Source organism: Syntrophotaleaceae bacterium (genome assembly GCA_041390365.1).
In the GTDB taxonomy this organism is placed as follows: Bacteria; Desulfobacterota; Desulfuromonadia; order Desulfuromonadales; family Syntrophotaleaceae; genus JAWKQB01.
This window is the reverse complement of the sequence record JAWKQB010000004.1, coordinates 1-57,671: the sequence shown is the minus strand read 5'-3', so window position 1 is coordinate 57,671 and position 57,671 is coordinate 1. Positions and strand designations below refer to the sequence as shown.

Genomic DNA, 57,671 nt, shown 5'->3' with positions numbered 1-57,671 from the left:
CGAACCCGGTGGCGGCCAATGCGGCGCAAAGGGCGAGAAAAAAAGCCGCAGGCAGACGGCCCTGAAGATCGAGCACCGGTGTGCCCAACAAGGGCAGCAAAAACCGGCCGGCCGCAAGCATGAAACCGAACTGTACCATGCACACCAGGGCATAAGCGGCGATCTTTCCCAGCAGGATCACGCCGTAGGAAACCGGCAGGGTCGTCAGACGCAGCAGGGTTCCTTCGCGGCGTTCGCGCAGCAGGGCGCCCGAAAGGGGAACGACGATGAAGAACATGCCGAACAGGGCCCAGGCCGGCACGTTCTGCTGCACCGCGTTGGGCATCGGCAGGTCGGCTTTGGCAGAGGCAGGCTGCTCGATCACCGAAAGCAGGCTCTCTTCGACCAGCAGGCGATGCAGATCCCGTTCGCCGAGGATGGTCCCTCCCACCAGGAACCCGCCGCTGCGGGCGGCCAGAGCGGTATTGAGGGCCCGGCTCAGTTCCTGCCCTTTTTCCTCCGTTTCGATCCCCAGCAGCACCTGGTTGAGGGAACTGGTGACCGCGGTGCGGAAAATACCCTGCACCGTGGGATCGAAAAAAACCGTCAACCGGGGCATGGGCTCCATTGCGACCTGGGAACCGCCCTGCCTCCTTTTGCGGAAAGCATCCCGTGCCTGTTCCCGAGCCCGATGTTGAAAAACCCGGCTGGACCCGGCAGGAACCACAATGCCGAATTGATAGTCTCCGTCGGCCACCATCCTGCGGGCCGTGGCTTCGCTCAAGGAGGGACCCTCCACGCTTTCCACCAGCTTCAGTGACTCCACCGCCCCAAGGCGCTTGCGCACCTTTTCGGCCAGAACACCGCCGTCTGCGTCAACGAAAAGCACGCGAAGACCGCCCTTTCCGGTGGTTTCGAGAATGTTGTTCTGCACCAGAGAGACCACCAGAACCAGCACCGCCGGCATGAAAAAAAGCACCAGCAGCCCGGCGCGATCGCGGCTCAGCACCAGAAGATCCTTGCAGAATGTCGCCCAGAATTGGTTCATCGGTAAATCAGTCCCGGAGCTGCCTGCCGGTCAGCTGCAGAAAAAGATCCTCGAGGTTCCGGCAGCCGTCGCCGGCGGCGATCAGTTCTTCCGGCAGCCCCTCGGCGATCACCCTCCCTCCGTCGATGATGGCCAGCCGGGAACAGAGTCGCTGCGCCTCTTCCATGTAATGCGTGGTGTAGATTAGGGTCATCCCCTCCTTTTGCAGCAGGAAGAGATTTTCCAGGATCGTGCTGCGGGACTGGGGGTCGATGCCAACCGTCGGCTCGTCGAGAAACAGCAGCCTTGGCCGATGGACGATGCCCGCCGCCAGATTGGCTCGACGCTTCATACCTCCCGAAAAGGTTTCGATGCGACTGTCCCCATGGTCACGCAAGCCGACCATGTCCAGGCACTCATCCATGCGCCGGTTCAGATCCCTGCCCCCCATGCCGAACAGGCGTCCGAAATAGCGCAGGTTTTCCTTGACGGTCAACGTCGGATAGAGGGCCACCTCCTGAGGGACCAGGCCGATCTGCCGCCGCACCTTATGGGGTTCGCGCATCAGGTCGACGCCGCACACCCTGAGACTGCCGGCGGCGGGCCGCAGCAGGTTGCTCAGCATTGCGATAGTGGTGGTTTTCCCCGCTCCATTGGGCCCCAGCAGCCCGAAAACTGCTCCCTCGGGAACGGAGAGGGACAAGCCGGCCACCGCCGCCTGGGCGCCTCCCGGATAGCGAAAAAACAGGTCAGCCGCCGAAACGACTTCCGGCCCCGAGGCCGGCTCACTCTGAATGGGGGCTAGATTCATCTTGAATCACCTGAAAAACAGACGAGAACAAAAGGTTTCACCACAAAGCACAGAGGGACGTTTCACAAGCCCAAATCGAAATCGGGATCGAAATCGAAATCGGCCTTTGACCTTGATTTATTTATTTCGGAAACCAAAAGAAAACTGAAACCCGATTTCGATAGCGATTTAGATTTCGATTGGCGATCAAACCTCGGCCAACAGCGCCCGAAACAGCTTTTCCTCCCGATCGGCGCAGTCCCGCAGAATTTTTGCGAGACGGGGATAGGAGGTTTCCTCCTCGCCGCGCCCCTTGCAGCGACGGGCGGCGAACAGGGCAAACTCCCGCCAGCGGTCCCCGATACCGGTCAGTTCCCGGGAAAGTTCGCCCAATCCCGGCTGGTCCAGCAGTTCGGCCGCCTCCTGCAGAAAGGCAGCATAGATGAAGCGAAAACCGCCGCCCCCGGTGCCAATCTCCTCCTGCATGCGGATGAGATGGCCGAGATAGTGTCCGGCCCTTTTAGGGCCGAGCTTCTGCGGCCACTTTTCGAGCTGTCCTGCGAGGAAGCGGATACCGCGAACCCCGATGATCGGCACCGGCGTCTTGATCATGCGGCGACCAACCTCCCGTATGCCGGCTCTGACCGCTGGCCGCAGATCGATCTCTGACGGTACAGATTTGAGATAAAACATGGCCCCCTTCGGCGCCAGTGCGCCCTGGGCGAAACGGGCCTGCATCAGATCCTCGCGGGGGCAGAGAACAGGTTCGTCGATGACCGGATCGCTGATGCGGTAATCGTTCCCCTCGCGGCCGCAGACTACGAGATTATGGGCATTGAAATGAAAGCGCAAAGCCGGCGGAAAATAGGGCAGCCAGAAAACGCCGGTCTGAAGACCTACCGGTATCTGCTGTTCAAGAGCCCTGTCGAGAGCCTGCATCGACTTGCCGGGATCACGAAATCTCTGCCGGACAACCTTGACCTTGAGACGTTCGGCCACCCGCCTGAAAATAGACCCCGGCGCCGACCGAAACGTCACCAGGGGCATTCCGTTGACCCTCACGAAGGGAAGATAACCGAAAAAAAGGCCCGATCCGATGCCGAAGGCCATCGCTTCCGACAGGGGTATACCGTGATGAAAAAACAGGTTGGCGGTGACACCGCTCTCGCAGTGGGCCGATTGGCGGTGGTTGAAATCGATGTTCACTGGTTCCGGTCCTCTTCAATAATCTCAACCGGAACCACGGGAAGTTCCGGTTTTTCAGGAATACGATCGAGTTCTTGCAGGGCAACCCCGAAGATCCGTGCATAGCGTTCGCGCAATTTCGGGTTGAGCCGGACAAAGACTTCGGGGCGCAGGTGGCGCTTCACCCGCCACCGCGTCAAGCGCGCATAATGGGCCAGCAGACCGATATCCATCTGCAGGCGGGCCATGTGAAAAGCGAGGGGACTGGCCTCGCCGCCGCGCACCGCCGCGATGGCCTGTTCGACCTGTTCGGCAATGACCTCCCAGGCCTGCAGGTTGGCCACGTTGGCCGGGTCCCAACCTGCACTGGGGGCGAGAACGTAACGCCCGGCCTCGTCGAGCGCATAGCAGATCCCGTGCCACCGGCCGAGAATGGCCTCGTCCTGGGGAACCTCTTCCTGTTTCAATGCAATCCCTTTCTTGTCATTCCAAATCCGCTAATCGATCTGTTTCAATGCCTTGGATGCGTGGGTTTTCAGTTTCATGTTGGCTGTCTTATCATGAACCTGAGTCAAGGTCGCCGCATGTTTCCTGTTTCCGGAGGCAGCCAAAGCCTTGCACATCCAGGCCATGGTATCGATATCATCGGAACTGGAGCGCCCCTCGGCCACCATCTTCTGCAACTCGGCCGCAACGACCTCGTAGACTTTTTCATGGGCACTCATTTTTCGGGCGACTGTTTTGGCAGCGTCTTTTTTCAATTGAATCTTGTCCGAGTTCAGCATGGCGACCAGGCGATTTTCTTCCTCGGTCAGATCCCCACTCCAGTTTTTCGTCTCATTCAGAATCCGCATCCGTTCCGCATACTCCCCGATCAGATCGCTGCTTTGTGCGGCATAGCGCTGTAATTTTGCACTGGGAGCGAGATCGGCTATTTCCTGCAGCAGGGGTCTGTATTCCTGATTTCCGGAAGCAGCCAGAGCCTTGCAAAGCCAGGACATTTCGTCCACCTTATCCGAATCGGTCGCCAAAGGATAACCCTCCCGCAACAGGGACGCGATCTTTGCATACAGGGCCTGGTTCTCGATTCCGGATTGGGTGATGACTTTGGCGATCTGGATCCTCTGCGCACTGCTGCCGGAATTCAACTTTTCCACAAGATCCTGGCCATCAGGTCCGTCGTCCATGCCATGAGCGAGTGCCGTCATCGACATAACCAAACAGATACCTACCGCAAACACCATCTTCAGCATAATTCCTCCTTTGTTCGGGTGAAAACGCAGTTAGAACTTCTGTAACGCTGTCCATCGGTAAGAAAAAATCCCTTCTCAGGATTTCCGAAAAGCTTCTAGGGAAAAAAGAAGCCGACCTGGAAAACCAGTGAATTGATCCCCCGGTTATCCTTATGCAGACCGGCGTTGGACACATGGTGCAGACGCAGGGCGGCAAACCAGGGCATGCCGCTGCCGCAGTCGAACTCGGCACCGATGCCCAGTTGAGGGTTGAAATTGATGCGAAGCCCCTGCCCGTTGACCTGGAAATCGGTGTAGATCAGGCCGATTCCCGCCTCACCGTACGGCCGTAAAGTCGCCGTACGCCAGAAATCGAAATAGTAGAGGGCAAGCATATTGGCCGAAACGATGGCTCGCACGCGGTGCTCGAGGGTTGCTCCGGCATTGGCCTCGACTTTGAAGCGTAAAGCCTCCGGCGCCCGATGGGGCCAGATGGCATCGTAGTCGAACAGGGCGAACCCATTGACCTGGACAAAATCGTAGTCGCCGCCCGGATCGTAGACCAAACCGAGGTTTCCTCCCATCCCGTAGCGGGTGGAAACGTATTCCTCCGCTCCCCAGCTATCTGCCGGCAGCAGAATTGCGGACAGGATGGCGACCATGACAAGACAACCTGAAAGCGATGGCCATTCCCTCACACGCACCTCCTTTCAAGCCCTGAAGTTTCTTTCCACTTCGATCAAACCGAAATTGCCGTCACCATCGCATTTCAAACAGCTCAGCCCTTCCAGCACCATTCCCCCAGCCGACCGCCAATCGCCGGGCAGTTGGCCGGCACCGCTGGTCGCGGGCAACCGGCCGTTCCGTACTGCGAGGGCCGCCACCGCCAGATCGAAACCCTGTCCCACCGGCAGGCTGCCGAAGCAGGGGGTGCTGGCGGCCACGCAGGCCGCTCCGGTGAGAATGTCCCGGTAGGAAACGCTGCAGGCCCGATGGCCGTCGGCGTTGAGCAGCCAGGTGCCGCCGGAAAACATCTGCGGGCGGATACGCCCCTGATCCAATCGAGAAACATGGCCGTAGCGCGCCTGCTCATCCCGGGTCAGCAGGAAGAAGGCCGCGCCTTCACCGGGCACGGCGGTCTGGCGATCGAAAACGAAGGGTTCGATCGGCCCCCCTGAGCCTGGAAAAAACGAGTCCCAGCAGTAGCCGAGCACGGCGCAGACCTCATCCACGGCGCCGAAAAGCACGCTGTGCACCCGGCCCTCGGCCAGCCATTGGCGGGCGGTCAGCAGGGCCGAGGCCACCGACATCCCGAACTGGCTTACCGTCAGGCTCGGACCGGTCGCCTTGAGCTGGATGGCGACGTGAGCTGCGGCGGCGTTGTGAACCGAGTTGGAAAAATGGGTGGGCGAAGCGAAGGCGTCGCCGTCTTCCAACACCGAATCGAGAAACGCAAAGGTGGTGCGGGTGGGTCCGTACCCGGTGGCAATCACCACGCCCATGCGGTCCCGAGGGGCGTCAAGGGCCCCGGCGTCCTCGAGGGCCAGATGGGCACCGAGCAGCGCCATTTTGGAAAAGTGGTCGATGCGCCGGGTCTGGCGCTTATTGAGAAAGCGTTCGAGGGGCGATGGGTCGGCCTGAAAGGCTAAAAAGCTCACCTCTTCGCCCCCGGCGGTTACCGCCAACTCGGTCGGTTCCGCACCACCTTTTTCCAGTCGGTCCTCCAGATCGGCAATTCCACAACCGAACCCGCCAACCACTCCCACCCCCTGAATGGCCATCCGGTTCATGAACGCTCCCCCTTCCCGAACACGATCACCGCATTGTTGCCACCAAAGGCCAGGGACTGGGACAAGGCGAGTCGGCCGGATATTTCCGTCGTTTCCCCGACCGGCACGACAGGCAGTTCGAGATCCGGTTCGCTGAAACCGATACTGGCCGGGATGCGGCCCTTTTCGAGGCAGGCCACGGTCAGTGAGGCCTCGATGCCGCCGGCGGCACCCAGGGTATGTCCGGTGAAACCCTTAGTGGAAAGAAACGGCACCTCGGGCAGAATTTCAGCCAAAACGCGGCTTTCCACCTTGTCGTTGTCGGGGGTTCCGGTACCGTGGGCATTGACGAAAGCAATATCTGCCGGCCCGGCCCCACAGGCCTCCAGGACCTCCCGCAGCGCCCGCTTCAGACCGTCCCCCCCGGGATGGGGGGCGGTCAGGTGATGGGCATCGCAGGCGCCGCCATAGCCGACCATCCGGGCGCGAATCCGTCCCGGCCTGCGGCGGGCCAGATCGTCCTTTTCCAGCACCAGCATACCCGCTCCCTCGCCGAGATTGAGGCCCTTTCGGTTGCGGTCGAAGGGTCGCACCGGTTCGCTGTCGGTGATCATCAGCGAGATGAAGCCGTTGCAGGTGGTGCGGCACAACTCGTCCGCACCGCCGGCCAGCACCAGATCGCAGAGATCGTCCCGCAGCCACTGGGCGGCAATGCCTATCGCGTCGGTGCCCGAAGAACAGGCGTTGACCACGGTCTGGACCGGGCCGTTCAGATTGAAGTGGCGGGCCACGGCCGCAGCCGGATTGCTGCGCAGAAAACGCCGGATAGGCGCCATCAGCGGACGGCCGCCCTGGCGGAAGTCGCGATAGAACTCCTCGCTGTTCAGGGCACTGCCGACCGTGGTGCCAATGATCACGCCGACCCGCAGATCCTTGAGCCCGGCAGCCTCCCAACCGGCATCGGACAGGGCCTCGGCCGAGACCGCTATGGCGAGCCGGGCGGTACGCAGCAATTCCGGATCAGCAGGCACAGCGACGGGGAAAAATTCCTCCGGCACCTCGAACACCGGGTAACGGACCGGATGACCGGTGCTGAACAGCCGCGGCGGCTGCGGTGCCCGTCTGCCGGCGAACAGACTGGCCACGCAGGCGTCGAGATCGGGTCCGGCGGCACACAGGCATCCGGCGCCGGTCACGGCGATGGGTCGCTGGGGACTCATGCGGCCCGCTTCGCCTCGATGAACGCCGCGAGGCTGTTGATCGACTGCAGGGCCGGACGCCCCTCCTCCATATCCTTGATCTCCACGCCGAAATGCTTCTGCACCAGCACCACGATTTCGACGGCATCGAGGGAATCGAGCCCCAGCCCTTCGCCGAACAAAGGGGCGTCGTCTTCGATCTCCTCGGGAGTCATGTCTTCCAGATTGAGATCTTCCACCAATATCTGCTTGAGTTTTTCCTTGGTCGACATTTCCGTATCACTCCTTATGGTCTTGGGGGTCGGGCGCGGATTCCGCGAATTCCGAATCCCACATGTCGTAGAAATTGAAAAACTGATAGGGGTAACGCTGCGTATATTCTTCCAAGGTCTCGGCAAACTGCCGGACATAAGGAACAAAGGCTTCGCTGCCGCGACGCAGCCCGGAGGGCACCCGAATCACTCGCGCCAGGCGCAGTTCGTAGCTGTCGACACCGGTTTTGGCCGAAAGCAGCACTCCGACCGGTGCGCCGGTGGCAGAGGCCAGCTTGTAGGCGCTGAATGGAAACGGGACCGGGTCACCAAGAAAATCGACGGCCACGGCGTTTCTGTCGCTACCCAGCATCCGGTCACTCATGACCGAGAGGATCTCTCCGTTCTTGAGCACCTCTATCATCTCCAGGGCCCCGCCCAGGTAGCCGCTCGGGTCGATGATGCGAAACGGGCAATCCCGGCCGCCATGCTCGAAATAGTGCCGGTCGATGTCGCCCGCTTCCCGCTGCAGGAGAAGACTGACCGGCTGGTTGAGAAAATCGAGGGCGGCCATCGCCGTCTGCCAGGAACCGACATGAGCAGTGATCAGGATCAGCCCTTTGCCCTCAGCGAGCAACGCCAGCAATTCCTCCTTCCCCTCCAGATCCACGCGCGTCGAGGAGGAACCAAGGATGCCGACCACCGCCCGGTCGATCAGGGACTTTCCCAGAGCCAGGCTCATGCGGTAGCTGTGCAGCCAAAGCCGCAGGCCCCTCGCGCCAGGGAAACGGCGACGCAGATAGAATTCGCTTTTGCGGCGCTGGTCGGGGCGGAACAGCATGTAGTAAAAGATCACCACGGCGAGCATGGCGTAAGCTGCCCGCCGTCCGCACAGACGGATCAATCCATAGAAGAAACGGTGCTGCCAGGCGGCGCCGATGCTGCGGCTGGTCCAGCTCTTCTTATCCACCGATCTCTCTTTATTCGGTGATGACATCTTCACTCTTTACAATCCATGCCATGACGTAAATCACGGCGGCCACCGCCAGGGCCAGGACCGGACCGATGACCAGCGACCCCAGCAGCCACTCCCACAGACGCTGCGCCCCCTGGTAGCCGAGCGTTTCCAGAGACACCTCGGTGAGAAACTTGCCGTGGCGCATATAATAACCAGCTTCGATGCACAGTGCCGGCACGATGGGCGGCATGCAGAGCTGACTGGTGCTGACCGCCGCCACCTTGTTGAGCCGCAGAAAACCGGCGGCGAACAGAATGGCGATGGTATGACAGGCGATCAGCGGGGCCGCGCCCAGCATCACCCCCAGGGCCCCGGCAGCCGCCAGCTGGCCCGGGGTGGTATTCTCCGTCAGCAAGGTGCGCAGCGACTGCATGGGCCGCAGCACGCTGGGCTTGTTACCGCTCTCCCCGGCCGGGACAATCTTGCGGTGGGGCCAGGGAGCCACCGAGCGCAGGGTCAGACGGGTGTTGAGCAGGGTCAGGCGGAAGTTGTCCATGAACCCGCGGAAATGGGAAACCCGCTCTTCACGGGGGGGATAATGCACGGAAATCGGCGCCTCCAGCAGCGGCACCCCGGCCCAGGCAGCCTTGACCAGCACCTCGATCTCGAAGGAGTAACGAACCTCCCCGAGCTTGAGGCCCTCCAGCACCCGCAGAGGATAGATGCGAAAGCCGCTCTGGGTGTCGCCCAGTGACCTTCCGGTCTGCAGTCGCAGCCAGAAATTGGAAAATTTGCGGCCGAAACGGCTGCCTCCCGGAACATTCTCGGTATTGAAGTCGCGTTTGCCGACCACAACCGCCAGGGAATTTTCCCGGGCAACTGCCAGCAGTTTGGGAAGATCGGCGGGATCGTGCTGGTCGTCGGCATCGATGGTGGCTATATGGGTCATCCCCTGCCGCCGCGCCTCCCGGGCCGCGGTCATGATCGCCGCGCCCTTGCCGCGATTGATCTCATGGCGCAGCACTGCCACCGGCAATCCGGCCAAGGTATCTGCCCCGCCGTCCACGCTGCCGTCGTCGACCACCACCACCCGATCATGGATCGCCAGAGTCTTTTCCACCACAGAGCGCACCGTGGCGCCGTGGTTGTAGAGAGGGATCACCACCAGCAGGCGCACCGTTTCAGGCATCGGCCGCCCCCTTTCCGGCAATGCGCCGGTTGCTGCGGGCAAACCGCAGGAAATCCCCCAGGTTGAGGGCGAAGCGCTTCCAGCTGTCGGGCGAGCGCCAGAGCATGGCGACATAACCAGCCAGCACCCGGGGGCGCTGGAAATGGCGTTTGTAAAATTCGATGAACAGCTTTTCCAGCCGTTCACGGCTCATGCCGTGCGGGATGAACCTGAAATGCATGCAGTCCATCTGCTCCCAGTCCTCGTCGAAACAGCCCATCTCATGTATCCGTTCGTAGAGGGGCGAACCGGGAAAGGGCGTGAATTTCGCCAGGTTGAAATCGTCGATGGGCAGGGAATAGACGTACTCCATGCTGCGGCGGATGCTCGATTCCGATTCGCCGGGCAGGCCCATCATCAGCAGCCCCTTGACCCGGATGCGGGCCTTCTTCACCAGGCGTATGGTGTCGGCCAGCATTTCCAGATCGGCATTCTGCCGATGCCGGGCGAGCAGTTCGGGATCGCCGGTTTCGATGCCGAGACTCACCATCCAGCAACCGGCCGCCTTCATCTGCCGCAGCAGGTCGAAATCGACATGCTCGGCCCGTACCGCACAGTTGAAGGTCATGCCGAGGGGGCGGTCGATCATCATACGGCAAAAGTCCTCGACTCGCCGGCGGTTGAAGGTGAACTGATCGTCGTAGAAATTGACGTGACGGATGCCGAAACGCTCCCGCAGATAGGCGAGGTGGGCGTAGAGGTAGTCCGCCGAATTGAAGCGAAAAGAGCGGCGGAACACCGAACGGTCGCAATAGGTGCAGGCATAGGGACAACCGCGACTGGAGATGCAGCTGGTGTTCGGCGTGCGCGGGTAGTTGAAAATCGGCAGCTGATAGGCGGCCGGATAGCCCGCCAGTTTTTCATAGGCGGGAAAGGGCAGGTCATCCAGCTCAATCCACTTTCCGCGGAAGCCGCCGAATATCGCCTCCCCTCCCCGGCGGCAGACAACGCCGGGAATGGCCTCGGCACCCTGGCCCTCGGCTTCAATCAGGTCCGCCAGCGTCTGTTCGCCCTCTCCGACCACCAGGTAGTCGACGTCGGGATAGTCGCGCAGCAGCCGCTCCCGCAGGGCCGACACATGAGGACCGCCGAACACGGTGCGAACTCCCGGCAACTCCCGGCGGGCCATGGCCGCCAGTCTCACCCCGTCAAGAAAGCTGGAGGTGGTGCAGCTGAAACCGATGAAGCCGGGACGCTTTTCGCGCAGAGTGTCGCGAATGACACGCTCGTCGTCGGGATGGGCAAAGCAGTCGACGATATGGGACCGAATCCCCCGCTGTTCCAGATAGGCGGCGATGCCGGCCAGCCCCAACGGCGGCATCAGATTGGCCAGCCGCGAAATATCGCGGCCGGCACGCTCCGGCCGATAGCCGAGGGGATGGATCAGGAGGATGGTGTCTTGGTTGAGATGGGTCATCTTGTTTTTGTTTCACGGGACCATAGGTCCTATGGGTCCCATATGACTTATTTAAAAACGATTTTCAACTCGGCTTTTTTCCGAAAGAAATCAACTTGTCCCAAAGAATGCCGTTAAACCCGAATTTGCGCATCACCGCCAGCCGGGCCTGCCCTTCGGACGGGGGGAATATCCTGTTCCGTCGACCTTTGAAGGATTTTTCAATGGCGGCGTTCATCGCCTCCGGATCGATCCGGGGGGAGTAGTAGTAAGCGGGCATCAGCAACGATTGATCAGCCGTAACAATCCCTTCTGTCACCGCCTGTTGCTGCAGCGGCGCCCCCGGCAGGATGCGAATTCCGGAAAAGGCGAATACAACCGACGGTCCGAGTCGAGCGATATTGCCGAGACCCTCCTCCACCGTTTCGGGCGTTTCCCCGGGCCCTCCAAAAATGATGAAGTGGGCGCAGGGAAGCTCCTCGGCCAGGCAGGCCTCATTCACCCTCAGAACATCGGCAAAGGAGAATCCCTTGTCCATGCCTGCCAGGGTGGCATCGCTGGCCGCGTCGGTGCCCAGTTCCAGTGCATAGAGACCGGCCCGCTTCAACACCTCCAGTTCCTTGCGTCCCAAATCCTGCGGGCGAAAAAAAGCGCTCCAGGGAATAATCACTCCGCGCTGCAGAATCTCCTCGGCCAGCTCCAGGTAATACCCGCCGGGATCGTTGAACACCGAGTCGGTGAAAAAGACGCTGGCCTCCGGGTTCTCCCGGCGAATCCGTTCCAGGTCATCCGCCACCATCTTGACCGGGCGCGGCCGAAAGTTCCTGCCTTCCAGTTGCGGATAGGTGCAATAGCTGCAGCGGTAGGGACAGCCGCGCTTGGTCTGCAGGTTGATGATGCCGCTTTTCCCCAGGTAAAAATCGACGAGTTCCGGCTGAAACAGCGGGGTCGCCATCTCCGATCCCTGCAAGGGTTCTCCGGCCGGGATCAGGGCTGGAAGCTCCCTGCCCGCCGCCAGATCGTCCAGCAACCGGCAGAGGGCCTGCTCCCCCTCACCGATGATGCCGTAGTCGGCGCCGAGATAAGCCAGAATCTCCTCAGGCATGATGGAAAAAGCCGGACCACCCACAACCAGAGGTGCTGTGGTGGTTTTCCGGATTCCCTGCACCAGCTCCCGGGCCTGAGCCAGGTACCAGGCATTTTCCGCGCAGAAGGAGTCGACGTTGTCGATGTTGCGCAGGGACATGCCGACCAGATCGGGTGCGAATGTCTCCATTTCCCGGCAGAGTCCCTCTTCATTCTCGCCGGCCGCCAGAAAATCGTACTGCCGCACCTCATGACCCCGCTCGGCGAGGGCGCCGGCCAGGAGCGCCATGCCCAGGGGATAGACCGGGTAGGGTTCTATGGTGGTGTTGGCGGAGAAGAGGAAGACCCGGCTCATGAGCTGAGAAACTCCTGTTGTTTTTTGAAATTGCGCCGCTTTTTCGGATCGTAGCGACGGTATGTTCCGTCGTCCATCTCCCGGCGCATGACCTGCTTGAAAAGCTCTCCCATCTTCAACTGATGACCTGAATCGGCGTAGAAGGTGTCCCAGGCATAATAATAAAGTTCCTGCAGCTTTTCCGGGGTCATCTGCTTCGGCTGAAAAACCACCTTGTCGGCCGTGTAGCGGCTCCAGTCGTTGCTTAGGATGCGTCCCTCCAGCTCCATCTGGCGCCTGATCGGGGAATGCATGAAGGGGGTGAGGATGGTGAACTCCGCCACGTCGAGTTCAACCTCCAGCAGAAAGTCGACCAGACGCTTGATATAATCTTCGTCCTGCTCGTCGGTCCCCAGGATAATGGTTCCCTCCACGCCGATGCCATGATCTTTGAGACGGCGAATACGGTTGCGAATGAAGTCCGAGGTATCGAACACCGCCTGGTAGACATACCAGGCACCGGCGTCGGCGGCCAGTTTGAGAATCTCGTCGTCATCCAGTATCGGATGACTGACCCATTTCTTCTTCAAAGGCGCCATGGCGGTGAAGAGATCCTTGAGCCACTGCTTGTCCTGGGCCAAAGAATTGTCGACGATGAACAGACGATTGTTGCGGATCGACTCCATCTCCTCGATGACCCTGTCGATAGGGCGGGGACGGAATTTTTTGCCGCCGAGAAATCCGGTGCAGCAGGGGAAACAGTCGAACTTGCAGCCGCGGGAGGCATGCACCAGATCCAGCATCTGCACCCCGCGATAGTTGTACAGTTCGCGATTGAGAATTTCCCGGCGGGCCGTACCGATCAGGGCCGTATCGGGGGGATCCTGCATGTAGTCGTAGACTTTCTTCAGCCGGCCCTTTTTGAAATCGTCGACCACCTGTCCGAAACGCCCTTCGGTTTCGCCGAGGAAAACGGAATCGGCATGGTTTGCCACTTCTTCGGCATGCAACATGGTGGAAATGCCGCCGAAAATAACCGGTACGCCGCGCCGGCGAAACTCTCCGGCGATCTCGAAGGCCCGCGGCAGCTGGGCGGTCAGCATGGTGGAGATCCCAACAAGGTCGACCGGCTTTTCAAAATCGACCGTCTCGAGGTTCTCGTCGGTGAATTCGAGTTCGACCTCGGACGGCACCGTAGCGGCAAAGACCGCAGGCCCGTGCGGCGGCAGGTGAAACTCGGTCTGCCGGTCGAGTTTGGGCCAGCGGGGGTAGATCAATTTCATTTTCATGGGCAAAAACTCCCGTTGTTTGCTTAATCGTCTTTGAATCCTGACGGTATGGGACCTATGGGACGCATGAGCCAAAGGGGACCCACCTGCTTTTCAGCATCCTGCCAGACAACCCTCGACCAGACTTATCCAACTCTTGACAGCAAACCCGTTGACCGAAACAACCCCGGAGTTATCCATGGTGATTTCGGCATAAACCCGGGTCGAATCGGGTCTGCTTGCGGTGAGTACCAAAAACACCGTACCCGGTGGCGGCCCCTGTGTTGGTGCCATCCCTGCCATCGGCGCCAGGTCGCAGATGCCGGCGAGCATGGTCGGAGACTCGCCCCAGGCGAGGCTTTCCAGGGCCATCCGCAGCGGGGAAAAACCGGCGTGATCGGAATCGTTGACGACCAGACTGCTGCCGGTCAGGCCGAATCGGATCGCCGCCTCGCCAAGGAACGTGTTCGACAGGGTGTAGGCAAACAGGTTGGGACTGGCCATCGCCCCCTTCTCGGGAAGAACCGTGTCGAAATAGGCGATGTCGGTTGCCAGACATCCATAGGTCGTACCAGCCATGACCCCGATGTTCCTTTTCTGTTCCCACTGATCCAGCCCGGCATCGTCCAGAGCCAGAGCGATGCCGGCGAGACCGAGACGGGAAAACCCATCCAGACGCCCGAACCGGGGAAAAGCCTCGGCGAACACATCCTTGCGGGTGAAAACCGGCAGATCGCCAGGAAGCATGGCGAAAGGATCCTTCCGTCTTCCCCTGCCGATGCCGGCGGCGGTAATCCATCCGATGCCGATGACTGAAGCCCTCATCCTGCCACCTCCCGTCCAAGCAGCACAGCGCTGTTGATGCCGCCGAATCCCGAGTTGGTACTGAGCAGTACCTGCCCCCTGAAAGGACGGATCCTGGTATCGACGAGGCCAAGGGCGGCGGGTTCCGGTTCATTCAGGCCAACGGTAGGTGGTAACAGTCCGGTGTCCAGGGAACGGATGCCGAGGGCGATTTCGATGCCGCCCGCGGCACCGAGGGTGTGACCGATCGCCCCTTTGACCGAATGCAGCGGCGGAATCTCCTCGCCAAACAGGGCACGGAATGCGGTCAGTTCCATCAGGTCGTTATAGACGGTTCCGGTGCCGTGGGCGCTGATGCCGTCCACCGCTTCACAAGATATGCCGGCGGTTTGCAGAGCCTGGCGCACGGCGAGAATCAGGCCGCTGCCGTCTCTTGCCGGGGCCGTAATGTGATGGGCGTCGTTGGCGGCGCCCCAGCCGAGAATCCGGGCCAGTACGGGACGTTCTTCCTCTTCGGCCCGTTCACGGCTCATCAGCAGCAACGCTGCCGCTCCCTCGCCCAGGGTCAATCCCGCCCGGTTCCGATCGAAGGGGCGGCTGCCCTCCGGATCGAGCGCCATGAGCGCGGAAAACCCGGACAATACGAATTCGGTGACCAGATCGCAGCAGACGACCAGCACCGCCTCCGCCCGGCCATGGGCGATGGCGGCAGCTCCCCTCCCTACGGCGATGGTGGAGGAGGCGCAGGCAGCGTTGATGTTGCAAAAGGGCTTCTCCAGGCCGAAACGATCGCCGAGATCGTCCAGCAGGGTTTTCGGAAAGACTTCCCCGACCGCTAGCGGCCTGCCGTTGCGTTGCTGATCGAAAAGATCGACGGCCCCCTTGGTCGTGGCCAACAGCAGGCGGCTGTCAGCGGGAACGGAATCGACTTGGGCAAGCAACCGGTCAAGCAGGGAGGGCAACCGCGAACCGCAGCGAGAAAGCGGCAGACCCGGTACGCAGGCGGCCATCGAACTGGTATACGCGCCGGTGTCGAAGCGTTCCACGGGAGCGAAAGCGCTCTCCCCGCGAAGCAGTCTTTCCCATGTCGTGTCCAGTGTATCGCCCAAACCGGTCACGGCGGCGGCAGCCGTGATGACGACGTCCTTCACCTCAGACTCCCTTCCCGCCAGCGCCGAAGAAAATCGAAGTAAAATTCGGGCTGTGCCAGCAATACGTTGTGTTCGCTGTCCATCATCATCTGCACGGTATATCCTGAGGAGGTTATTTCCCCCGCCTCATTGCGCAAAATAAATTCGAAGTTGAGTCGGGCGGCCTCGCTGAAATGGAGAATTCCCTCTATATAAAACCGCTGACCGAACATCAGGGGTCGAAAATAGTCCACATGCATCTTCCGGATCGGGGCCAACACCTGTTCCCGGTAAAAATCGAGGTAACCGATGCCGTACTTCTCTCCAAGCGCGACCCGGGCATCCTCGAAAAAACTCGGGTATCGCCCATGCCAGACGATGCCGAGGGGGTCGACCTCCTCGAATCGCACCACCCGTTCGACGCTGACGCGCAGGGGGTCCGGCTGGCCGGGTTGCATGGGAAAATAGGGTTTGTTCATGCCGGGGACCTCTCGGAAGAAAATTTTAGGGTAAAGGTAGCCGCCAAACCCTGCTCACAGGTCAAACGGGCCTCCACACGGCATTCATCCTCCCCCGGTTGAAAACGGCACTGCACTTTGATGTCCTGTTCGGGGCGGAGTTGCAGAAAAAACTTGGCGTTTTTCACCTCACGCAAGCGCATCCCGGTTGCCATTAAATGTTCTGGCAGGTGCTGTGCCGCCATCACCTGAACAATTGCGGGCACGATTGAAAACCCGGGGAAATGGCCTGCAAATCCGAGAAAATCGGAGGGGAAGCGGAAAGTGCGGCTGATCCCGCCCTCCTGGTCTATCTCGGCGTCAGTCACTGCCGCCCGGCCGATTGCTCTTTTCAGCCTGCTCATAAACGGTTACCCCCGTGTTCTATGCTGTCGATCCGCAAATCGAGCCTGTAGCCGGCTCGCCGGTCCTCCAGTACGATTTCCCTGGGATAAGGCTGTTCCGCAAGGAGGCAATAATCGAGATAGACCACCTTCCAGTCGTCCTTCGGGCCCCGCAGGGTTTGTTCAATCAACCGCACCGGGTCGCTGCCGAACAGAAACGCAACCTGGTCGGCATTGCGCTCGCCGCTGAGACGATAGCCGCCGTCCTCCCTTGTTTCCAGAACGTCGGTTTCCTGGATTGGAACGGGCGACAGAAAGATTCGACGAAGTGAAACCGCAACCGCCTCACCAAAACGGGGATAGCGGGCCAGCTGGGGCAGCAGGTAATGTTCCACGACCCCGCTTTGGGTCACTTCCAGATCGAACAGCTTGACACCCATCTGATTGACCGCCACCAGCCGCGTTTTCTTAGAGCGGGTATCGAGCTCCATCATGCCGATCATCGGCACTTCCCGGCCTCGAAAGCTGAACCGGGCCGTCTGCCGCAGGCGCATGACCGCGGGCCGTTCTGTCCAGACCGCCGAAGCCAGATCCTCTGTGGCAAGTCCCGCAGGGGCTGGCTCAATGACCGGGATCGGCACCCGGGCAGGCGCAGCGCAGGCCGCCAGGAGCAGGAGAAGCATGATCGGCAGCAGTTTTTTCATAACGGCCGAAAACCTTTTAAACCAGAATTAGGACGCGGATAAAATCTGATGCTCGCATACGCGGATAAACCAAAACCAAGGCGTCTTGTTGGGGTTTTCGGCCTTATCCGCGTTCATCCGCGTTCATCCGCGTCCGATTATTGCCTTTATAAGTTTTTCTCAACGCCCCATGCTTTCCAACCTGATACAACGCCGGAATCACCCACAGCGCTGCCGGAATTGCGCTGCCGATGCCCAGCAGCACGGTGACGCCGATGGAATGCAGGGCCGGATGGCGGGCCAGCACGAGAGCTCCAAAACCGGCCAGTGTGGTGAGACCGGAGACCAGCACTGCCTGTCCGGTGGCCCGGTCCATCCCCTCTTTCTGGCGGTGGACCATGAAAATGCCGTAATCGACGCCGAGACCGATCACGAGTATGGCGGCAATGATGTTGAACAGGTTGAAGCTCAGTCCCAACATTCCCATGATCCCGAACATCATCACCAGACCGGTCGCCACCGGCACCAGTGCCGCTAGGATTTCCCACGGCTTGCGGAACAGAATGGCCAGCAGCCCCAGCACAACCAGTCCTGCCGCGAGGATGAAGCGGATAAAATCCTTTTCGATGGCCACACTGAGTTCCTGTCGAAACCGGCCCTGAGCCACCAGGCGGACATCCTCCAGGCCGGCCAGGGCCGTCTCTGCCCTGGACAGCATCTCGGGATTTTCCGGTATCAGGTTAAGCACACCGATCCGGCCATCCTCCAGAGTCGTCACCAGCGTATCGACCACTTCACCAAGGCCAACCTCCCGCAAGCCGGCCGGCGTAATCGGAAGAACCGGCTTTTCAAGGGACTCCCGGAAGGGGGCGAAGGCGTCGCCGCTGAAACGGAGAGCCTTCGCCTCGTCTTCAAGAGCAGCCAGGACGCGCCGACCCGCGGGGCCCTGCCAGAATTCCAGCCAGCGCCTCCGATTTTCCGCCTGCTCCCCGGTCGATGGCAGCAGCGGGGAGAGGCTGACCAAAGATTCGATCCCTCCGCTCTTTTCGAAGCGTTGCAGCACCTGGCCGTTGGTCGCCAGGGCCTGATCGAGGGTGTCTCCCACAGCCCAGACCATGGCCTGGCTCCGCACCTGTCCCCAAATCTGCCTCACCTGCGCTTCGTCGGCGGCCAGCTCGTCCGGCACCAGATTCATTCGACGCAGGTCGCCGTCGATGGTCACCCTGGTCGCCTGCCAGCCGCAAATGGCCAGGAGCAGCAGCCAGATGGCGACGATCAGGCGGCCGCCGCGCGGGGTCGGCGGCGTAGAAAGCTGTTCAGAATCATGTCCTGTCGTGAGCAGGTGGGGCAGCACCACCAGGGCCAGCAGCAGGGCCGCAAGGAGGCCGGTGATGGAAAAAACCGCCAGCTGCCGCTGTCCGGGAAGATCTGAGGAAAGGAGCACGGCAAAAGCGGCCACCGTGGTCATGCAGCCGAAAACAACGGGACGGCTGACGGACCCGACGATGTCTGCCGCCTCTCCTCCTCCGCGACGCAGGGCAAAATAGACATGCAGGCCGAAGTCGACGGCAATGCCGAGCAGCACAGCGCCAAAACCGATGGTCATCGCGGAAACCTCACGGAAGACCAGGCCGACGGCTACAGCCGCCAGGCAAACCACCGAAACCGGCGCAAGAAAAACGAAAACCGCCCGTGGACTGCGCAAAAACAGCACAAATAGCAGGATCAGGCCCACGGTGGAGCAAGTCAGAATGCGCCACAGGTCCTTCTGAATGGCCCGGGCATTGGCGGCGGTGTAGCGATGGCCGCTGACCAGGGTGGCCTTGATGCCTCCCGGCAGAGACTCCGTCGCCTTATAAAAAGCGGCGAGCAACCGTTCCGCGCCGGCGGAATCGGTCATGGCGACCGGTGTTTCCGCCACCAGCAGGGTACTGCGCCCGTCCGGACTGAGAAAATGCCCCTGCGCCAGCCGTGCACCGGGCACCAGGTTGAGATGCCGCAGCTTTTCGAGGGCCAGGCGATGAAGACTCAGCGGGTCCTGCCGGATCAGCCCCTTGAGAGCCCAACCTTCCGGGCAGAGCAGAGCGCGGTAACTCTCCCCCAATCGTCTGCGCACTCCCTCGTTATCCAGTTCCTTTCGCAGGTCGGCCAGATCCTTTGCGGTAGCCACATTTGGCAAGGCCGCCAGAATCCAGGGCACCATCCGCCCCATCAGCCGCTCTTCGGGGCCGCTGACCACCAACGGATACAGTTCCGGATCGAGGCTTGCGGCCAGGCGGTCGGCCGCCTCCGCCAGGGCATCGGGATCGACTCCCTCCGGTCCTGTCAGGGTGATTACAACCTTGCGGGTAAAGGGCGCCTGCTGCAGCAGCCGGAAATCCTCTGCAATGTCGCCGCTCTCGGGCAGCATCGCCGCGATGTTTTCCTGCAGGTGCAGGGTGCGGAATCCGAGCAGGCTGGCGAGGATGACCGCCATCGTACCTGTCACCAGCCAAACCCTGCGAGGTGCGAGCCGGCGATGAAGGGCGGCAACGAGATCGGTCAGGTTCATGGGTTACCGGACTCCTCCCTCTCCCTTGAGGGTGAAAAACCTTTCAAAACAGATCCTTTGCCAGCGGCCCGTTGACCAGGGTGTGGTGAAAAGTGATGCGGGTATAATCGCCGCCCTTTTCATGCACCTCCACCTGCCGCACGTGACGTCCGTCATCGGCGAAAGTGATCGACAAGTGGTCGAGAAAACCGGCGGCCTCCCCTTTGGGGACAAGCCTCAGACGAACCGGTTGCCCGCCGCTCAGGCTGATGCGGTAATCGCGGCGCAAGGTTTCGAAGTCGGCCCGCGTCCAGGCCAGCAGCTGATCAGCGACGATTTTCATGACCGGTTCGCGGGAGATGTCGAATCGTTCGCCGCGGCCGGCCGAATCCTGCCAACGCCGCCCCTTGCCGCCGTCGAGTACAAACCCCGACACCATCGGTTCAGTCATTTCCCACCGCAACCGGTCCGGCTTCTGGTAGTAGAATCGCCCCTTTGCAGGGAGAACGTCCTGAAAAACAGAAAGGTACTTTTCCTGGCTAAAATCGCTGGCCAGCGTTTCGACGCCTCCCGCCAGCTCGGTCAGCCGGTCCAGGACATTTTCCAGGGAGCCGGCAAAAGCGGCGGCGGGCAGCCAGAGCCCGATCAGCAGACAGCAGATGCTGTTTTTCTTCACCTTTCGCCTCCCTCGGCCGGCACAATAAACAGCTTGATATTGCCCTCGGCGAGAATTTCATCGTTCCGCCGGACGCTTCCTTCGACAATGGCGAAACCTTCCAGACGGGTGGTCACCCGCACACGGATCTCAAGCCGGTCTCCCAGGCGCGGCCTGGCATAAAAGGACACTCCCCGAACCCCGACCAGAAAACCCTGTCGGGGCGGCAGTCCGGAAAAACTGTCGGCGTACCCCTGAACGGCCGCATAGGACTGGGCCATCAATTCCAGCAGGCCTACCTCGGCCAGGGAATCGTCCGGCTCCAGAAGCGGGTTGCCCGGCTCCACCTCCGCGACGACAGTGCCGGCACCGTCCTCATAGCTCTCCAACGCCTTGATCAACTGCATCGGCCGGCGATGGGGAATCAGTTTTTCGGCGGCCAGCGGCAGACCGGCGGAATCATGCATGGCCTTCCTCCTGGTAGACCTTCAGGTCATCGAACAACTGACTGGAAAAAAGCAGTTTCCGGAACCGGACCAGGTCCTCATGAAAAACCCGGCTGTTGTCATAGGGTACGAATTCCCGGGACAGAATCTGATGAACCCGCCGGGTGCCCCCGCCGAGGCCCTCGGCATTGCGGAAAGACAGGGCCTGGAGGTCTGCCAATACCTCGAGGGTCAATATATGTTTGGCGTTGCTGACACTCTTGAAGGCCTTGCGGGCGGCCACGGTGCCCATGCTGACCACGTCCTGGTTCGAGACGTTGCAGGAGATCGAGTGGGTGCTGACCGGCGCGGCCAGTTGTCGATTTTCGGCGGTGGTCGAAGTGGCCAGATACTGGGCTCCCATGAACCCCATGGTCAGTCCGGGAGTGCCGGGAATGAGGAATTCGGGCAGCCCTTCGTTGAGGCTTCGGTCGAGAAATTTGTTGATGCGCCGCTCCGAGAGGGTGGAGAGGGTAGCGATGGCGATACAAAGCGCATCCATCACGAAACCGATGCTCTGGCCGTGGAAGTTGCCGCCGTGGATGATCTTTTTCTTTTCAGGGATGACGATCGGGTTGTCGTTGGAGGAATTGGCTTCGGTCTCCACCGTGCGAACGGCAAGCTCGATCGCCTCCGCCACCGGCGCCAGAACCTGCGCAGTGCAGCGCACCGAATAGACGTCCTGCACGTTGATGCTGGTTTCATAGACCGGGCCGTCCTGCTGCTGGCTGCGAATCCGGTCGTGCATGTCTGCGCGCAGGGTGATGTTTTTCGATCCCTGATAGAGGCTGCGAATGGTTTCAGCCACCTGGAGCTGTCCAGGATGAGGTTTGACCCGATGCAGGTCCTCATCGAAAGCATCGTCGATGCCGCCAAAAATTTCGAGAGCGAAGGCACCGGTGACGCAGGACAGGCGAAGCAGTTTTTTTGCGCCGAACAGAGCAAACGCAGCCAGTGCGGTCATCGCGCTGGTGCCGTTCATCAATGCAATCCCCTCCTTGAAGGAGAGCTGCATCGGCGTCATGCCGACCTCAGCGAACACTTCCGCCGCGGGACGCAGGACACCCTGATAATAGACCCGGCCCTCGCCGATGATCGCCAGGGCCATGTGAGCCAGGTGAATAAGATCGCCGGAGGCGCCGACGCTGCCGCATTCGGGAATGTAGGGGGCAATGCCGTGGTTGATCATGTCACGCATGAATTCGAGAAGTTCGATGCGCACCCCGCTGTAGCCCTTCACCAGGGTATTCAGTCGGACCGCCAGGATGCCCACGGCAATATAGGGCTTCAGCGGATCTCCGAGCCCCGCGGCATGGCTGCGGATGAGATTGACCTGCAGGGCTTCGATCTCCCGGTCCTCGATGATCTTGTTGCACATGGGACCGAAGGAGGTATTGACCCCGTAGATAATGCGCCGGGCGGCGACTTCCTGCTCAAGAAACCGGCGGCTGGCACGGCAGCGTTCGAGAGCGGCGGGGTCCAGACAGACCTCCCTGTCCCCCACGCCGATGGCAACGATATCCTCGATCCGAAGATCACATCCGTTCAGCGCGATCGCAGGACGCCGGCAGGCGACCGCCGGAGTTTTTGTCAGTGTTGTTTCAGCCTCAAACATGGTTTCTTAGTTCCTCCGTTGCCATGCCCCGAAAATCGAAAAAAGTTATCGGTTTGCGCTTGTCCGGTGCCGTTGTTTTGCGCCGCACCTCTTCGGGGGAAACCAGCATCACTTCGGGTTTGACCCGGATGCGGGCGGCAATCAGCTCGGCCAGAAACTCCGCCCGGGCGGCGGGATCGGCGCAGCCCACAACGATCCGCAGGCGGTCTCCCAGGTCAAATTCATCGAAAACTTCCAGGTAGTACCCACGGACCCAGTTGATTTCTTCCAGAACCTGGAAAATGGCCTGGGGAAAACTGTCGTCCCTCGATACTTGAGCATCTGCGCTCTGCGTCCGATAATCGGACCCAGTCGCCAGGAATTGCGTCCGCAGGAGCACGGTTCCCTGTACAGAGCGGCGATATCCCCCGTTCGAAACCGCAGCAGCGGCATCCCCGTAACCTGCAGCGGCGTGGCCACCACCTCCCCAGGTATTCCGGGCGGCAGGGGACGACCCTCTTCATCGATGATTTCCACGACCATCAATTCAGGTTGCAAATGGCCCCCCCGTCCAAAAGAGCAATCGGTAAAGGCGGTGGCCATTTCGGTGCTGGCGTAGGTTCCGAAAACCTCCGCTCCCCACAGGGCCTGCAGGCGCTTGCCGCTGACCGAGAGAGACAAGTCAGCCAGGCGCAGCGGTTCACCGATGCAGATCAGTCGCCGAATCCCCAGGCTAACTGGATCAAGGCCTTCGTCCTGGAGACTTTCGGCCAGGCGCAGAAGCAGGGTCGGAACCCCGACGATAGCTGTCGGATGGTGAGCGTTCAAAAGCTCCATCAGGGCCGGTACGCTGCTCGACCCGCCGCGAATCGCCTGGGCCCCAATTCGGACAAGGCCCAGAAAATAGGCCAGGCCAGCCATGAAACACCGATCCATGGCGGCGGCAATCAATACCCGGTCGGCAGCGGTAATACCGATGCAGCGGAAGGACAGTTCCTCGTTGAAAGCCAATCGTTCCAGGTCCAGGGCGGTTTGTGCCAGTGCAACGGGGCGTCCGGTTGTACCTGAGGTCAGGCAGAGATCGACGATCTCCCTCCGGTCGACACACAGAAATTCCTCATTGCAGCTGGCCAGGTCCGCCTTGTCGGTCAAGGGCAACAATCCGATATCTTCGAGGGTCCGAATCCCGGCCGGATTTACGCCCGTCTCTGCAAAACGTTTTCGATAAAATGGAGAATGCGCTGAGAGATAGGCGATATGATTGCGCAAAAGTTCGTTCTGGGTGGCGTTAATTTCGTGAATACTGGAAAAAGCCAGGTTGCTGTGCCGAAATGCAGCCGCGTTCTTCTGCAAAAGGCTCATTTCCCCTCCATTTCCTCGATGCTTCGCGCCATCCGTTTCTTTACCTCGCGCACCAGGTCACGATGACCGTCGTCTCCGGGAAAATCCGCCGGATCGATCGCCTCCAATGCTCGCAGCGTGACCTTCGCCGGCGCCAGCCAGAGTCGGCCGGGCGGCAGCAGGCGGTCGGTACCTGTCAGGCAGAGAGGAACCAGCGGAGCCCCGGTTTCCGCCGCCAGGCGAAAGGCTCCCCGGTAGAAACGCTGCAAACGGCCGTCCCGGCTGCGATGACCTTCGGGGAAGAACAGCAGATGTCCGCCCGCGGCCAGGACCTTGGCGCTTTTTTCCCGGGTCTCGTCCCAACTGTCGGATTCGACGTCGAGATATCCGGCCAGCCGCATGAAACGGCCGTACCAGAACATGCGGAACGGCCAGGACCGGACAGCGAAGGTCACGTCAAAAACTGGCAGCAGCGCCATGCAGTAGGTGTCGAAGAATGAGAGGTGATTGACCACCAGTATGCTGCCCCGGGGCAGTCGAAGGTTTTCCAGCCCTTGCCGTTTGAAGCGGACGAAGGGAGAAACGATCACGACCCATCCCCGGCCGTAAAGCCAGATGAAATGGCGCATGATGCGGCCTCCGTCCCAGCCGGTGAACAGTTTCCAGGCGGCAAAAGCCGCCGGGAAGAGAGCGATGCCCAGCAGGGTCCAGAGGATCAGGAGCGGATAGATCACCGATGTCGTGATCAGGGCCAGCAGCCGATCGCGAAAATTGAATAGAGAATTGACCTGCAAAGCCGATATTTCGATGGGCATGGTCAGGCCGTCTCTTTCTCCAGCGATCGCTTTTTGGAGATCACGAAACGATGAATGTCGCTGAGGGTACGGATTTCCCGGATACTGTCTTCTTCGCGGATCTTGAACTTGAATGCCCCTTCCAGCACCACAACCATGTCCACGGCATCGAGGCTGTCCAGCCCCAGATCGGTATAGAGGTTGGCTTCCGGATTCATATCCTCCGGATCGAGTTCGAATTCCTCGGCCAGAGAAGAATCGATAAGGTCTATGATTTCCTGATCAGTCATGCGGATATCTCCTTACCACAATCGAAGAGTTGACGCCCCCAAGGGCGAAATTGTTTTTGACGAAGATGTCGATGGATGCCTTTTGGATCGAATCCGGATGTTGAATCCTGCCACAAGCGGGGTCAACGTTTTCCAGGTTCAGGGTCGGTACGAGGAATTCGTTTCTCATCAGTTCCAGGGCTGCGATCGTCTCCAGGGCTCCGCTGGCAGCCATGGCATGCCCCAGATGCCCCTTGTAGCTGCTCACCGGCACCCGTGCTCCGAACAGTCCGGCAATCGCCTCGCTCTCGGCGATATCGCCCTGCAGGGTGGCAGTGGCGTGCGCGTTGACATAATCCACGCGATCCGCGGTCAATCCGGCATCTTCGAGCGCCAGCCGCATGCAGTGTTCCATCATCGCCGCATTGGGATTCGCGATATTGCTGGGATCGGAAAGGGTGGCAAACCCCGATACTTCACCGAGAATTTCCGCTCCCCGGGCCAGGGCCGAATCGAGGGACTCCAACAGGACCACTCCCGCGCCTTCGGCGCAGACCATGCCGTCGCGGTCCCGATCAAAGGGACGGGGAGTGCGCGAGGGCTCCTGATTGAATGCGAAGGAGGCCGCGTTCATGATATCGAAGGTGGCTGCAGTCAAAGGATGGAACTCATCGGCTCCGCCGCAGAGCATCATCCGCTGCCGGCCGCAAGCCACCATTTCATACCCATAGCCGATGGCCTGGCAGCCGGTGGAACAGGCCGAGGCCGGAGCCAGCAATCGGCCGGTGATTTCCAGGGCCTGGGCCACATTTGCGGCGACGGAATGATTCATGATCTGAAAAAAGAGCGTCGAGCGCATCCGCTCCAGACTGTAGTCGGTAAAAAAGTCGCGGAAAAAGTCTTCGCTCGCCTGGGTGCTGCCGACTGTCGATCCGAGAGCGAGGCCGAGTCTGCCGTCGCTGGCTTCTTCGGCCGTCAATCCTGCCTGCGCCAGAGCTTCCTGGCAGGCGAAAGTGGCAAAGATCGACATGGAGGACATGGATCGACGGTACTTGCGTGGAATCTCCTTGGGATCGATGCCCGTGACCGGGGCGGCCACACGCGGGCGCAGGCCTCCGATCCTTTCCAACCCGGCCACGTTTCGGACAGCGCTCCGGCCGGCCAGAAGACCTTCCACCAGGGCGGCAGTATTCCCCCCAAAAGGCGAAACGGCCCCCAGGCCCGTGATAACCACTCTTTTCAGCGACATGCCAGAACCTCTCTGCGCAGATGATCGTGCCCGAACAGATGCCCGCAGGCGAGAAAGGCCGAAATTATGGCCCCGAGAATGCCCGGTGCAGCGACGGCCTGTCCGGCAAGATACACCCCCGGGATGCGAACAGCCGGTTGGGGGTTGTATTGACCGACCTTGTGCTTGACGCCGTAAAGGCCCCCTGTCGGGCTTCCGGTGTAATTTTGCAGGGTCAGGGGGCTTGCCATCTCCAGCAAACGGACCCCATTGGCCAACTCGGGCACCTGTTGCCGAATCCTTTCGAAGAGCCTTTCGCCTATCCGGCTCTTTCTGTCTGCATATCCGGCTTCCCGCTGCCGGGAGCAGCCCTGGCCCTTCCAGCCGATATCATCCCATTGGACCGGACAGATAGCCACCCACCCGGAAGTCGCTGCATTTTCGCGACAAGCGGCGCCACCGGACAGGAAAAAAGGACGTTCGGCCTTGTCTCCATACCAGGGATCGCCGTCCCCACCCGATTTTCCGACAATCAGATTCCTTCTGGTAAGAATCTGCGGCGACTCTGGCCCCGTTCCATAAAGGACAAAAGCGGTGGCGGACTCTTCGAGATTTTCTATGCGTTTTTTGAACGCCGGTCGTAATGTACCTGGCGGAGCCATCTCAAGAAAGAGACTCGGATGGGTGGTCACCAGACATTCCCGGCCGTAAATCCGCTCGCCATCGTCCAGCTCGACACCCTGCAGCCCACCGGACGAATCCAAATTCAGGCGTTTGACTCCCCTTCCGGTAATCGGGGTGATGCCCTCGACGTTCAACTGGTCTTCGAAGGCCTCGGCCAACGCCCTGCCGCCGCCTACCAGGCCGTAAGCCGAATGATAATAGAGACCTGCCACGCTGGCATGGATGGCGAAAGAAACTTCCCGGGCCGGCACTCCATGCAAAAGAGTGTGCAGCGACAGCAGATTTTTCAGAGCCAGATTCCCGGTACATTGTTCCAGCACTTCGGCCAAAGAGGGCCCCTGAACAACTCCTGCCGCATCCCATTGATCCGCAGGAATATCGGGATCGAGATAGGGCAGCCGACGGCGGACCTCCTCCAGCTTCCTGAGGTAATCCCGAACGGCATACCGCTCAGCTGGAAAGGCTTCCTGCAGGGCCGTCTGCAGCAGTGGCAATCCTGCGGGAAAAGGGAAGTCCCGGCCTTGCTCCGTATCCCGGAAGACGTCGAACCCCTCCGGATTGAACGGATATTTCTCAACCCGGCCGGCCAGGCCCAGATAGCGGAAAAACAGGTCGAGCACTTCGCCGTCGGCCAGCCCTCCGGCGTAGTGAAAAGCACTGTCGAAGTAGATGCCTTCGCGGATAAACCCGCGAATCAGGGGCGCGAGTCGACGCTCCTTTTCAACCAGGGCGACCTTGCGCCCGTGACGGGCCAATATCAGGGCGGCGGTAAGGCCGGAAACGCCTCCGCCCACCACCACCGAATCGAAAGTCATGCAAACCTCAACACCAGACAGGAGTTGGTGCCGCCGAAACCGGCCGAATTGCACAGCACATGCTCTGGAGCGCGGTTCACGGTTTCCGTCGCGATACGCAGCTTTCGGGTCGATTCATCGGGGTTCTCGAAGTTGATGTTCGGTGCGATGAACCCGCCTTGCGCCATCAGAGCGGAATATACGACCTGGGCGGCACCGGACATCCAGAGTTCATGCCCGGTCATCGACTTGGTCGAGGAAACCAGCGGGCTGGATCCGCCGAATAGGGCTGAAATATTTTCCGCTTCGGCGGCATCTCCGGCCGGCGTTGAGGTGGCGTGGGCCGAGATATAATCGATATCCGCTGGCTTCAGTCCGGCGGCCTCAATTGCTTTGCCCATGGCACGCTGCAAACCGTCCCCTCCCGGGACGGAAAGATGTTCGCCATCGGATGAAAAACCGTAGCCGAGGACTTCCCCCAGAATGTCGGCGCCCCGGGCCCGCGCCAGGTCGTAACGTTCCAGCACGATGGCGGCCGCCCCCCCGCTCGGCACCAATCCGTCGCGGTTTGCATCGAAGGGCCGGCTGGCGACCCGGGGTTCCTCGACCCGAAGGGAAAAGGCGCCCAGACCGTCAAAGCTGCACATCGATTCCCAGTTGATTTCCTGGGCGCCGCCGCAGATGACCCTTTCCTGCCGACCGAAAGCGATGAGATCGGCCGCCTGCCCAACCGCATGTCCGCCGCTGGAACAGGCCGAGCTGATCGTCCAGCAGGCACCCCGGGTCTGCAGCAGGGTATTGAGATTCATGGTGATGCAGCTGGTCATGGAACGGAACACCGCCCCACTGCCGATCAACTTGGTTTCTCCTTTCTCCCGCAGGGCTTCCACCTGCTCGATGGCCGCGATACAGCTGGAGTCGCAGCCGAAGATCAACCCCGTTTCCGGATTTTGGATCTCCACATCGCTCAGATTGGCCATGCGCAGGGCGTCGCATGTTGCGGAATAGGCCTGAATGGCGAAATCCGGCATGGTTTTGCGCTGCTTGCGGCTCAGAAGGGCTGAAGGGTCAAAATCCCGCACCGATCCGGTAAGCGGACTGCGAAATCCGATCCGGCGCCGTTCCTCGTCGACCACGATTCCCGAACGCCCCTCCCGCAGGGCGGAAGTGACGGTTTTCGTATCACTGCCTAGGCAGGAGACGATGCCCAATCCCGTTATGGCAACCCGATGCATGGCAAAGACCCCTTCAATCATGCCGTTGCAACCCTGGCTTACTTGATGAATCAGCCCGGGCCGGAATACTACATGTAAGTTCCACCGTTGACCGAGAAAACCTGGCCGGTGATGTAGGAGGCGCGGTCCGAACACAAAAAGGCGACCAATCCTGCCACTTCTTCCGGCCGCCCAACCCTTCCCAGAGGGATCATCGGCAGGATTCGTTCCTGCGGCAGGTCCTTGGTCATTTCCGTTTCGATAAAACCGGGCGAAACCGCATTGACCAGGATATTTCGTTTGGCGACCTCGCCGGCAAGCGCCTTGGTCGCACCGATCAGTCCCGCCTTGGCCGCCGAGTAGTTGACCTGACCGGCAAAACCGCTCTGCCCGGAAGTGGAAACGATGTTGACGATCCGCCCCCGACGTTTTTTCAGCATGCCGGTCAGCACAGTCTTGGTGACATTGAAAAACCCGTCGAGATGAACCTTCAGGACGTCCTGCCACTCCTCGTCCTTCATCCAGACCATCAACCCATCGCGGGCGAAGCCGGCGTTGTTGATGACGGCATAAGGGGTTTTGTCCTGCAGTAGCGGCTCCAGTGCCGTCCGTACCGCCAGTCCGTCAGACACATCGAAGGGAAGCAGACTGCAGGCCGCACCTTCAGCCTCTATGGCAGCTGCCACTTCAGAAGCAGCCTGGTGATCTCTGCGAAAATTAAGCCAAATATCGAAACCGCTACGGGCCAGGTCCAGGGCTATCGCCGCGCCGATCCCCTTGCTGGCACCTGTAACCAATGCAACTTCGCGCATTTACATATTCTCCGGTGATATTTATAAATGGCAGGGCAGGGACAAGAGAGACAGGAATCCATCCCGCCATGGGCTGCGATGGCACCAATCCCACGAACCAGGGTTGTCTATTCTCTGACAGACCTCGCCCGGCCCTTGTCATCGAAATCGACGGCAAGAGTACCGAAGCGGTTTGTCCAGTAAATCCAGGTGGGAGAATCGGGTGAAGGAGTTTTGTGAGTGGCCGGATAGCCCAGAGCGGTCATGACCCCTTCCCGGGTCATTCCGACAAAGGCCTTGCCCTCGGCAACCCCCTTGCGGTCCAGGGTCGAAAGCTTTTTCAGGGAAACCGGATCTGCTGAAGTGATTTTCTGAATATATTCATCGACGCTCATTCCCATACGCGACTCATGGAACAGAAATTGAACCTCGCGTTCATCACCATCAATCTGAAACTTGATTTCCTTTCGGGATTTTCCGCTGATAACGATCTTGGTACCGGCAGGGATTATGTAATGTCCGGCTCCCGGCCTGGTATAGTTGGCATAGCTGGCACTAAGGAGTTTGCCTCCCTTGGCCTGAGTATGAATGTTGTACTTGGTATACCGAACCTCTTTTGCGGCGAAGGCAGAACCCGACACAAAGCCGGACAAGGCGAACAACAGCAAAAAAATCATTGATTTTCCGAAAAAATTGATGTTTTTCATTTGGCACCCTCCCAGGTAATTTGTTTAAAATCCGGTTCCAGTGGAACCGAACAGGCCTAAAAGCCGAATAAAAATTGAAAAAAAATAATTCTATTTTTAGAAAAAAGGGAAACAAATCATAGCTTTTTGCTAATAATTCACAAGAAGCATGTCTTTTCTGCCACAACAAGAAGACAAATGCAATACTTTACGCAACGATTATTTCCACCCTTCTGCAAAAAGTTCGAAGGTCCCTGAAGGATGCTTTCGCAAGAAAACTGGTTAAGCAAAATGCGCAATGCAAGGCGCGCGCAATTGGTGAGGAATCCGGCGTATTTAGCGATGCAGTGACGAGAGCAATTGCAATAATGCAGCAGTGGTGAGTTTTGCCACGCCATCTTGAAAGCAGGCTGAAATATGGTTCAAATCTTCGCGCTTTTTCTATTATTTGTTTTCTCCTTTCCCGCTGCCAGTCGAGCCGATATCAGCAAGGAAGTGGTCAGTGAACCCGTCTTCAAAGGTAAAGTATTCATTCTTGAAGGGGGAAAAAGCCATGCCGAAACCGTGGTCCTTGTCCATGGCCTGGGGGATCTCGCCTCCGGCACCTGGCATGCCATGCTGCCGGTCCTGGCCGAAAAATACCACGTTGTTGCCTTCGACCTTCCGGGTTTCGGCCGTTCTGAAAAGAAAAACGAACTTTATTCTCCAGAACGCTATACCGCGTTTCTAAAATGGGTTGTGGAAAAGTATGTTCCCGGCCCCTTTCATCTCGTGGGGCACTCCCTTGGCGGTTCGGTCGCCCTTTATTTTGCGGGAACCAGGCCGGAAAACCTGCAGAACCTGATACTTGCCAATGTGGCGGGAATTCTGCACAGATCAGTCATCACCCGCCATTTTCTGCTTCCCGACCTGGAACCCCAATGGCCTGGCTCGCCTGCTGTGGGCGAAAAGCTGGACCATCTGATAGACGCCACCCTGCTGAAACTGGAAGGGATCCCCCTGGACCCGAACGTCCTGCTGAAAAACGACCTGCTGCGCGCCAATATATTGGGCGGGGATCCGGCTCGAATCGCCGCACTGGCCCTGGTCGAGACAGATTTCAGCACGATCCTGCCCCGGGTTGAGGTTCCCACCTTGCTGTTATGGGGGGATAAAGACGATATTACTCCCCTGCGCAGCGGCATTCTGCTTGAAGGAACCTTGAAAAATGCCCGTTTGATAAAAATCCCGGGAGCAGGCCACATGCCCATGTTCGATCAGGCCAACCACTTCAACAGGGCAATTTTCGATTTTCTTTCCTCCCCATCAGGGCCGGATTCTACAGAGGCACTACCGGGCAACCGGATCGGCAATTTCAGCAATCAGGACAATCTGATTCTGGAGGGACATTATCGGTCCATCAGACTGGTGAATTGCCGAAATGCCAGACTCAGAGGCGTGACGGCTGAAGCGATCGAGATCATAGGCTCGACAGCCTCTCTGGAGCAGTGTTTTATAAAGGGAAGTGAGACAGGTCTGCGGATTGAAAATTCAACGGTAATCGGTACGGCTGTGACAGTGGAGGGCAACATCGCCATGGAGGTTTCGCGAAGCAAACTGGATCTTGCCGGAGCCTGCCTGAAAGGGAAGGAGGCTGCCCTGAGATGCGGCGAGCCAAGCACTATTCTGTTCTCGGTCAGCCGGGCCGAAAGCGCCATGTCCCGCGTTTACCTTCACGGCAGATGGGAGGCCAATTCCCAGAACTCATTGTGACCTGCAGCTTAGGGAAGGAAAACCAGCAAAAACGACAGGAAAGCCCCCACCAGCAAAAAAAGCACCAGAAAGGCCACAAGCCAGAGGGGGAGAAAGCGGACGTCGGCTTTCAGCAGCTCTTGGTACCCCTGTCGATAACGCCAGAAAGCGATGACAAACAGGGCCGCTCCGGCGGCGATCAAAATGGCGCCCAGCATTTTGGTCAGCAGGGGGAAATCTTCGATCTTCAGCAGGCGGGAGACACCGACGCCGGCGGCCACTGAAGCGAGACCGGTGCGAAGCCAGGCATTGAAGGTCCGCTCCTTGGCGAGTGCTGTGCGATCCAGGGCCCAATCGGTCCTTTCCTCCGCCAGACTGTGGCGCCCTTCTGCTTTTTCCCCTTCTCCCCGGGACATCTCCTCCCCCTGCTCGGGTAGAGTTACCAACCGTCATCCGGTAGAGAATAGCTCCCTGAGAAAAAGAGTCAAACCTGGCTCGAACAGCGCCAGTCAAGGCGCTACGCAACATGCCTGGCGCACCAATCGGGTAGGAGGCGGGGTCACCCCCGCCGTCCTCCCACACCACCGTGCGTACGGTTCCGTACACGGCGGTTCACAAAGCACTCTGAAAGCGTCTGAGACTGTCTACCAAGCAGATCAGCCCCAGTTTATCGAAGAAGGATTTTCGAAACGCATCGTGCATGTGCGAGGCTCCTGCATTCCACCAGGGGCCTCGCCCGTTTTGAGCCGACCTCCATGCTCTGAGTTCCGACAATCCCCGCCGCATCAAATTCCTGGCCCGCGTAAAAGAGCGCTTCCACTGCCGCCACAGAATGCAGCGTAGTTTCCGCCTGACCCAGCTATCCAGTTCTTCGAAGATGCCTTTGACTTCCGCCAGCCGAAAGTAGGCGATCCATCCCCGCAGTTTCGGGGTGGACTCTTCGATGACCCGTTTGAGGCTGTGTCCCCTTCCCCGACGAAAGAGCCTTCTGAGGTTGGCCTTGAACCGTTTCACAGAGCCTTCAGCCACCTTGAGCCGCGGTTTCTTGTGAAAGGTCATCCTGTAACCCAGAAAGGTTCTTCCCAGGCGGCCAACGGCGCTTTTGACGCGGTTGACCTTGAGTTTCAGCCGCTGTTCGAGAAACTGGATCAGCGAAGCCATGACCCGCTCCGCCGATTGCCGACTGCGCACGTAAATGTTGCAATCATCGGCATAACGGCAGAAGGCGTGGCCGCGCCTCTCCAGTTCCTTGTCGAACTCGTCAAGCAGGATGTTCGACAACAGCGGCGAGAGCGGGCCGCCTTGCGGCGTCCCTTCCACCCGTGGCGAGACGATCCCCCCTTCGAGCACTCCGGCCCTCAGGTATCTGCGGATCAGTCGCAGTACACGGGGGTCTTTGACCTTGCGGGCCACTCGTGCCATGAGCACGTCGTGCCCGACTCGGTCGAAGAACTTCTCCAGGTCGATATCGACCACCCACCGCCGCCCTTCGGCCACATGCCTGCGGGCTGCTTGTACCGCCTGGTGGGCGCTCCGTCCGGGCCGAAACCCGTAGGAGCTATCGGAGAATCCGGTATCGAACAGCCGCATCAGCTCCTGATGCAGCGCCTGCTGAATGAGCCGATCCAGCACCGTGGGAATGCCGAGCATGCGCACCCCGCCGCCGGGCTTGGGTATCTCGACCTTCCGCACCGGTTGGGGCTGGTAGCTTCCGTTCAGCAGGCCCTCCTTGATGCGCGGCCATTCCTTGACCAGGTAGCCTTTCAGCTCACCCACCTGCATCCCGTCGATGCCGGGGGCTCCCTTGTTGCCAACCACCCGGTCAGTAGGGCCGCCATCATGTTGCCGCGACTGACAACCTCTTCCATCAGCCGCGTCTCCGCTTCCGTCCAGGACGGTTCCCGGCATGCCGTGACGTTTGACGTCACCTGTGCCATACTCTTGCGACTTCCGGTCGCTACCCTCGGGCGCGGCCCCTGATATCTCAACCAGGGCTTCTGCTTCTTCGATCGTCATCGAAATTCGAGTCTCCTGAATGGCGCCTCGTGCCTTCGGCCCTTCACCGGGATGGTCAACCCCGGCTACTATGGCCTCTCGCTGACTTCTGCCGACCCGTCCCGACGCCTCCGACGCCGGTAGCACGAGGCAGATCGGCAGATCTCCCAGGGTAATGCGCGTGACCTTCCTCCCATATACCCGCCGCATCTACAGCCCCACCCTCCCGGATGGCTATGGGGCTTTGAAGATGTTGGCCTTCTCGCCCGGATGGAACTGCCTCGTATGCGATTTCTGTTCGTCGGGCCGGGAGTTTGCCTGCGGCTTCCTTCAGATCCCACCTCGCGGTGGACACCCTTGCCGTTCGGCTAGTGGTTCCCGCCATCAGGGTCCACAGGGGACTTACACCCCCAAGTCATCCGGTTATCACCACAACAACTGGAACAGCGCCAGTCAAGGCGCTACGCGCCATGCCTGGCGCACCAAGAAAAAAGGCCGTTCCCATTTCTGGAAACGGCCTGGATCTCTCTGGCTCCCCGTGTGCAACCCTTTTCATAACCACTCTCCACCGCCAGGATATCACCTAACCCGTTGATGCACAATATCTTTTCAAAGAGCGGCAGATCCCCGAGGGGGCGGAAACGGCGCTGATTCGGATTTCCGCTACAGTCCCAACCGGGCCGCCACATCCTCGTAATCCGGGTCCTCGGCGTAGAGCTTCTCGAGCTCGCTGCGTGCCCGCCGGCGCTGGCCGAGGTCCTCGTAGACCAGGGCCCGTTCGTACCGGAGCGCCCGGAGCAGTTCCTCGGAGCGGGCTTTCCTCCGGCGCAGGGCGCCCGTCAGGGTCTCCCGCGCCGCGTCCAGGAGCCCGAGCCCGCGCAGTGCCCTGGCCTTGTAGAGCAGCAGAGCGGTGTGGACCGGCGTCTCGTTCTCGATGCCTTCGGCCAACCGCACAACCTTTCGGCAGACGTTGACGCTCGCCATCCCCGGCTCGCGCCCTTCGGGCGTGCCTCCGGCACGTCCAAATCGGCTGTCCTGCCGATTTGTCTTGTCGCCCGGGCGGGCTTGCAACAGCAGCTCGGCGAGGGACAGCTTCACCACCACGTCGTCGGGTTCGAGCCGTTGCAGCCGCTCCAGGCAGGCAATTGCATCCTCCCAGCGCTCCTGACGCTGATAGACCTCCACCAGGCCCAACAGCACGCCGCGGAGATCCGGGCCCACATGCGCGGACACCTCGTCTGTGATGGGGAGGCTCATGGTGGCGGAGATGCCGTACCTCGAGAAGTAGCGGCCCAGACGGCTGTGCTTCTCGGCAGCCGTAGCCAGGTAGGTCGCGGCTTCTTCCAGCTGCTCCTGCTTGAGCGCCAGGAAACCGGCAAGGTACGCGCCGTCGGCCAGGCGGACGGCTTTCTCGAGGTGTTCGAGGGCCTTGTTTTCGTTGCCAAGGACCAACTCCCGGCACCCATCCACCAGGGCCTCCTCGTCGTCCGGCGTGATAAGCCGCTTGAAGAAACCCAGCGTCAGCCGGTCTTCCGGGCGGACCGTTGGGACGGCTGGAGCTGAGTAGGACGCGCTTCTCCTACCGCTGGACCTCCCGCTCGGAAGCGTAGTCGTGTAGAAAAGGCCTGTACCCGGAATGCCCACCGTGGCCCGTTTGCCCCTTGGACTGATGGTAAACTTCGCCCCGCGCGGCCCGAACGAGAGTGACCCGCCCGACTTGCTCAAGTTCAGGGTCACGCCCGGTGCGATCCTGATTCGCCTCCAGAATCGGAAGGCCATCATTCACTCCTCAATCCCTCAATACACCTTCTCCTATTCGACTTTGTCATCCGAATGCAGAATTTCGCCTTCGATGGGCATCGCATGTCCTTTCCTTCTTAAGAGACAAAGTCAACTATTCGTCCAGGAAACCATCAATAATTGCGATACGTTTGAATCGGCAGGACAATCGATCATGATTGTCTTTTCCGTCCTCGTCATGATTTCTTTGGCTCACACCGATGCAATTCCACAATTGCACCATCGCGTGTCGTAACTTGCGCATAGAAGAACCAGCCATGGGTTTCATTGCCACCGACTATAAGAAGTATCGGCTCGGGGCACTTATATGCTTCTGCCCTAGCGATATCTGTCATTGTACCCTTATCCAACATACTCGGTTGAATATTGAGCCCTGGATGAAAATGCCATTCGCCCAGATAATAGTGTGAGTCGCTTCGCCAGAGATTTTGTAGCCAACGGCAGAGCCCTCTGATGCCACGAATAAAAATCGTATGGCCCTCAACCGAGTCTTCTGGGCTGTCTGAAATCGCTGTAACTTCAGCAATACGTCGATCTCGACTGTATTTTCCGACCAGAATACCACCAGTTTCACATGATCCGGCAGCGGAACAGCGAGCTAATACCTGGTTCATAAGCTCTCCGGGCAAGCACAGTTCGAAGCGCCTATCGGAAGATATGAAATGGATTGGTTCAGACATTATCCCAGATCAGATCCTACGTTCAACGGTGACTTGCCCATCCGCCCATTTCAAAAGCATGGCGGTCATCGCTTCACCTGAAGTTATCATGTTCTCAATATGACCTATGGCAATGCCGACCATAGCCCATATTCGGTCGATTCGAGCAGGGAAAAGGGGATGCCAACAACCCGTCGCCTCCGTGGGCAGTTCGGCACTCTCCAGCAATTCCTTGTCTATCTCCAACTCGCTTTTAAATGCTTCCTCTAATAATCGCATGTAGTCAGTTCCGGGCATACCCGAGAGAAAATACAATCGCTCAGCTTCGAAACCTAGCGAAAGCGAAAATATGGCGGTGCCTGACTTCCACTTCCAATCGCCTATTACCCGCATGACGTCATCAGTGGCACTACAATCAAGGACCACTTCGCACTCCTTCAGTTTCGTTTCACTTTCCGCCGTGAGAGGATGAGGGAATGCCTCCACAACACCCTCTACGCGCGCGTGTGGTGATACTTGGTTCAAATGGTCAGCAAGAGCCGCAGCTTTAGGTTTGCCAACATCCGCCAAGCTCAGTGTATGGCGCACAAGGTTGCCCGCTTCGACGGTATCAGCATCAACAATAAAAAGCTCTCGAACGCCTCCACGAACCAATAGTTCCGCAAGTACCGATCCGATAGCTCCGGCCCCGATGATTGCGATTCTGCGACCAGAAAGCACCGGATTAATCTGCCCACGACCAGAAAGTTGGTCCTCGTGCCAGTTGATAGATTTCAGCCACTGAATGGTGTCGCTATCACGAAAGAACTTCTGCCGATCTCGCATCCAGTATCCTTTCGCGTTGGGGCGAAACCCGTGACAGTAGTTTCGGCCACGAGATACAATTGGCAAAGACAGCGCTTGCCAATGCATCTGATGGGGTTCTTTTGCAGGGCCATATTCTTGTGGGATTGGAAAGCCAATCAAAGCGATATGTCGCAGACCATCGCGGATTGTAGCAAGCGCCTTTTCGAGAATATCATCAAGGCGTATACCGCTATTCTTAACAGCCGAACGAAATTCACCCCAAGTAGCAGGAGCACGGAAAGGGGGAAGGACGGGTAACTCTGTGAGTCGAATCCAAACTGCCACGGGTTGAGATGGGGCTTCCGATATCACCGTTCCCCAGCTTGGCTTTACGAGCAACTTCCCTTGGGGTGTCTTGAACTCTCGAACAGCCAATGGTGCTCCTTTGTGCAGTTGCCCCATTTCCGCAATACCATGAGTGTACTGGACATCAGACCACAAATCGAATGATGCAACAGATTCAGAGAATGCCACCAATTGGTCTGAGGCACAGAAATCAGGCAGCTCAAACGGATCACCTTCAGCAACAAGTGCGCCACTCCCGGCTCTCCTAATCCATTCACGAAGCTGGATAAAGACCCATCGAAGACGCTCTATGTTTCCAATTGGCTCTGAGACGATGGCACGCCGACCGAATACATGGTGAGGGGCCCAGAAACACACTTTCCCTCTTCTCCATGGTATACCAGACCCCCGAGGCGGATCGTTTCGGTTCTGGTGGTGAAATGTCTTTTCGATTCCATCTTGCAGATCGGGAAAGACATCAATGTGTCCCCAAGGATAGAAGGGATCGATGACCACCCACCACCTTGTCTGTTCGGCCAATTCTCGTGCATCATCCTGTGCGATCTTGACATCAATGCACATTCCCCAGCGTTTCACATCTTCGAACCACGTCAGGTCGTGGACTACCTGTAAGTCAGGAAACTCATCAACTACCCGACGGGCTCTCCGGAGTTCTTTACTGGGTTTGTGGCTCATCCATCAACCAAATCTTGACGTTGACACTACGGAAGCACTCGTTCGCGCTGTAAAGCCCCCTTTGCCGCCGTCTCCGCCATCATCACCACCCTTGTCGGGCGGAGCTTCCGAGAACTCGTCACCAAATAACTGTCGCCACAGCTTCGAACTTTCATGCATTGACGAACAGTCATATGCCCTGCGTGCAATGCCGGCGGCCTTCTTCATCTTGTCATAGAACTTGGCAAAGTCCACTGCGCTCACTCGCCTCATAACATTATGAGTGCGATCTTCTATCGGGAAACCGTGGTCATGCAAGTAGGGTACTTGGCCGGATTCAACATATGGTGCATATCGGACTACAGCATTTTCCAAGGATTGTACTACTCCAATTCCTACTCCTTTGATTTCATCAGGACAGTTCTCGCCGATCAAGTGCTCAAGAGGATAGCTCTTGGGATACTTGGGCATAGGCTCGCGTTCCCTGCGCCACCATTTAATGGCCTTGACCACATTGACGTAATGGCCGTTAGTCCGCCCGTTTTTGTCTACGGTCCATTCGATCTGAGCTAGTGGATGGGTCTGATCCCATTCTTGTGCTTCCCGGTCAGGAATATCCAAAGGCTCCAGCCTCCACCTTTCGTCCTTGGCGCGGAACAAACGAACCGCTTCAACAATGGGATCAACTTCTTGCCTTTGATGTTCCTTGAATAGTCTCTCACCTCGTTCAAGCCACGTTCCAATGTCCCTGCTTTCGAATAGGCGCAACATAGCTTCTGAAGGCGCCGCTGTAGGTACAAGATCTAGTTTCACGGTATCACTAACATCAATGCCCCAAGATCTCCCTTGAATCTCGTATTTTCCCTTGTAATGTTTTTCCAGAAAAGGTTTGAAAGCATCGAGGGCCTTCTGAGGAGATACGACCTTCTTGTCTAATCGTGTAACGGCTACCACGTCTACATCACATCTTTCGCCATTACATGCCTTTAGAGCTGTATGCCGCCGATAACTACCCTGGATAAAGGTAGTTATTATAACCGACGAGAGTGTTTCCTCAGCCCGCAGACGCTCTTGCAGTTCTCTGTGCGCCTCGGTCATCTGGCGTGTTTGTGCTTCGGTAGGCCGGATAGCGGCTAGAAAGTCGATAAAATAGGTTGGCATATCCATGACACTCTCCTAAATCCGCACCTCGTGATTGATGGTGACTGAAGGGGTGTAGGCCCCTGTTTCGCCCGAGCCGAAGTGGTACTCGTAAAGCTTGATTTGACCCAATGGCCTAGCCAACTGCCCAAGGAAGAAAGAAAAAACGTTAGGGGCAGCCAAGAACAGATGAGTTGGACCCAGGATTTCCTTTTCCTTCCGTATCCTGGAAAGATGGTTGACCACATGTTGGGCAAGCCCATAAGCATCCGTCGCGTCAACAATGGTCTTCTGGCCGGGGCCTCCTTGAGGTTCAAGACTCACGAATTCCTGTGCTGGTAGCGAGGCCTTACAAATATAAGCGGTCACGTCAGCTGTCACCGGTCTGCTGATACTGATGCCAACCACGAGGTCGCGGCCATTACCTACAACAGAGATATGTTGTTCCCACCGGTCAGATATCGCGCTGATTCGATTTGAATCTACCTCCCATGGTACACTGCCACGGTCTTGGACGATGGCCAACTTCACATTGAGTTTAGGATCAAGCAAATAGCCGGCGAGAAACGCCACAGAGGTTAGTGTCTGGAGGTCCATCACATAGTTGCCACCGGGCCTCACATTACTTCTCAGAAATCTGGTGGTCTCTGGAATAATCACTGAAGTCCAGAGTTCAGGGGATCGAATATATCGGTCAACAAAGTGGCCGCATAAACAGAGCATTGCATCCGTTTCATCTTCCATGTTTTCTGCCCAGCGCATGAATGTTCTGATACCAAGGCGTGTTCCAGAAGTGGATGGCAGTATAGTGGAACTTATAAGACCCTCTCGTGTTGCTGCTTTCATTATGCATTCCCGTGTGAACCACTTTTTCCCTTCAGCGCACAATGCCCGAATAAGTTGAGGATAAGGATTAGCACGGGATGACTCTGGCCATGATTGCAACCCTGCTGCTTCAAGGCGTGCATTTAAATGACCAATAATGTCCTGAAGGTTTTCGGGCCAGCATACAATCTTCAGGCGCTGCAGTATGGGCACCAACTCTAACTCGTCCTTCAAGCCGAGCTTCGAAGCCCATAGTTCGCGAATTTTTCCCATGCGGCTATTCTTAGTCTTGCCTTGAAGGAGAGCATCACAGTTAATGCTGCCATTCGAAGTATTGAGAAGCGTACTCAAGGTATCATTGGGATCAGGAGGGCGGGGAGTGATAAGCACAAATCGGTGGTTTGCCCCACCAGGTATTTTCTGAACAGCATCCCGGAGTCTTTCAAGGAACGAGACAGATTGTGCCCCAATGAATGACGGATCAACCAGTGCTTCGGCCGTAATAGCCTTGCAGTAGTTCACAGAAAACTTTATCTGGAAGTAGTCGGCATCGACCTCAATGCCATGCGCATGAATTCGGGGCTGGGCATATTTCACGGCCACGTCATCGAACGACTTGTAGTCCCCTACTTCGTAACCTACCTCTGCAATCTTAGCTGTAGGGCGTAGCATCTCCGCCGCAAGCATCCAGAAGTGGTATGCCTGGTAATCGTCGCCTTGTTGCCGAGCAGTAACAGCTTTGCTCATAAGCGTCCTTGCAATCACCTATGTCATCCCCAGCGCCTTCATCGCTGCCGTCATGGGGTCCGAGAAGAAGATTGGATCGACCCGTTCTACGATATCGCCCGAGACCTCCAGGAAGTTTCGCTTGTTCTCCAAAGGCACCAGCGCCCGACGTGCGCCGTTATCCATGGCGACCTGGAGAGGCTCCACCAGAGATCGAAGGGACTTGATATTGCCCTGGATGCTCAGGTCCCCAAGTATCACAAGGCCCGCCAGCACCGACTGTTTTTTGATGGCGGAGTACACCGCCACGATGAGCGCGACACCTGCTTCACAAGGCACGTGATTACTGAGCAGGTCTATGCCTTCAACATGGAAATCCGTCGTATCCACCTGCTGGGAAATCCCTATCTTGACCTTCTGCGCTGCCAGATAGGCAAAGGCCCGCTGGATCGATTCGCGCATCGTTCCATCGATGCCACCGGCTATTTTGAGTTTCCCGGTACCGGGAGAGCAGCCGACCTCAAGGCGATAGAGACCAACCTTCCCTTGGTCATCCACGGAGGCGGTGTACACCGACCCAGGGGCAAGCGGGTCGGACGCGATCATGTCGCGCCCCCCCTGTTCCGGAACCCCGACGAATCTCTCCTCGCGCGTATCGTTGTCTATGTATGAAAACGAAGTCTGGTGATACTCAAAGGAACCGAGCTTCTTGAGTTGTTCCTTGACACGTCGCCGACCCTCGATGGCCAGCTCAGTGATTTCCGCAAGCTCATCGCGGCTCATTTCACCATGCGGGTAAATCAACTTGATCAGGCCTGAAACCGTCTTCCGAACCGCTTTCACGTCTCTGGCATTAAGATGGGAGCCGAGCGAGAAATGCCTATCTATCGCTTCAGTGAAGTTATGTTTTCGCAGCTCGCGGAGCGCCTCGGCAAGGTAATCAACCACGAATCCATAATGGTCGGTAAAATACTCGACCCGCATCTTCGGAACTTCCCAGCCGGGGATGTAAAAATGGAGGCGATCAAGGAAGGCCATGTCCTCGCGGATCACCTCCGGCATCGGCATGAACAAATGCGAGGAACGCACCATGACGTCGACCGCCTGGTTGGTGTTGCCGAACATCGCTATGGAGGCCATACCGGTAAGAGCGTCCTTCCCGCGGGCAAACATGCCGGATTCACAATAGGTCTTGAGTGTCGTGACCACCTCTTTCGGCATCTTCTGGAGATCGGCCACCTCATCGAAGGCGATGGAGTCCCAGATTCCCACCAGCCCCATCTTTCCACTCGCCATGTTGTAGAAGAGGTTGGCGACGGTCGTGGGGCCGGTCAGGAGGATGGTGTATGGTGACAGCTCCTGATATGCGTAACTCTTGCCCGTACCTCGAGGTCCCAGCTCCACGAGGTTGAAGTTGTGTTCGCAGAGCGGGATCATCCGGACGAGGAACATCATCTTGAGCCGGCGGTCGAAGTTCTGCGGTTCAAGACCTATGGTTCGCAGGAGCAGGTCAAGCCATTCGTCCGCAGAGAACTCGCGACGACAGTTCTGGTATTCCGCCAAGTCGAACGATGCGATCTGAATAGGTTTTATGCTGTCAATCCAGAAGGGGCTCCGCTTGCCCTTGGCATCCTCGTCGTATTGGTGCCGGATGTCGATCTGGGCCCAGATGCCGCCCATGAGAAGCCGGTCGTATTCGCGCAAGAAGTGCTCCGGCACATGGACGAACTTGTGGCCGAAGTTAAGCAGCTCTGCCCAATACTTGTCGTCGTCCGAAAGATAGCGGACCTTCACCTTATCGATGAGCGTGTGCTTGCCCTTGTCCTTGACCATCGACTGCGCCTTGTTGGCCTCATCGGGTCGGACGAAGTTGGAACTGATCGTGGTGTTCACGACGCGAAGCCCCGCCTCGATGGCCGCCGCGTCATCGGTGGCGCAGTACTTACCGAGAAGATACTCAAGGACAAAGACCGGAACGTTCGCCCCGACCTTCACCTTTCGGACGAGGTCCTTGCGAACCACCTTACCGGCAAAAACTCTGGTTGCTTTGCGATCAAGTTCTGGCATCGTTCATCCCTTACATTGCGATAGACACTTCGATTTTCTCCAGCCGTGCCAATTCAGCTCCTGTCGCGGCATCAAGCAAGTACAATCCAACACTCTTTTGGTCCGGCTCCTCGGTGATCATCAAAGTGATCGTATTGGGTGCTATCCTCTTAGAATCGCTCGCATCGTTGCGCAATGCCACATCGCCTGTGGCCTCTTCGAAACCGTAGGACGCACTGACGGCACGCGACACGATCTTTCCTTTCGCTCGCAGTTCAACACGGACTTTCGGCGGTGCGATGTCGAACAGTCCTGAGTTCACACCTGTTAGTTGCACAGAGAAGAACCGGGTCGTAAGTTTTTGACTACCCGGAACGAGCGTCCAGGTGATACCTACCGGCGGACCAGCGGATGGTTTGCAAGACGGACGTAGAACCATGACCGGCACCAGCAATTCCTGTGGCGAAAGCCCGCCATGGAAATAAGCTTTCGCACCCCCCTTGCACTTGAAGCAGGCGAAGGTCCAGGGCGTGGCCAAGTCGAAGTCGCCCTGCATGCCGAGCGCGCTGAGAGGTGCACGCAGGAATGCATCGCCCGCATTGCCCCCATGCCCCACCCAAACCCGGCGATGGAGGTCCGCGGTTTCGCCGCCCGGCGAGTCCACTTTCATGTCTTCGCTCAGTTCATCGGCGAAGAGATGTCCATGGTCAGCCGCCAGGACGATGCGCTCGATACCCATGTCAAAGAGCACTCGAACGCCCCGCCGCAGGTCGTTCAGGACACCGTCCATTTGTCTGCGCGCCTGGGTGATGTTGTCCTGCTCGCAGAGTTCATCAATCTCTTGCGATGTCACAAGAATCAACTGCGCGTTTTCGATGCCTTCGCGAACCTTCTTGGAGGGCTTGGGCAGGAGATTGTCCAACTTGGCGTCAAAGACATCCACGCCCGCATGCTTCTTCAGAAGCGTCAGCCGGTCTTTGCGATCCTTAATGAGGCTCCCGTTGATTTCCAGCGCCAGTTTGCCGCTGCCTGCCGTCACGACCTTTGCATCGCCCTGAGCGCCGGGCAGCAGCGCCGCCATGCCGATCTCGGTCACGGTGGGCACGGCGGCGAGGGCCGGATGGAGGTCCACCTCGAAATCTTCCCTGAGCAAGCGGGCCAGCTCCCGGCCCATTTCGAATCGAAGCGCATCCACCCACACATAGGCGGTCTTCTTCTCGGCGAGGAACGGCTTGACGTGGTTCTCGAAAACCTCGCGCTGGCGCATAACGCTCTTGTCCGGGGCGTTTTTCTGCAGTTCCGTCAGGAATTGCCGGGCGATCTCAGAGCCTACCGCCACGTAACGCCGTCTGGCCTGGATCACCAGTTTCTCGATGCTGTCGTGGTCGTCGCCATGGGGCTCGAAGTTGTACCAACGGCTCTCCATGTGACGATGCTGAGTATCCAGCAGACACCAGGGCTCCGCACCTTCGGTATATTCCTTGATCATCCCGGTGACCGACTGCGGGGATTTTTTTAACGCCTTCTCGACGCGCTCAGCCTCCAGTAGTACCTCGGCAGCGGAAGCAACAAGCGCCCACCGAGCCTGAAGTTTCGGTTCCGCATCGCACCAAAAGCCAGCCTTGCGGGACTCGGCCAGGACCAACATATCGCCGTCTGTTTTCTCCAGAAGCCGGTTCTCTGCATGTCTCAACAGCGCCCTCTCAATAGCCGGGAAGGTTTCGACATTTGTCATCGCCTCCGGCTCGAACGTCAAGGCGGCGAGGTTGAACTCCTGTTCCACCCTGAGCGCGGCGGCCACGTAGCTGTCACGCCGGTCACGGCGTAAACGCCACGCCCGGGCCAGATCAACGCATGCGGTGGCGGTAGCGGGCGCTGTGGCGACGGGAGCCGAGGCCAGACTGGACGGTACAGTCTGGCCAAGTCCTGAAATAAGATCGGTCATCAAGACGTGCCGGGCCAGCCGTTGGCGGAGGACGTCCAACCCGTCGCCATCAGGGGCGTCGAAACCGAGGTTATGCCGTAGAAGTTCCACAAGTTCGCCTTTGGCGTCCTTTTTGGTAATGCTCTCATCGAGACGATCATTGTCGAGAAAAGAGAGGGCGACCTCCTGCGGGTTGCCGGTGCCAAAGATAAGGGCAATCACTCCCTTGGAAATCTCGCCGCCTTTGTCGGCCAAGGCGTCGAGGTCGGCTAGGGTCAACTTTCCTGCTTCGGTCTGCTTTTCCACATGGGCAGCGGTGTCTTCGCCCAGAACGCCTTTCAGGGCGTTGCGGGCCACAACGGCCAGTCGGGTGTTGCGCGCCGGGGGCTGCTGGCCGGGCTGCATGATCACACCAGCAGATTCCAACTCGATGAGGGCGTGATGGGTCTGGTCCTGAGCCATCGGCACATAGACCACCATGCGGGGCGCCTCTTCGCCGTCCATGAGATGCTTCTGGTCTATTTCCCAGCGCAACTGGACAAAACTGCCTTTGTAGCGAAGCACATCGGTATCGGGTAGGTCCAGCGCCGGCAGAGCAGCCGCATACGCGCCATCCGGGTCGTACCAAACCACGAGGCCGTTGTCGTTGACCTGCTTGGCGATCAGACTGATGAGATGTTCTGTTACGATGCCGAGGCTCATTTGTTCACCAGCCCCTTCTCGCGCATTTGTTTGCCGATGCTCGACCATTCGTACTTGCCCGCGACGAGGTCTTCCCAGTATTCCTTCGCCTCTTTCCATGGCACCAGCTCAAAGAGCGGGGCGATGGTGAGAACCACCCCGTCATTGAGGTCAGGGACAAGATGGAGGTTTGCGGCCCTGCGGAGCTTGTCCGCAAAGTCGTGCAGCTCGGAGACCAACTGATCCTGGCGGTCCATGTCCTTTTCGATCTGCTTGGCCTCGCGTCCGGAACTTCCTGCAGCTTCTTTTCGACCCCTCAAGGATTTCAGACGGTCCTCCTCCATGCGTATCTTGGGCTCCACATAATTGAGCAGCGCCTTGAAGAGAATGTCCTTGTCCAGGCGGTGATAGTAAAGCCACAGTCCATAGTTGCCCCTGGCCGAGCGCAGGTACCAGTAGATCGGAGCCTTTCGACGGCTCTTGGAGTAGCGCTTGACGTGGTCCATCCAGAAGCCGCCGTTGCCGGGCTTGCGGAAATAGTCGCGCAGCTCCCGCACGCCCAGGATTTCCCAGGCTTCCCGTTCGATGGCCTCGGCGCGGTCTTTCCAGATCACCTCCAGCACGTCTTGAACGCGACGGATGATGTCATCCTCATGCCCAGGGTCATCCACCAGGATGCCGTCCCAGTCGATCCGGATAGGATAATCGGACGGTACATCCTCCGGCTTGGCGGGTAAACCGTCCGTACCTTGGAGCATGCCTGGCGGACAGACAGGGAGCGGGTCGAAGGGATCGGGGAGTTCTGGGCACTGCCGCTCGCCGGTGGCGAAACGGATATCCCATCGACCTACGGAACAACCAAGCAGATACGACACCACACCATGCACCACTTGAGATATTGACGCTGTACTATCGGCCTCTTCTTCTTTGTCAGATTCATCAGATAATCCGGCATTAGAAGACGCGCGTTCGATCAACTCACTGATTTGGTGGCGTTCTCCGATTTCAAGTTTGTAGGCTGATTCGACGGCAGTCTCCAACTGGCTCGTTAAACTGGCTATTTCTTGTTGTGTTGTTGAACTACACTCGGCAAGTTCCTGAAATAAGTCTTTTACATCCATTGCAATAGAAACCCACGGATGGACGAATACAGGTGACACTTCATTGGATTTATCCAGTTCTCTATTAGACACCCAGCCCTTATACGCAAGATCGCCGATAACTTCTCCTGCTGTTCTGTTATCGCTGATTCGGGGGACTGGGAGAAGGTCGACATAGCCCGCGTGCTTGTGTTGACCGCAGTAAAAGTTCAAGATCACCGAACAAAGTGGGGAATTCAGAATCCCAAGGTAGTACCAAATATCCGACAGTGAATCTGGAAGGACAAATAGTCCTTCCACTGTGAAAACATGACCGGAAGGAACAAGATGTGCGTCCAGAATATCGCCTCTCTTCCCGTACCCAATGCCCGGCTTCTGCTGTCGTTCAGCGTTTGACCATCGTGTCGACGGATGCTTCTTTAGGAAAGTGCCGTCTCCATTCCATCTGACAATTTCTATAAGAGGAAGGTAGAAACGCGTAAACGATCCGCCGTTATACATGGCTGACCATGTTGCGTTATTACCAATAAGGGATGGATCGACTTCCCACCGAAGGCGGCCATACCAATCCATTTTAATCGCATGCCCTTGTAGGGCTTTTGCACCTCCATCCTTCAGGGCAGGAATGGAGTTAAACCAACGAATAATGAAACTCGGCATATCGTGGGCGATGGACGCATTTGGTAATCGTAAGAAGGATGTTGACCTAAGCCATTTGTGACCTCCGCCCATATTGGTCGGTACTATAGCTGCAACGAGTTCACTATCTTTGTTCGCTGCAGCCCGACAATCAATGAATAGCTGCTCTCCGTTGAGTTCTGAAGATTCAGAAAACACCACAGCCGAAACTTCCACATTTGCATCGAGAACATTCCATCCTAAGTCCGCCATGGGTCCAATATTCAATGAACCAAGCGCATACTGGGTTCTGAAATCCTGATAGCTGGACTTGATCAGTATGGTGCGATCAGTTACGGTCCCTATTTTAGCGCCAACACTCAGCATAGAAATAAGTCTACCAACAAATGCTGAAGCAAGATTCTTGCACCAATGGGGCACAACTCGAGAGACATGCTGGATGGCACTTTGTACGCACTCACCAAACGGTGGATTCATCAGCACCGTGTCGTAGCGCTTGCGGCAGAGGTCGATGAAGGCGAAGCCGCGGGCCGCATCCTCAGCGAACAATCGGCGGCGGAAGCCGCGGCCGTTTTCGGCCTGTGTGGCGTAGCGGCGAAGGGCCTCGACGATTTCCTCCTCGGCACGATCAAGGAACACCTCATCCGTCATATCAGCAAAGTCAAAAATGGAAGGTTGGTCTCGCTTAACCAACTCTGGAAATAGCGACCACTTTGCTTTGTCTTGGTGTTTCTTCCACTGAATGAATTCGAATTTCGCTTTGCCTGCCGCCTCACGAATCTCTTCCTCGATCTTGAGCAGGCTTCCCGCCTCGCCGGCGAGCTTCATCTTCTCGAAGACCGCCTCGACGAGTTGGCCCAGCACTTTGGGCTGCAGGGTAGAGGTGAATTCCTTCAGCAGGTCCGTCTCGCCCGGCATCGGTTCAGCGCAGACGATGTTGGAGCGGGTGATCTTTGGGCGTTCCCCGTTCTTCAGACCCAATTCCTGATACGCCCGCTGGCAGCGCAACCACAGGGCCAGCGCCGCGATCTGGGTAGCCCGCAGATCAATGTCAATGCCGTGCAGGTTGTGCTTGAGGATCAGCGCGGGCACAGCACGTCGGAGATCTTCAATCGCCGGGTAATCCCTCCTTAGCGCCGCGCCTAAGTCCGGATCGTCGTAGGCTTCTTCATAAATGACTTGAAGCAGGTCAAAGCAATAGAGGAGGAAATGCCCGGAGCCGCAGGCCGGGTCGAGGACCTTAAGCTCGCGCGGGTCTTTCTTGGGCCGGTGAGGTATGTAAACTGGCTGCTTCAGCAGTTCTTCCTGCGAAAGGTCTTCACGCGCCTCTTTTGACTCCGCCGGAGGCAGCTCACCATCCTTCAGGAATATCTCCATGGGACGCCGCACCAGGTATTTGCAGCGGTCTTTGAGGATGGTCTTGCCCTTGCGCATCTCGTACCAGATGCGGCCGAGGGTGTTATCGGTTAAGAACTCCACCACATACCGAGGGGTGAAGAACTGATTACGGAAGGCAAGCTCATAAGAATTGCGCGGGGCCTGACTTTCTTTGCGGGCCTTGTCGCGCAACTCTTTCGGCGTGAAATACTGGTAAACCCAACCGATGGTCTCGTCTTGAGACCAGATGTCCTTGAGGTCTCCATCGTTGATCAGGGCCAACACCTCGTCCAGCACCCTTTGCGGTGGGTAGATGCGATTCGCCGGGTCATTAGGATTAAAGAGAACGCCGATTTCTTGCGAAAGCGTTCCACCCAGCCAGTCGAGGAAGTTCCGGTATGCCGTCTCTTGCCCGCCGCCGTTATGGAGCTTTTCGTCTTCCGGGTGGTCGGCGAGGTAGAAGAAAAAGCCTTGGGATTTGAGCCCGCGGCTCACGGCCTCGCGGATAAGGCCCCGGGACTCCATCATCTTATAGGCACAGAGGCGGTTGAGATGGGTGAAACTGATCTCGCGGACAAGCTGTTCCAGCGCCTCGCTCGGCTTGTAGCCGATGGCCTGGATGTGCTCCAGATGGTCCAGTAGGTCCTGGCGGCAGGCGCGGTCCTCCTCGGTGAGGTGCGCCATGCGGGCCTCGTCCTCAATTTGGACCTCGCCCTTTTTGCGGGACGCGTAGATGCCGAAACGTCCCTGGAGAGCTTGGGCTGTGGAGTCCTCCAGCAGCTTTCGGCACTGGGTCACGACGCCTCGCAGCTTGTTTCGTATGGTCTGGTCCATGAATTACTCCACCACGATCTTTACGCCCTCATCGAGCAGTTTCAGGAGATGGTCCTGCAGGCGGGCCACGGCCTTCTTGACCTGGTCCGCCGATTCAAATGATCCGGAGAAATACTCGGACACCCGGACGCGTTCGACTTTCACCTCGGGCGGCGTCGTCAGCCGCTGGATTTCGGAAACGACCTTGGCAAAAAGGCCGCCAAGGGCCTCGATATCCGATTCCATCTGGCTTACTCCGGCGCGGCAAGCGTTGCAGGCAAGGCTCGTCTCCGGGAAATCACTCTCGGCGCAACCGCGTGATGCCAGCGGGGAAAGCACCGGTTCCCGCATGGACTCAGGCACCTGCTCCCATTCCTTCCGTCCCTTGATCTTTTCGACCGCATCGCGATACTGAGCCGCTCGCTCGGTATGGGTCTTTTCATAGAGTTCGCGATACGCGGTCAGGATTTCCTGCGCGCACTTCTCGATCTGCGCCATGGACTCAAAGAAGGTCTCGGACTGCAATAGTTCACGAAGCTCTTTGCCTTTTTCTGCCCACTGCCCACTGCCCACTGCCGACTCCAACTCGCGGGACATTTCGTTGGCAGCCAGCCGCGCTCTCAGCAGGGTCGCCAGCCCCTTTTCGTTCAGACATTCGGCGATCTTGCGGATTCGCTCACGGCCCTCCTTGAGCGAGGCGGCACCGCCGGCCAGAAGGTTCACGCAGTCGTCGGCGGAGCCGTTCTCGATATTCGCCAGTGCTTCCCGGTACTCCTCTAAGATGGCCAGCACCGGTAAATAACGGGCTTTGGCCTCCGCGATAATGGGAACGACTTCCTTGGTCTCTGCCTCGGCATACTGTTTTGCGGCCGTCCCGATGGCGTTTTTCTCCACATCCACGGTCTTGCCGGTTAGACCCTCATAGCTCTGAACCGCCTGCGTAAGGGTCTTGAGATCGACCGGTTTAATCGGGGTGAATATCGCCGACTTGAATTTCGTGTTATTGACGAAGGGTTCCCGGCTTCGCGGTTCCGTGTAGGAATCGAACTTCTGGCCGCCGAAGGAAACCTCGATGACGCCTGCACGGAAAAGAACAGCGAGGACCAGACGCAACACGTCGCGTTCCCATCCATAGGGCGTGCCGTTGAATCGAGTCTCGAGAGCCTTGCCAAGGCAAGCGTCCCTATTGCCATACTCGTGCTGGCTGACGAGGTAATCACGGACCTCTTTGGCCACATCGGCGCTTGGGTTCGGCACGTACTTTGGACCTTCCTTGGTGACCAGCCCCAGACCGCGTTCGCCGACATAAAACACTTGAGGAAGGGCCTTTAGATCAGCGGCCTTCAGGAAAACATCGGGTTCATCCCCGTGCAGCGGGCGCGAACCCATTTCCAATTTGGGATAGAGGTCGGGAACGATCTGCTCCAGAAATTTCTTGATAATCTCACCCAGGTTCTTGCCGAGCGACGATGCATCCCTCGCCACGCCGCGAAACATCCCTGTCCCACGCTCAATCGCTTCCGTGACCTTGTCCCTAAGCCGTGATTCGTAATTCAGGACGAAATTCTTCTCGTCCTGGAGGCAGGTGGCCTCGTCCGGGGTGATTTTGCTCTGGGCTCGAAGCTGGTCGTATTTTTCAACCATCTTCCTGGACGCAAAGAGCTGGGCCACCAGTTCGTCAATCTCCGGCGCAAGGGAGAATACCCAGTAGAGGTCGTTTTCGTGGGCCTTCTGCCGGCTTTCGTCTCGAATCTCGTTGATCCGGTTGGACAGCTCGCTATCATCCTCAGCCATAGCCAGGGACACCTTGATATCGCCTTCATCCCCGACGGATATACCGTCCACGCTAATCCCGATGCGGAAGGTGCGGTAATCCTTGTGCCGGTATGTCCGGAGGGCGGGTTCGCCAAAGATGGAGCGCAGAGCGTTTCGGACGATTTCATTCCGATCACGGGGTTTGGGATCGAGGGCCTTTTTCTCGGTCTCCCAGTTCTTTTCCTGGGCGGTCTGGAGCTTCCAGCCATCCTCGGTGTTGCGGATAAACTGCGCATCGTAGAGTTTCTTGATGGCTGCCTCGACCTGGGCGACCGGTGTCGGGTCGCCGACCTTATCGATCAAGAAGGCGGCGATGTTCGCCTCCGTTCGAGGCAGGTCGCGGACGAATTCCAGAAGACAAATCACCTTGGCAACCCGAAGCGTCCATTGCTTGTCCGGGTCGCCTTTGAATCGCTCGCTGATTTCATGAATGTCTGTGCGGCGCTCGTTCGAAAGGTTGCCTTCAACAAGCTCATAGACGCGATCCAACGTTACCAGGGTGCCAATTGGACAATCGGCGAGCCTCGTCCGGTTGGATACAAGCATCTCGTAAGCCTGCTTGATGATCGTCCGGTTGCTTCCTCCGAAGTGCCTGGGCGCTCCGGGCTGAAGCCGAATTCCCGACATGATGCTGATGCCGATGTCGATGTAGTGCGGCGGGTACGGATAGAACTGGACGAAATCATCTTCACTGACAGCCGTTCGACGTGAGGTGCGTTCAAGTCGCAATGCGGCGTTCAGTGCCCCTTGGTTCGCACTATAAAGCTTCCGGAGAATCGGCAGGGCGTCGTCTTTCTTGGCCAGGACGCGCCGCGTGGCCACCTCGCGAATGTCTGATGGCGCGAGATCAACTCGATGACGGAATCGGTCCTGAAGCTTCGCCAGTTCAACCCGCTTGGAGTCAATGGCGGCCACCACCTCGTCGAGTTTCTCCTGGGAGGTTACGACGATCCAGCACGGTGCCGGTATCTTTCTTGCTTTCAGCAGATTCCTGCCGACTTTCCCGAATTCCTCGATGGTGGCCCGTAAGTCTTCGATCTTGTCGCCGCTGCGGGCGACATGTTGGCCGACCTCATCGATAACCAGAACCAGCGCCTTCCCAGGACGCCTGCGGCCAAAGAGTTCGAACGTGCGGTGTACAACCTTGCTCACGCTGATTGCCGCATCACGACTGCGTTGGGTATGCGCCCATGAATCGGCGGCTGGATAGGTCACTGGATCAAGGGCGTGAAGAACAGCGCTTGCCCGCGATAGCCGTTGTGCGCCTTTGCGGACGATACGCCACTCCTGACTGTGGATTTGTTTGCATTTGGCGATGAACTGTTCCAGTTTGCCCTCCGCTTCGAGTTCGATCTCAAGTTCTGCGATATCGAAATCTTCAGCGTAGTCGAGCTCTCTGAGCAGGGCGGTGTAGATAAACTCGGCGATGCGTTGTGTGACGCGGCGAGTGTCCTGCTCCTTGGCGATGTCGAAAAGGATGACCTCGGTGGGAAAGCGGGTATTGATAAGGTCAAGCAGATTACGGACCTGCTCATCACGGATCTGCTGTTTGAACAGGGCCGAGAAATCCTGTCCAAGGACCTTTCTGTTCTCCAACGCATACCCGAAATTCTTTGCGAATGAGCTCTTGCCTGAGCCGAAAAAACCGGAAACCCAGACGCCGACGCTTTCATGGGGTTCCGTCGGGGCCTCTGCAACGGCTTTTAGGAGAGCCGCGTACTGATCGCGAATGCTGTCCGTGGCAATGTACTCGGTGATTTCCGAATACACGGACTGCTCGTCGGTTTGATCGACCTGGATGATCTCTTCGATCTTCCGACTCAAATCCCGCGACAGGAGGTTGCCAATCGTTTTCATGTGCTCTCCTTGAGTCCTATCCATAAATTTTCACCCGGTAGTTTCCTAATGCATCACGGTCTTTAAGGGCCATGAACCTCAAGCCTGTTGTCCCTTCGATAGAACCGGGATAGAAAAGGATCGTGGTCAATGATGTTTTGCCCTGCATCTGATCGAGCAACTTGGACATGTGATAGATACCGGGTGCCATTGCCGCCGCCCGCATCAAGAAGACCACCTGAGTTGCAGCATCCAGGGATTGAAGATGCTCTGTCAGAAGACCGGCCAAAGGCCGCCAGTCACGGTCGGACAAGTACGTGGTCATCTGCTCCTGGGCTTCAAGAAAGCCTCGCTCATTCTCAAGCTCGACTACCGCATCAATTCCTTCGCTTTCCTGAATTGCCTTCCATAAGAGGTCAGACATGTGGACGATGCATGTTTTTCTGCCCGCTTCTTCCAGCCGCGTTGCCAGCAATCGTGCTTCCCGCCGAATCGTCCACTCTTCCTCCGGGTCATAGCGAAAAATGGCGAATGGCAGATCATGGTAGACGCTGATCCGAGGAGGATTCGCCTTCAGGTCGTTCTCGAGGAGTTCAATTCGATTATTGAGTGAGGACATTTGCATACTCCTCAAGGGTTTCTACGGGAAAGCTCAGGCGAGTGACACTGCCCGCAACGTGGTATTCAAGCAGTCCATGCTGATGCGCTTCCAGAAAGAACCGCTCCACTCCCTCGCGGGGTAGGAAGAACAGTTTCCAATCGACAAGATCAAGCAGTTTGGCTCCCGATGGTTGGTGTTGCTTCAGGTAAAACGCGATGTACGCGAAGGCTTGGACGGACAGGTAGGCTGGGGCAATGCGTTTATTGACCGCTCCCTGAAGGACGCCAAAATCACGGAGCGTTGAGAGCACGCCTTGCGTGACGCGTCGTACAGTGGAATCCCCCCAAGGACCTGAAGTTTTTCCCTCTTCAACCCATTTTCGCAGCGCCAATTCAATCTCCCGGACATCAATCTCCATGACGCCCCGTGACCAATGCGGCACCAGCAGCTCAATTACCACATCGCGCAAGAGCGAGTCAGCGCGCACTGCATGGAAATACAGAATCCGGTCAAGGGTGTTGCCGTTGGACTGACGGCTCACAATAGTCGCTAGAGCCCGAGCAACCGGCTCTTCAACCAGATACCGTTGCCGGAAAATCGCCAAGATATCCTCTGCACGGGACCGCGACGTTTTTCCCAAGAGGTTCTGACGACGCACGCGCTGGAGGTTCTCACTGACGGACAGGGCTGGGTCCCATGCAGACAAAAGAGCTTTCGTGTCCGGAAGAAGAGCCCCCGCCTTAATAATCTTGCTGCTGTAAAGCGGTGGGGTGATCGTCCCCTTTCTTCGAGAGGCGTCCTCGACTTTTCCCGCAGCTCTCTCAGCCTGTTTTGTTTTGTTAAGTGGCTTAGTCATCAGTTTTCTTTTCCGTAGCAGATGGGTCGCCTGCCTCACTCGCTCCGCCGGCACGTACCCAATCGTCGACTTCCGAGATCTTGAACCGGAAAAGCCGTCCGACACGATGGGCCGGCAACCCCATCTTCTCTATCCATCGATATACGGAGTCCTTGTTGACACCGAGATGCTTGGCAACATCCTCGACCCCGACCCATCGTTCTTCAGCGGTCATTTCGTCCCTCTTAGACAGGTTCTGCCTGTGTCGAAAGTGTCACGACAGGCAGGTCAGTCAGATGCCTACGAACACCAACGAAACCAGACCAAAGTATACACAAGTGGCCCTCTTCAGTCAAGGACAAACGGTGAAATATCGCTTTTCTGGGATTTCACCGCGCCATCCTTCTGACTTGGGCTTGTGCTTTTATGGGTTTTCAGCGCCAGACCCCACCGGATAGCTCTCTGAAACTCCCGGTCCAGCGATCCCCCACCACATAGAGCCATGCCGGAAGCACGATTCCGTGGACCTGCGCCGAAGTCAGGACGCGGCGGTAGAGGCAGGGACCGCCAGGGTGAAACCCCTCCAGCCGGTCGATGGCCGGAAGGCGGGTTTCGGGATCGTCGAAGGCAAGAAGCTCCCCGTACACGGGGCCCCAGGGCGCGCCTGTGCCCTTCTTCGGGAGCCGGTCGGGGGTTGGCTCGGGATTGGACATGCGGGCCGTCACCTGCGCTTGTGTGGCCACGTCGGCGAGCGGGTTGGTGGTCCCGACGGCAAGGATGTCCTCCTCCGGGACCTCCAGGACGGGGATTCCGGAGGATGTCTCGAAGAGGCGGCCGCGGACGACGGCGTCCTCCACCGCCAGGACTCCCCGGCAGAATCGGTCGTGGTTCCAGAAACCGCGCTTCAGTGTGCCGTAGACGAAGAGTCTCAGCATTCCGTTTGTGTTCGGCTTCAAGGGTTCTGTTGGGTTCATTGCCTGGTTCATGAGGTTCATTGGAGTGTCTGTCATGGCTCCGCGCCCTTTCTCTCCTGGGCGACGAACTCGAAGGGCTCCATCGAGTACGCGGCCAGGTCCTCGCGCCGGAACACCACCAGGCTCATGGGCGGGACCGCAATCTCACGCCAGCCTTTTTCCTCCGCCAGCACGGCGTCGAGGTATGCGGGGTCCGAAGCGTAGAGAACCGCTTTGCGGCGGGGATGCCAGCGCAGTTCCAGCGGTCGGTTGCCCTTGAGCACGATGACGGTTTGCGGGTCGGTCCGGCAGGCGATGACGGCGGTGATCTGACCCCGACAGCGTCGGAGCCGGGCTTTGAACCGCTCGATATCCATAGCACCGTCCCGCGCGGCGTTCGCGGCCAGGCGGAACAGAATCTCGCTGTCCACCTCGGCGAAGCGCCGCATCTTCCAGCGCCGGAACAGGTAGTCGGCGTTGTAAATGGTGCCGTTGTGGGTGCCGATCACCTCCCCGGCGCGGATCGGGTGGTTGTTGCTGTTGACCCGCTCGTCCCCTCGGGTGCGCCACCGGGTATGGCCGAGCAGAAGCGTGGCGCGGTTGTTTATGCCGGCCAGGAGTTCGGCGAAGGCCTTGTCCGTGACAAACCGCTCGGCCGTCACCGGGCGTTTGAAGAGACGGTGGCATCCGTCGATATCGAGCCAAGCCGCGCCGGTGGCATGGGGCCCGCGCTCCTCGCTCAATACAAGCAAGCGGGTAAAGAGCCAGGCGAGATACTCCCGCTCCTCGGCGCGCCGCCGCTTATTTCCGAAGATGACTCCCGCGAGCCCGCACATCAGGATTTCCCTCCCTGCGGATCGACGATGAACCCGCGGAAGACGCCCTCGGCGTATTCCTTCGGGTGCTCCTCGATCCAGCGCGCGGCGTCGGGCCAGCCGAGCTCCCCGGCCAGCCGGGCGACGACCGGTCGGTCGAGCATGTTGGTCTGCCCGGAGAGTCGGACCGCGTCGATGCCCTGCCAGACCAGGGCGGGAATCAGTATCCGCGCGGGTTTGTCGTCCTGCACCTCGGCAAGGCCGTGTTTGATCAATGCATCTAAAAAGGATGCGGCCTTTTCCTCGGGCGTATCGCCCCGGACCGTAAGCTCGACGCCGGACAGCATCTTGGCGTTGCGCAGGACCATGTCGATGTAATCCTCGAGGTCCCGCTGGTCGGAAAAGAGAGTGGCTCCTTTCATGGCCAGGACCACGTCGGTCACCGTCGCCCCGGTGAAGACCTCGCCGTCACCTTCAAGCGGCCGCCCGTCGATGGCGATGTTTCGGATCAGCACTCTCATGACGCACCTCCTTGCGTCCCGCCGGTCTCGTCCCCCGAAAACGCCGGAGGCCGGGTTTGACTCGGGCCATCCATGGCCCTCGCCCTTCGGGCGCGCCCTTGGCGCGTCCAATCCGGCTGTCCTGCCGGATTGTCGGGCCCGGCCTCCGTGAAGGGTTCCGCCTTGTCGGCGGGTTGTTCATTTGGTTTCACCCTGCCGCGTTTGAATGCCGAGTCCCCCGGCAGGGCGGCGATCAGATGCTTGCGCGCGGTCTTGAACTCATCACCGATGAGCCCCAGGTGGAGCAGGAAGACCCGGAAGTCGTACCGGGCGCTCTGCGGGTCGAAGGACCTCTTGCGGCTCGATGCGGCCCGGCCGTTCAGCGCCTTGGCCGCCACGGCCAGGACCAGTTGGACGTAGGCTTTCACCTTTCCCGCGTGGAGCGTCCCCTCGAACCAGCGGAACTCGACCGTGCCGCGGTACCAGACGTTGTGCAGGTTCACGCCGTGGTAGCGGGTGCTGTCGTAGTGCTGGGGCTGCCGGTTGTGGTAGCCGTACCAAATGTGGTTGAGCTGGTCCCTGGTCCTGGGACGGCGGCGCTCGATCTGCGCGATGAGATCGTCGCTCACCGGTTTGCTGTAGTTGCGGCGGCGGGTCTCGTTAACACCCAGGGCGGTGAGGATGAGCGCTTCCTGTTTGTAGACGATCTTGGCGAGGTTGCCGAGGGTCCGGCCGTCAAAGGCTGTCGCGTCGACGTGGACATGGATGCCGCAACGGTCGTCCACCTTGGCTCCGCAGGCCCGCAGCGCCCGGACGACCTCCTGGAGGA

At 58.5% G+C, this 57,671-nt stretch carries 53 protein-coding genes (1 of these 53 running past the window's edge); 2 read left to right on the top strand and 51 right to left on the bottom strand.

What is annotated here, in order from left to right; all coding sequences use genetic code 11:
• The 32 genes from R2940_17820 to R2940_17665 form a co-directional block, all read right to left on the bottom strand.
• On the bottom strand, nucleotides 1-1,027 hold the 5' portion of the coding sequence (locus R2940_17820; protein MEZ4601651.1) for an ABC transporter permease. It extends 305 nt beyond the left edge of the window; only the first 1,027 of its 1,332 coding nucleotides appear in the window; the start codon lies at nucleotides 1,025-1,027; its stop codon lies off the left edge, out of view.
• Between the two features lie 7 nt (nucleotides 1,028-1,034).
• A complete protein-coding gene (locus R2940_17815; protein MEZ4601650.1) occupies nucleotides 1,035-1,817 on the bottom strand; it encodes an ABC transporter ATP-binding protein in 783 nt (260 codons plus the stop codon).
• 186 nt (nucleotides 1,818-2,003) lie between these two features.
• Complete coding sequence (locus tag R2940_17810; protein MEZ4601649.1) at nucleotides 2,004-3,002, bottom strand: BtrH N-terminal domain-containing protein; 999 nt, start codon at nucleotides 3,000-3,002, stop codon at nucleotides 2,004-2,006.
• On the bottom strand, nucleotides 2,999-3,448 hold the full coding sequence (locus tag R2940_17805; GenBank protein MEZ4601648.1) for a hypothetical protein: 450 nt from the start codon (nucleotides 3,446-3,448) through the stop codon (nucleotides 2,999-3,001). Before R2940_17805 ends, R2940_17810 begins: the two co-directional genes overlap by 4 nt.
• A gap of 30 nt (nucleotides 3,449-3,478) precedes the next feature.
• The gene (locus R2940_17800; GenBank protein ID MEZ4601647.1) at nucleotides 3,479-4,234 is read right to left on the bottom strand and encodes a hypothetical protein; all 756 of its coding nucleotides are present in this window, start codon (nucleotides 4,232-4,234) and stop codon (nucleotides 3,479-3,481) included.
• Nucleotides 4,235-4,329: 95 nt separating this feature from the next.
• The gene (locus tag R2940_17795) at nucleotides 4,330-4,911 is read right to left on the bottom strand and encodes an acyloxyacyl hydrolase (GenBank protein MEZ4601646.1); all 582 of its coding nucleotides are present in this window, start codon (nucleotides 4,909-4,911) and stop codon (nucleotides 4,330-4,332) included.
• A gap of 12 nt (nucleotides 4,912-4,923) precedes the next feature.
• Nucleotides 4,924-6,003 carry a beta-ketoacyl synthase N-terminal-like domain-containing protein gene (locus R2940_17790; GenBank protein ID MEZ4601645.1) on the bottom strand — a complete coding sequence of 360 codons (1,080 nt, stop codon included), beginning with the start codon at nucleotides 6,001-6,003 and terminating at the stop codon, nucleotides 4,924-4,926.
• A complete protein-coding gene (locus R2940_17785; GenBank protein MEZ4601644.1) occupies nucleotides 6,000-7,202 on the bottom strand; it encodes a beta-ketoacyl-[acyl-carrier-protein] synthase family protein in 1,203 nt (400 codons plus the stop codon). Before R2940_17785 ends, R2940_17790 begins: the two co-directional genes overlap by 4 nt.
• Nucleotides 7,199-7,453 (bottom strand): phosphopantetheine-binding protein, encoded by a 255-nt coding sequence (locus R2940_17780; protein ID MEZ4601643.1) that lies wholly within the window; start codon nucleotides 7,451-7,453, stop codon nucleotides 7,199-7,201. Before R2940_17780 ends, R2940_17785 begins: the two co-directional genes overlap by 4 nt.
• 7 nt (nucleotides 7,454-7,460) lie before the next feature.
• Nucleotides 7,461-8,402 carry a lysophospholipid acyltransferase family protein gene (locus R2940_17775; protein MEZ4601642.1) on the bottom strand — a complete coding sequence of 314 codons (942 nt, stop codon included), beginning with the start codon at nucleotides 8,400-8,402 and terminating at the stop codon, nucleotides 7,461-7,463.
• A gap of 10 nt (nucleotides 8,403-8,412) precedes the next feature.
• The gene (locus R2940_17770; GenBank protein MEZ4601641.1) at nucleotides 8,413-9,579 is read right to left on the bottom strand and encodes a DUF2062 domain-containing protein; all 1,167 of its coding nucleotides are present in this window, start codon (nucleotides 9,577-9,579) and stop codon (nucleotides 8,413-8,415) included.
• Nucleotides 9,572-11,035, bottom strand: coding sequence for a radical SAM protein (locus R2940_17765; GenBank protein MEZ4601640.1), 1,464 nt, complete (start codon nucleotides 11,033-11,035; stop codon nucleotides 9,572-9,574). Before R2940_17765 ends, R2940_17770 begins: the two co-directional genes overlap by 8 nt.
• A gap of 64 nt (nucleotides 11,036-11,099) precedes the next feature.
• A complete protein-coding gene (locus R2940_17760; protein ID MEZ4601639.1) occupies nucleotides 11,100-12,455 on the bottom strand; it encodes a lipid biosynthesis B12-binding/radical SAM protein in 1,356 nt (451 codons plus the stop codon).
• Nucleotides 12,452-13,723: a radical SAM protein gene (locus R2940_17755; protein MEZ4601638.1), complete on the bottom strand. Its 1,272-nt coding sequence runs from the start codon at nucleotides 13,721-13,723 to the stop codon at nucleotides 12,452-12,454. Before R2940_17755 ends, R2940_17760 begins: the two co-directional genes overlap by 4 nt.
• Nucleotides 13,724-13,816: 93 nt before the next feature.
• Nucleotides 13,817-14,527: a beta-ketoacyl synthase N-terminal-like domain-containing protein gene (locus R2940_17750; GenBank protein MEZ4601637.1), complete on the bottom strand. Its 711-nt coding sequence runs from the start codon at nucleotides 14,525-14,527 to the stop codon at nucleotides 13,817-13,819.
• The gene (locus R2940_17745) at nucleotides 14,524-15,657 is read right to left on the bottom strand and encodes a beta-ketoacyl-[acyl-carrier-protein] synthase family protein (protein ID MEZ4601636.1); all 1,134 of its coding nucleotides are present in this window, start codon (nucleotides 15,655-15,657) and stop codon (nucleotides 14,524-14,526) included. The genes R2940_17750 and R2940_17745 overlap by 4 nt, the downstream gene beginning before the upstream one ends.
• The gene (locus R2940_17740; protein MEZ4601635.1) at nucleotides 15,654-16,115 is read right to left on the bottom strand and encodes an acyl-CoA thioesterase; all 462 of its coding nucleotides are present in this window, start codon (nucleotides 16,113-16,115) and stop codon (nucleotides 15,654-15,656) included. Before R2940_17740 ends, R2940_17745 begins: the two co-directional genes overlap by 4 nt.
• Nucleotides 16,112-16,498 carry a hypothetical protein gene (locus tag R2940_17735; GenBank protein ID MEZ4601634.1) on the bottom strand — a complete coding sequence of 129 codons (387 nt, stop codon included), beginning with the start codon at nucleotides 16,496-16,498 and terminating at the stop codon, nucleotides 16,112-16,114. The genes R2940_17740 and R2940_17735 overlap by 4 nt, the downstream gene beginning before the upstream one ends.
• Nucleotides 16,495-17,181 (bottom strand): DUF3261 domain-containing protein, encoded by a 687-nt coding sequence (locus R2940_17730; GenBank protein ID MEZ4601633.1) that lies wholly within the window; start codon nucleotides 17,179-17,181, stop codon nucleotides 16,495-16,497. The genes R2940_17735 and R2940_17730 overlap by 4 nt, the downstream gene beginning before the upstream one ends.
• A gap of 103 nt (nucleotides 17,182-17,284) precedes the next feature.
• Nucleotides 17,285-19,711, bottom strand: coding sequence for an MMPL family transporter (locus R2940_17725; protein ID MEZ4601632.1), 2,427 nt, complete (start codon nucleotides 19,709-19,711; stop codon nucleotides 17,285-17,287).
• A 43-nt stretch (nucleotides 19,712-19,754) separates the two neighbouring features.
• Nucleotides 19,755-20,366 carry an outer membrane lipoprotein carrier protein LolA gene (locus tag R2940_17720; GenBank protein ID MEZ4601631.1) on the bottom strand — a complete coding sequence of 204 codons (612 nt, stop codon included), beginning with the start codon at nucleotides 20,364-20,366 and terminating at the stop codon, nucleotides 19,755-19,757.
• Nucleotides 20,363-20,812 (bottom strand): hypothetical protein, encoded by a 450-nt coding sequence (locus R2940_17715; protein MEZ4601630.1) that lies wholly within the window; start codon nucleotides 20,810-20,812, stop codon nucleotides 20,363-20,365. Before R2940_17715 ends, R2940_17720 begins: the two co-directional genes overlap by 4 nt.
• Nucleotides 20,805-22,445, bottom strand: coding sequence for an aromatic amino acid ammonia-lyase (locus tag R2940_17710; protein ID MEZ4601629.1), 1,641 nt, complete (start codon nucleotides 22,443-22,445; stop codon nucleotides 20,805-20,807). The genes R2940_17715 and R2940_17710 overlap by 8 nt, the downstream gene beginning before the upstream one ends.
• The gene (locus R2940_17705) at nucleotides 22,438-22,635 is read right to left on the bottom strand and encodes a hypothetical protein (GenBank protein ID MEZ4601628.1); all 198 of its coding nucleotides are present in this window, start codon (nucleotides 22,633-22,635) and stop codon (nucleotides 22,438-22,440) included. Before R2940_17705 ends, R2940_17710 begins: the two co-directional genes overlap by 8 nt.
• Nucleotides 22,587-23,786, bottom strand: a complete 1,200-nt coding sequence (locus tag R2940_17700) for an AMP-binding protein (GenBank protein MEZ4601627.1) — start codon at nucleotides 23,784-23,786, stop codon at nucleotides 22,587-22,589. The genes R2940_17705 and R2940_17700 overlap by 49 nt, the downstream gene beginning before the upstream one ends.
• Nucleotides 23,783-24,580 carry a lysophospholipid acyltransferase family protein gene (locus R2940_17695; GenBank protein MEZ4601626.1) on the bottom strand — a complete coding sequence of 266 codons (798 nt, stop codon included), beginning with the start codon at nucleotides 24,578-24,580 and terminating at the stop codon, nucleotides 23,783-23,785. The genes R2940_17700 and R2940_17695 overlap by 4 nt, the downstream gene beginning before the upstream one ends.
• 2 nt (nucleotides 24,581-24,582) lie before the next feature.
• Nucleotides 24,583-24,849: an acyl carrier protein gene (locus tag R2940_17690; protein ID MEZ4601625.1), complete on the bottom strand. Its 267-nt coding sequence runs from the start codon at nucleotides 24,847-24,849 to the stop codon at nucleotides 24,583-24,585.
• On the bottom strand, nucleotides 24,842-26,077 hold the full coding sequence (locus R2940_17685; GenBank protein MEZ4601624.1) for a beta-ketoacyl synthase N-terminal-like domain-containing protein: 1,236 nt from the start codon (nucleotides 26,075-26,077) through the stop codon (nucleotides 24,842-24,844). Before R2940_17685 ends, R2940_17690 begins: the two co-directional genes overlap by 8 nt.
• Nucleotides 26,068-27,555 (bottom strand): FAD-dependent oxidoreductase, encoded by a 1,488-nt coding sequence (locus R2940_17680; protein MEZ4601623.1) that lies wholly within the window; start codon nucleotides 27,553-27,555, stop codon nucleotides 26,068-26,070. Before R2940_17680 ends, R2940_17685 begins: the two co-directional genes overlap by 10 nt.
• The gene (locus R2940_17675; protein MEZ4601622.1) at nucleotides 27,552-28,790 is read right to left on the bottom strand and encodes a beta-ketoacyl-[acyl-carrier-protein] synthase family protein; all 1,239 of its coding nucleotides are present in this window, start codon (nucleotides 28,788-28,790) and stop codon (nucleotides 27,552-27,554) included. The genes R2940_17680 and R2940_17675 overlap by 4 nt, the downstream gene beginning before the upstream one ends.
• A gap of 47 nt (nucleotides 28,791-28,837) precedes the next feature.
• A complete protein-coding gene (gene fabG, locus R2940_17670) occupies nucleotides 28,838-29,560 on the bottom strand; it encodes a 3-oxoacyl-ACP reductase FabG (protein MEZ4601621.1) in 723 nt (240 codons plus the stop codon).
• A 107-nt stretch (nucleotides 29,561-29,667) separates the two neighbouring features.
• A complete protein-coding gene (locus R2940_17665) occupies nucleotides 29,668-30,246 on the bottom strand; it encodes a hypothetical protein (protein MEZ4601620.1) in 579 nt (192 codons plus the stop codon).
• Nucleotides 30,247-30,642: 396 nt separating this feature from the next.
• On the opposite strand from R2940_17665, the gene R2940_17660 reads away from it, so the two are divergent.
• Nucleotides 30,643-31,977 (top strand): alpha/beta hydrolase, encoded by a 1,335-nt coding sequence (locus R2940_17660; protein ID MEZ4601619.1) that lies wholly within the window; start codon nucleotides 30,643-30,645, stop codon nucleotides 31,975-31,977.
• A gap of 8 nt (nucleotides 31,978-31,985) precedes the next feature.
• Here the strand turns inward: R2940_17660 and R2940_17655 are convergent, their stop codons facing one another.
• From R2940_17655 to R2940_17645, 3 genes are all read right to left on the bottom strand, one after another.
• Entirely contained in the window at nucleotides 31,986-32,402 is a 417-nt protein-coding gene (locus R2940_17655; protein MEZ4601618.1) for a DUF202 domain-containing protein, read from the bottom strand.
• Nucleotides 32,403-32,568: 166 nt separating this feature from the next.
• Nucleotides 32,569-34,161 carry a group II intron reverse transcriptase/maturase gene (gene ltrA / locus R2940_17650; GenBank protein MEZ4601617.1) on the bottom strand — a complete coding sequence of 531 codons (1,593 nt, stop codon included), beginning with the start codon at nucleotides 34,159-34,161 and terminating at the stop codon, nucleotides 32,569-32,571.
• Nucleotides 34,162-34,614: 453 nt separating this feature from the next.
• Entirely contained in the window at nucleotides 34,615-35,022 is a 408-nt protein-coding gene (locus R2940_17645; GenBank protein ID MEZ4601616.1) for a hypothetical protein, read from the bottom strand.
• Between the two features lie 150 nt (nucleotides 35,023-35,172).
• Between R2940_17645 and R2940_17640 the strand changes: the two genes are divergently transcribed.
• The gene (locus R2940_17640; GenBank protein ID MEZ4601615.1) at nucleotides 35,173-35,514 is read left to right on the top strand and encodes a hypothetical protein; all 342 of its coding nucleotides are present in this window, start codon (nucleotides 35,173-35,175) and stop codon (nucleotides 35,512-35,514) included.
• Between the two features lie 16 nt (nucleotides 35,515-35,530).
• Here the strand turns inward: R2940_17640 and R2940_17635 are convergent, their stop codons facing one another.
• From R2940_17635 to R2940_17560, 16 genes are all read right to left on the bottom strand, one after another.
• Complete coding sequence (locus tag R2940_17635) at nucleotides 35,531-35,737, bottom strand: hypothetical protein (GenBank protein ID MEZ4601614.1); 207 nt, start codon at nucleotides 35,735-35,737, stop codon at nucleotides 35,531-35,533.
• A 190-nt stretch (nucleotides 35,738-35,927) separates the two neighbouring features.
• Nucleotides 35,928-36,365 (bottom strand): Mov34/MPN/PAD-1 family protein, encoded by a 438-nt coding sequence (locus R2940_17630; GenBank protein ID MEZ4601613.1) that lies wholly within the window; start codon nucleotides 36,363-36,365, stop codon nucleotides 35,928-35,930.
• Between the two features lie 75 nt (nucleotides 36,366-36,440).
• Nucleotides 36,441-38,237 carry a ThiF family adenylyltransferase gene (locus R2940_17625; protein ID MEZ4601612.1) on the bottom strand — a complete coding sequence of 599 codons (1,797 nt, stop codon included), beginning with the start codon at nucleotides 38,235-38,237 and terminating at the stop codon, nucleotides 36,441-36,443.
• 3 nt (nucleotides 38,238-38,240) lie between these two features.
• Nucleotides 38,241-39,383 carry a hypothetical protein gene (locus R2940_17620; protein ID MEZ4601611.1) on the bottom strand — a complete coding sequence of 381 codons (1,143 nt, stop codon included), beginning with the start codon at nucleotides 39,381-39,383 and terminating at the stop codon, nucleotides 38,241-38,243.
• Nucleotides 39,384-39,392: 9 nt separating this feature from the next.
• On the bottom strand, nucleotides 39,393-40,928 hold the full coding sequence (locus R2940_17615) for an SAVED domain-containing protein (GenBank protein MEZ4601610.1): 1,536 nt from the start codon (nucleotides 40,926-40,928) through the stop codon (nucleotides 39,393-39,395).
• Between the two features lie 18 nt (nucleotides 40,929-40,946).
• Complete coding sequence (gene brxL, locus R2940_17610) at nucleotides 40,947-42,974, bottom strand: protease Lon-related BREX system protein BrxL (GenBank protein MEZ4601609.1); 2,028 nt, start codon at nucleotides 42,972-42,974, stop codon at nucleotides 40,947-40,949.
• A 10-nt stretch (nucleotides 42,975-42,984) separates the two neighbouring features.
• Complete coding sequence (locus tag R2940_17605) at nucleotides 42,985-45,579, bottom strand: PglZ domain-containing protein (protein ID MEZ4601608.1); 2,595 nt, start codon at nucleotides 45,577-45,579, stop codon at nucleotides 42,985-42,987.
• Entirely contained in the window at nucleotides 45,576-49,508 is a 3,933-nt protein-coding gene (gene pglX / locus R2940_17600) for a BREX-1 system adenine-specific DNA-methyltransferase PglX (GenBank protein ID MEZ4601607.1), read from the bottom strand. Before pglX ends, R2940_17605 begins: the two co-directional genes overlap by 4 nt.
• A gap of 3 nt (nucleotides 49,509-49,511) precedes the next feature.
• Nucleotides 49,512-53,159 (bottom strand): BREX system P-loop protein BrxC, encoded by a 3,648-nt coding sequence (gene brxC / locus R2940_17595; GenBank protein ID MEZ4601606.1) that lies wholly within the window; start codon nucleotides 53,157-53,159, stop codon nucleotides 49,512-49,514.
• A gap of 16 nt (nucleotides 53,160-53,175) precedes the next feature.
• Nucleotides 53,176-53,757, bottom strand: a complete 582-nt coding sequence (locus R2940_17590) for a DUF1788 domain-containing protein (GenBank protein MEZ4601605.1) — start codon at nucleotides 53,755-53,757, stop codon at nucleotides 53,176-53,178.
• On the bottom strand, nucleotides 53,741-54,595 hold the full coding sequence (locus tag R2940_17585) for a DUF1819 family protein (GenBank protein MEZ4601604.1): 855 nt from the start codon (nucleotides 54,593-54,595) through the stop codon (nucleotides 53,741-53,743). Before R2940_17585 ends, R2940_17590 begins: the two co-directional genes overlap by 17 nt.
• The gene (locus tag R2940_17580) at nucleotides 54,588-54,809 is read right to left on the bottom strand and encodes a helix-turn-helix domain-containing protein (protein MEZ4601603.1); all 222 of its coding nucleotides are present in this window, start codon (nucleotides 54,807-54,809) and stop codon (nucleotides 54,588-54,590) included. The genes R2940_17585 and R2940_17580 overlap by 8 nt, the downstream gene beginning before the upstream one ends.
• Nucleotides 54,810-55,008: 199 nt before the next feature.
• Entirely contained in the window at nucleotides 55,009-55,569 is a 561-nt protein-coding gene (locus R2940_17575) for a gamma-glutamylcyclotransferase family protein (GenBank protein ID MEZ4601602.1), read from the bottom strand.
• 11 nt (nucleotides 55,570-55,580) lie between these two features.
• Nucleotides 55,581-56,363: a glucosamine 6-phosphate synthetase gene (locus R2940_17570; protein MEZ4601601.1), complete on the bottom strand. Its 783-nt coding sequence runs from the start codon at nucleotides 56,361-56,363 to the stop codon at nucleotides 55,581-55,583.
• The gene (locus tag R2940_17565) at nucleotides 56,363-56,863 is read right to left on the bottom strand and encodes a DUF5049 domain-containing protein (protein MEZ4601600.1); all 501 of its coding nucleotides are present in this window, start codon (nucleotides 56,861-56,863) and stop codon (nucleotides 56,363-56,365) included. The genes R2940_17570 and R2940_17565 overlap by 1 nt, the downstream gene beginning before the upstream one ends.
• Nucleotides 56,860-57,671: amidoligase family protein (locus tag R2940_17560; GenBank protein MEZ4601599.1), on the bottom strand; the 812-nt coding region annotated here is incomplete at its 5' end. The genes R2940_17565 and R2940_17560, both read right to left, overlap by 4 nt.

Coding starts and splice junctions, on each gene's coding strand:
- R2940_17815 (MEZ4601650.1), bottom strand. CDS start 1,817: ATGAATCTAGCCCCCATTCAGAGTGAGCCGGCCTCGGGGCCGGAAGTC.
- R2940_17800 (MEZ4601647.1), bottom strand. CDS start 4,234: ATGCTGAAGATGGTGTTTGCGGTAGGTATCTGTTTGGTTATGTCGATG.
- R2940_17790 (MEZ4601645.1), bottom strand. CDS start 6,003: ATGAACCGGATGGCCATTCAGGGGGTGGGAGTGGTTGGCGGGTTCGGT.
- R2940_17785 (MEZ4601644.1), bottom strand. CDS start 7,202: ATGAGTCCCCAGCGACCCATCGCCGTGACCGGCGCCGGATGCCTGTGT.
- R2940_17780 (MEZ4601643.1), bottom strand. CDS start 7,453: ATGTCGACCAAGGAAAAACTCAAGCAGATATTGGTGGAAGATCTCAAT.
- R2940_17770 (MEZ4601641.1), bottom strand. CDS start 9,579: ATGCCTGAAACGGTGCGCCTGCTGGTGGTGATCCCTCTCTACAACCAC.
- R2940_17765 (MEZ4601640.1), bottom strand. CDS start 11,035: ATGACCCATCTCAACCAAGACACCATCCTCCTGATCCATCCCCTCGGC.
- R2940_17760 (MEZ4601639.1), bottom strand. CDS start 12,455: ATGAGCCGGGTCTTCCTCTTCTCCGCCAACACCACCATAGAACCCTAC.
- R2940_17755 (MEZ4601638.1), bottom strand. CDS start 13,723: ATGAAAATGAAATTGATCTACCCCCGCTGGCCCAAACTCGACCGGCAG.
- R2940_17750 (MEZ4601637.1), bottom strand. CDS start 14,527: ATGAGGGCTTCAGTCATCGGCATCGGATGGATTACCGCCGCCGGCATC.
- R2940_17740 (MEZ4601635.1), bottom strand. CDS start 16,115: ATGAACAAACCCTATTTTCCCATGCAACCCGGCCAGCCGGACCCCCTG.
- R2940_17735 (MEZ4601634.1), bottom strand. CDS start 16,498: ATGAGCAGGCTGAAAAGAGCAATCGGCCGGGCGGCAGTGACTGACGCC.
- R2940_17730 (MEZ4601633.1), bottom strand. CDS start 17,181: ATGAAAAAACTGCTGCCGATCATGCTTCTCCTGCTCCTGGCGGCCTGC.
- R2940_17725 (MEZ4601632.1), bottom strand. CDS start 19,711: ATGAACCTGACCGATCTCGTTGCCGCCCTTCATCGCCGGCTCGCACCT.
- R2940_17715 (MEZ4601630.1), bottom strand. CDS start 20,812: ATGCATGATTCCGCCGGTCTGCCGCTGGCCGCCGAAAAACTGATTCCC.
- R2940_17710 (MEZ4601629.1), bottom strand. CDS start 22,445: ATGTTTGAGGCTGAAACAACACTGACAAAAACTCCGGCGGTCGCCTGC.
- R2940_17700 (MEZ4601627.1), bottom strand. CDS start 23,786: ATGAGCCTTTTGCAGAAGAACGCGGCTGCATTTCGGCACAGCAACCTG.
- R2940_17695 (MEZ4601626.1), bottom strand. CDS start 24,580: ATGCCCATCGAAATATCGGCTTTGCAGGTCAATTCTCTATTCAATTTT.
- R2940_17690 (MEZ4601625.1), bottom strand. CDS start 24,849: ATGACTGATCAGGAAATCATAGACCTTATCGATTCTTCTCTGGCCGAG.
- R2940_17685 (MEZ4601624.1), bottom strand. CDS start 26,077: ATGTCGCTGAAAAGAGTGGTTATCACGGGCCTGGGGGCCGTTTCGCCT.
- R2940_17680 (MEZ4601623.1), bottom strand. CDS start 27,555: ATGACTTTCGATTCGGTGGTGGTGGGCGGAGGCGTTTCCGGCCTTACC.
- R2940_17675 (MEZ4601622.1), bottom strand. CDS start 28,790: ATGATTGAAGGGGTCTTTGCCATGCATCGGGTTGCCATAACGGGATTG.
- fabG (MEZ4601621.1), bottom strand. CDS start 29,560: ATGCGCGAAGTTGCATTGGTTACAGGTGCCAGCAAGGGGATCGGCGCG.
- R2940_17665 (MEZ4601620.1), bottom strand. CDS start 30,246: ATGAAAAACATCAATTTTTTCGGAAAATCAATGATTTTTTTGCTGTTG.
- R2940_17660 (MEZ4601619.1), top strand. CDS start 30,643: ATGGTTCAAATCTTCGCGCTTTTTCTATTATTTGTTTTCTCCTTTCCC.
- ltrA (MEZ4601617.1), bottom strand. CDS start 34,161: ATGCGGCGGGTATATGGGAGGAAGGTCACGCGCATTACCCTGGGAGAT.
- R2940_17640 (MEZ4601615.1), top strand. CDS start 35,173: ATGCGCGGACACCTCGTCTGTGATGGGGAGGCTCATGGTGGCGGAGAT.
- R2940_17630 (MEZ4601613.1), bottom strand. CDS start 36,365: ATGAACCAGGTATTAGCTCGCTGTTCCGCTGCCGGATCATGTGAAACT.
- R2940_17625 (MEZ4601612.1), bottom strand. CDS start 38,237: ATGAGCCACAAACCCAGTAAAGAACTCCGGAGAGCCCGTCGGGTAGTT.
- R2940_17620 (MEZ4601611.1), bottom strand. CDS start 39,383: ATGGATATGCCAACCTATTTTATCGACTTTCTAGCCGCTATCCGGCCT.
- R2940_17615 (MEZ4601610.1), bottom strand. CDS start 40,928: ATGAGCAAAGCTGTTACTGCTCGGCAACAAGGCGACGATTACCAGGCA.
- brxL (MEZ4601609.1), bottom strand. CDS start 42,974: ATGCCAGAACTTGATCGCAAAGCAACCAGAGTTTTTGCCGGTAAGGTG.
- R2940_17605 (MEZ4601608.1), bottom strand. CDS start 45,579: ATGAGCCTCGGCATCGTAACAGAACATCTCATCAGTCTGATCGCCAAG.
- pglX (MEZ4601607.1), bottom strand. CDS start 49,508: ATGGACCAGACCATACGAAACAAGCTGCGAGGCGTCGTGACCCAGTGC.
- brxC (MEZ4601606.1), bottom strand. CDS start 53,159: ATGAAAACGATTGGCAACCTCCTGTCGCGGGATTTGAGTCGGAAGATC.
- R2940_17590 (MEZ4601605.1), bottom strand. CDS start 53,757: ATGTCCTCACTCAATAATCGAATTGAACTCCTCGAGAACGACCTGAAG.
- R2940_17585 (MEZ4601604.1), bottom strand. CDS start 54,595: ATGACTAAGCCACTTAACAAAACAAAACAGGCTGAGAGAGCTGCGGGA.
- R2940_17580 (MEZ4601603.1), bottom strand. CDS start 54,809: ATGACCGCTGAAGAACGATGGGTCGGGGTCGAGGATGTTGCCAAGCAT.
- R2940_17575 (MEZ4601602.1), bottom strand. CDS start 55,569: ATGAACCTCATGAACCAGGCAATGAACCCAACAGAACCCTTGAAGCCG.
- R2940_17570 (MEZ4601601.1), bottom strand. CDS start 56,363: ATGTGCGGGCTCGCGGGAGTCATCTTCGGAAATAAGCGGCGGCGCGCC.
- R2940_17565 (MEZ4601600.1), bottom strand. CDS start 56,863: ATGAGAGTGCTGATCCGAAACATCGCCATCGACGGGCGGCCGCTTGAA.